This is a genomic window from Pseudoalteromonas sp. NBT06-2 (assembly GCF_002276045.1).
In the GTDB taxonomy this organism is placed as follows: Bacteria; Pseudomonadota; Gammaproteobacteria; order Enterobacterales; family Alteromonadaceae; genus Pseudoalteromonas.
Window position 1 is genome coordinate 1 of record NZ_NQMR01000026.1, and the last position, 57671, is coordinate 57671.

Below are 57671 nucleotides of genomic sequence, written 5' to 3' on the forward strand. Positions count from 1 at the left end.
TAATTCACCGAGAATTGCTGTTAACTAGATGTTAAGCTTTATTGCCTGATATTAAAGCTTTATAATAATATGCTAAGTCTTGTATATAGGGTTTAGATCTATATTCATATAACTTTTTCATCATATGTGCTTTAATTTCTTCATTATCTTGGTAACTCAAAGCACGATCAAAGTGTACTTTCCCTTTCTCTATTTTACCTTGTAATAATAAATATACACCGAGATCTATTCTCGCTTTAATATTATCTGGATACACTAAAATAAGTTTAGTGAGTATACAACATGCTGATTTTAAATCGTTGTGTTCTTTGTAGCATTGAGCAAGCAGATACCAAGTAGACATGTGTCTGGGTTCAATTTCGAGCGCTTTATTATATGATTTTATTGCGCGCTTATAGTTTTTAAGCGCTTGTTGTACTTGAGCTATGTTTTCCCAATGAATCGATGTTTCCTTTATGATATTGGCTTTTAATAAATAGTTTAAAGCATGCTCATAAAAACCTAATTTAAAATGTACCATAGCGACATTATTTAAATTTCTATAATCATTATTATCTTTATTTATTAATTTTTGCCCTATTCTTGAAGCTTTATAAAAATCTCCTTTTTTCCAAGCAGCATCAAAATGGGTATTTAATTTTTGTTTATTAGCGAACAGTAATCCGAACATGATGTTTTCTTGAAATCATGACTGTATTCATTTTATTTTAGTTCAAGTAAAAAATTATATTTCTATTTCATACAATATTCATAAAAATAAATTAATTTTGTAATGAAGTAACTAAGCTTGTCGTAATACTTCTTTTATTTCATCACGAGAACTAAATATATGTTGTTTAAGTATTTTCACTGCTTGTTCAGTATCTCCATTAATACAAGCATTTAAAATATCTTTATGATCCGTGCCCACTTTTATAACACCACCTAAGCTATTTATATGTACTCGCACATAGCGCTCTGCTTTAGTATTTAGAATATTTACCAGTTCTTGTGTTTGCGGTAAATCAGCGGCGGAATATAAACAAGTATGATAATCTGTATTTAAATCACACCATACTTTAGGCGCATTATTTGACTTAAGTGCATTATCTAAATTATCTAAAATACAAGAAGCCTGTTCCAACTTTTCTTTAGACAAATTAGCAATTGAGCTTGCTAATAATTGCGCTTCAAGTGTTGCCCTTAATAGAAATAGTTCATCTACTTGCTCTAAATTAAAATCAGTAACACTTGCTCCTTTATTGGCTCTAAAGGTAATTAAACCTTCTCCTTCCAATAATAAAAGCGCCTCTCTGACAGGGATTTGGCTTACATTGAGCTCTTTTGCTAACGTAGCTTGTCGTATATGCGTACCTACTGCAATTTCGCCACTGAGAATTTTTTCTCTTACGGATTCCGTGACTAACTGAGTCAAGGTTTTATACTCCATTTTTTTTACTGCTGACATTGGTTTTTCCTAAATCAGTTATAAATTACTACTTGCATCATTCAATGATAACAATTCTTTATCATTATTATTGAGATTTTTTATGCTTATGTAATATAAATCTTCATAAACTTTAACTTTTTGAGTAAAATATTTAGATTGCCAACTTTTTTTTGCCGTCACTATTACTTTTTTACCATCAATATTGATAGCAATAGGCATTTCAAAACCTTTAACATTTGATGTAAATCTATATTTAAAAATATTATCTTTTGTTTTAATTTCTAATGTAGGTAATTCATTGAAATACAAATATTGATCAAATATTTTTTCAAAATCATAATCAAAATACGCATTAAAAAAGTTTAAAACATCTGTGGTATAAAAATTTTGTTTTTTAAACTGCGTAGTATATTGCTTAACACCTGCCCACCACTTTTTATCATCATTAATAATATGTCTTAATGTATTAATAAATAATGCCCCCTTAAAATAGATATCTGATGTCGGCCAATAACTAACAGATGGGGGACCTATAAGTGGATAAGTATTTTCAACTTTACTTTTATAACCATTGATATATTTGATTGCATCTTGATAGCCAAATTGGTCTTCAACATAAACCATTTCAGCATAAGTACACCAACCTTCATGTATCCAAGAATCAGAGAAATCATTACTGGTTAAACTATTACCAAACCACTCATGTCCAGTTTCATGAATAATGATAAAATCAAACTTTAAGCTAATTCCTACACCAGTCCAATCCCTACCTATACCTCGCCCTATTCCACCTATATAACCATTTTCAAAACCATTGCCATAAGTTACGGCACTTTGATGCTCCATGCCTGAATAAGGTGACTGAATTAATTTATAACCGTCTTCAATAAAGGGGTATTCTCCAAAATATTTTTGATATGTCACCATCATAGGTTTTGCTTGTTTAAATTGTTCTTTTGCTTTTTCTAAATCTTGTTTTAATACATAATAATCTAAACTTAAGTTATCTAAGGTCTCACCAAAATGTACATAGTTACCTATATTTAGGGACACGCTATAGTTATTAATTGGGTTATGAGTACGCCATACATATTCAGTGTAACCATCGGGCAATATTCGGGTGTTTATTAAGCGACCATTTGATACATCCATTAAATCTGATGGTACAGAAATACGCATCACCATTTGATCAACTTCATCTCTTTGTTGATCTTTTGTTGGCCACCAAACCATTGAACCCGAACCTTGACAAGCTGTATTAACCCAATGTTTGCCTAAGCTATCTTTTTGAAAAATAAAACATCCAAATCGTCCAGTTGTAGCTGGATAACCCGAGTAATAAAAGTCTATTTCTTCTATTGAGTTAACTGTCAACACTTCATCAAATTTAATGTATACAGCATTGGAATTACGCGAATATTTTAAATGCTTGTTATTATGTAGTATTTTCTCTATTTTTAAGTTTTCATATAAATCAATTTGTATGGTTGAATCGTCTTTGAGCATTTTAAAACGTATTTTGTTATTTCCTGATATATATTTTTTTTCTGGGTCAACTCTTATCGATAAATCATAACTTAATAAATCGTTATTTGCTCGATATTTTGAGTATTCTCCCCAAAGGATATGCTCTTTTGTATGTACCAAAGCTTGATCTAATTTTAGTAAATTTTTGTTATATTTCAGCACAATGACAGCTGATTTTAATTTTGATAACTTTATAGTTTGTGGATCATGATACTTAGCTTTGATTTGAATTATGTCACTTAAAGTATCAGCTAAACTCACTTTTCCAAAAAAATCTGAACGATAAGCAATAAGCTGTTTAATATCATAAATCACAGCACCTTCTATCGGATCTCTATTATTAGAGCTTAATATTCTTAAATCTTGCGCCGTTGCGCTGTTTATTAGACCTATCATTAATAAAATAATTGAAATTATATTTTTATATAACATTATGTTTTAACCCTATATTTTGTATTGTTTTAATAAATGAAATTTAAGTTTTGAATGCAAAAAAACCAGCATCTAGATTTAATAAGTCGCTAAACTGCTAAATAGTGATTATTTAATTAACTCAATATGCCTGTTACAAATACAATTGAAATAGCAATGGGCGCGACAAAGCGAATTAGAAATAACCAAATTGAAAAACCAAAATCATTTAATCCTAACTCTTTTTTCATAACCGATTGTGGTAGTCGCCAACCAACAAAAATAGCAGTGAGTAAGCCACCTATAGGCAACAATATACTGGCTGATATATAATCGAAATTTTCAAAAATTGTCTTACTTTCTAAAAGACTAATAAATTCGAATGGATGAAAATCTTTAAGTACATTAAGTGATAATATTGAACTTATTCCTAATAACCAAATAGTTAAACCGCTGATTAAAGTTGCTTTTTTTCGTGTCATATTAAAGTGCTCTTTTACCCAAGCAACTACAGGTTCAAAATTACCAATACAAGACGTCAAAGCGGCTGCTATCAATAATAAGAAAAAGATCCCGCTAAATAATTGGCCTCCAGGTAAATCACTTAGTGCAATTGGTAATACTTGAAATACTAAACCGGCTCCTGCATCAGGTGACATGGCATTTGCAAAAACTAAAGGAAAAATAGCAAAGCCGGCAAGCATAGCGACAAATGTATCTGCAAATACAACTATAAAGGCGTTTTGAGGTATCGAGGATTCTTTATCTAAATATGAACCATAAGTTACCATGACTGCCATGGCGATACCGATAGAGAAAAAAGCTTGACCCAAAGCGAGTAAAAACGTCTCGGCGGTTATTTGTGTAAAGTCTGGGGTTAATAAAAACTTCACAGCAGCAGCCATATCTCCTACAAAACTTGAATAAATAACCATAATAATCATGCAACAAAATAAAGAAGGCATAAGAATACGGACCGCTTTTTCAATACCACTTTGCACACCGCGCGAATTAACATAAATTGTAATGGCAACAACAGTAGAGTGCCAAAAAATTAAGCGTATGGGATCTGACATTAAATCATCAAATATATTTTGTGATTTTGAAGCGTTTATATCTGTAAAACTACCAGTAATAGCCATAGTAAAATAATCAAGTGTCCAGCCTGTTATCACTGTATAAGTTAACATCATCATAAATACGGCCATAATAGCCATACCACCCACACTTGACCATTTAGCTGACACGTTATTTTCAACCGCCACTTGTTTAAAACTACCCATTGCTGATATGGCATTTTTAGCATTTCTTCCGATTGCCCACTCTGCCATCACCAATGGCACACCGATACATAAAGCACATGCAAGATAAACTAAAACAAAAGCTGCGCCACCATTTTCACCAACCATATATGGGAAACGCCAAATATTACCTAAGCCAACAGAAAAACCAATTGAGGCCATTAAAAAAGAGAGCCTAGATGACCAGTTTTCAATTTTTATCACCCCGGTATTTGCAGCCATTTCTAAACTCCTAAATCATTTTTAATTATTTTGTCGCTTAAAAAATACCAAATATATTTTATACCATTTATGAGTTTGGTCATTAATCAGCAAAATTAGGCTACCAGTTAACTATTTTGTGTCATCAAAGAATTTGCAATTTTTTAAATGTATAACAAACTGAATTAATTGATTTTTTATTACATAGAGTGCCAGGTTTATTTTCATAAACTGACTTGATTACCTGCGTATATTGTATACATTAATATTATATTCACCAATTCACAAAAAAATACTTGGTCAATATTTTCGAAAAAATGTAAATAAAAATAATATATAAGGATAAAACAATGATTATTCGTTATTTAAAAAAAAAGTTTGCTAGCTTAAGCTCTGGTAAAACTCGCTTTAAATTAGGCGCTATTTCAGCAGTACTAATAACAAGTTCAAGTTTTGCAGCTACCAAGGTGGGCCCACCAACAATTGAGTCTATCAACACCTTAAGTAAACCAAGTTCCCATGTTCATCAAAAGCACCTGCTTGAACAAACTCAAGCGCAAATGGCAGCAGGTGATAATATTTTACGCTATAACTATAACTGCGGGAGCAAGATATCTATCAGATCAGAATCGTATATTAATCAAATAAATTTACAAGCGGTTTGTGATGAGTTGGTGACTGAGGAAGCTAGGTTTCATAATTTAATGAAAACCAATAATCAAGCAATTGAGGGTGATAACAGTGTCACTGTTGAGGTGAATGCATTTAAAGATTATGCATCTTATCAATATAATGGGACTCAAATATTTGGTATTGATACAAACAACGGAGGTATGTATTTAGAGGGAGATCCTACTACACCAGATAATAAAGCGCGGTATATTACCTATATTACAGATGATGGTGATAGTTGGTGGATTATGAATTTGTCCCATGAATTTAATCACTACTTAGATGGTCGCTATAATATGAAAGGTAACTTTTCGACTTATATGGAAAGTTCTAATAATGTCGTTTTTTGGCTAGAAGGATCTGCGGAATATGTTGCTTGGGTCGATTGGCCTTATGACTATATTCGTACTTTAGCGGGTACTGCGGCAATGAGTTTATCTGATGTTGTTAACACAACTTATGAGCATGATACGGGCCGTATTTATCAATGGAGCTATTTAGCAGTCGCCTTTTTATTTGAAAGAAATCCTGAAGCACTTGATACAATTCTTCATAATTTTAGAACCGGTAACTACAGTGCATATAATAGTTTTATTCAAAATTTTGCTTATCAAAATAATAGTGAATGGTACGAATGGTTAGACTGTACTGCAACTTATCATGATAGTGCTAACAAAGAGTGTTGGGACCATACGCCTACAGACGGCGGTGATAACGGAGATGGAAACTCTGGTGATTTAGAAGTTGATGCATCTTGCAATACTTTTGGCCCTTATTCTGGTAGAAGCTCAACCACAACAGCTATTACTATTACAAATTTAAGTGAGCAACATTTAAAAATAAGATGGTTACAAACAGATGGCACTTTATATACTAATGTATATGACAGTGATTTTCAGCCCGGTGAAGTGTGGCAATATAATTCTTATATCGGTGATAAATGGGTTGTAACTGATAATAACGATAACTGTTTGAAGCTTGTAACGACTCAAAGCAACGGTAATTACACAGTTGGCACAAGTGATCCTGTTATTGCCGATGTAGAACTCACAAAACAAAACAATACAAGTGTCACAGATGCCAATACAGGTATCAAACAAAATTTTTACATTGAGGTGCCTACAGGCGCAACTAATGTAAGTTTTACTACTACAGGTATTAATGGTGATGCTGACTTATATGTTAATAAAGGCATTAAAGCTTCTATTAATAATAATATTTGTAAATCAGACTCTTCTGACAGTAACGAAACCTGTCTAGCAGGTAATGGAGCTGGTACTTATTATGCCCAAGTTTTTGCTTCCTCCGCTTTTTCAGGTTTAAACATCATTGCTGATTACGATTTATCTTCAGGCACATTAGAGCCCGATTCATCCTGTAGCATGGAAGGTCAAGCCTATAGTCGTAATGGTAGCCAAACTCAGTTCACAATAAATAATAATAGTGATACCTACTTAAAGATTCAGTGGTTACAAGCTGATGGCTCTCGATATAGTAAAATCTATAATGATAATTTTGCAGCTGGAGACAGCTGGACAAGAAGCAGCTATAAGGGTGACAGATGGGTTATAACCAACCAAGCAGGTCAATGTATGAAAGTGATTAGTGCACAAGCTAATGGTAACTTCAATATAATTGATGACGGCACTGGTGGCGGTGGTAATGCGACTTTAGGTTGCGCAGGTGGTATTCAAGCTTACCCAAGTAATTGGCCAAATAGCTGGTATTATCAAAGATTATGTAGCTCAGGTACTGGGATCCCAATAATTACAGCAGGTGTTGCATCTAACGCATCTCTTGAGCGAACTGCTTATTTACTCGATGGCATAATGCAGACTGTTGACATTCGTGTTGTACCAAAAATGATTGCAAATGGTTTTCGCCATGGCGTTTTGGGTCGTTACCCATATGAGTTAACCACGCAAATGCCTGAATACAGTCATTTAGACTCTGGCTTTTGGGATGAACGAGCGCGTGGATTAGGAGGCATGCCGTCTGTACCACTGGGTTCAAGTGCTGAAGAAAATGCCATGTGTTATTCAAATGATCGTTATTTAGGTGAGGATATTACTATCCATGAATATGCTCATTCATTGCATCTATTAGGCTTAGATTATGTTTTCCCTGAGTTCAGCTCCCAGCTACAATCTGCTTATTCGAATGCAAGATACTATAATTTATGGGGCTCTAGTCATTATGCAATGACTGACTATAAAGAGTATTGGGCTGAAGGAGTACAAAGTTACTTTAATGCCAATATGGGAGGAGGACCTAATACTCGCACGACATTACAAAGCCAAGATCCAACACTCTATGGTATTATTTACGGAGTTTTTGGCGATAACTCATTCTATAGAACTTGTCCTTAATTATAAATTAAGCTTAAAGTTATATTATCTAAAGGACTGATTTTAAGTCCTTTTTAATATTTATAATTAGTGTACCTATGTTATCAAATAACCATATCATAGCCTGAGTGTTCACTTGTACCCTTATAACCCTATTTCATGCCAAACATAACTCCATTCATAACATTATTAGATGCGTTCAATGTATGAAAATCATACGTTTAACACGCAGAAAGCATAAGGTATAAAGTATAAAGTATACAATAATTAAAAGTGGATAATATAATGGAAACAAAATTACTCAAAATAACGCCTCTAACCTTGTCGATTATGGTTTACATGAGTTCAAACGTATATGCAGCTCAAGAAGAACACATATTAGAAGACATCGAAATTATAAATGTAACAGGATCACGTATTTCTCGTGCTGATATTGAGGGTATAGCACCAATAGTTGCATTCTCAAAAGCAGATATAGCGGCCTCCCCCGCAACAAATATTGGCCAATTTTTACAACGTATACCTTCAGTCACTGGCCCTGCTACCTCACATGCAAGTCAATTTTCAAATGGATCATCAACCGTTACCTTGAGGGGCTTAAGTGCCCGGAACACTTTAGTTTTACTTAATGGTAGAAGATTAGGTTCATCGAGTATTGGCGGTAGTTCTGACTTAAATACAATTCCAATGTCAGCAATTAAAAGTATTGAAGTATTACAAGATGGCGCATCAGCTGTATATGGTTCAGATGCCATTGCTGGTGTAGTTAATGTGATAATGGATAATAACTTTGAAGGATTTAAAGTTAAAACAAATTACGGTATTAGTAATCAAGATGACAATATTGAAAAAGGCTTTGAACTGACATACGGTATTAAATCTGAAGACGGTAATATTTTAGTTCATTACTCACGAAATAGATCTGATGGTTATGTTATGTCTTCACGTGACATCCAGGATGATCCAGATAGACGTGGAGAAGGCGGTGTTAACTTAAGAGATCCACTTTCAAGTGAAGGGAGTACTTACAATATTAATGGAGATTGGTGGGTACTTAATGATAGCTCAGATAGATTCAATTCAATGTCAGATCTGCGACCTTATAATCATCCTTGGGATGAATCTTGGTTTCCAGGAGAGGTACCTGCAGGTGATAAAGATGGTTTTAATTATTGGTTATATGACATGGGATCTGCAGATTTAGACACTGAAAATATTTGGCTCAGTGGTACACAACACATTAATAACGATGTAGAACTCTTTTTTGAATATTTACAAAATAACCGTCAATCATTATCACGCTCACAACCTTACGCGTTTACATCAGATTTTGGTGATGCTGTTGAATATTCTCAAAATAATGATTATAACACCTTCGGTCAAAGCTTTGGTGTTGCACGTGCATTAATGGAACTAGGCCCTAGAGAAGTTAATAATATTGATTCTACAACCAGTCGTATTGTTATTGGTGCTCAAGGTTCAATTTATGATTGGAACTGGGATGTTTCCTTTAATCGCCAAAGAACAAAATCAACAAATAATCTTTTAGGTGTTTCTTATTCTCGAATACTAGCCGCCGCCGGAGATTCTGATGCATGCCGCGAACGCAATGATGGCTGTGTACCAATCGACTTAATGGGCAAGGTAGGGTCAATTACACCAGATATGCTCAACTATATTCAAAGAGATGCAAAATCAAGTTCAAAAGGTGAAATGGATTCCTGGCAATTTAATACCACAGGTGATGTATTTGATTTACCAGCAGGTACAGTACAAGTTGCTTTTGGTCTTGAGTATCGTCAAGAACATGCACAACAAGACTATGCTGCAATTGATGAAGAAGGCGATCGCATCTTTCAAGCTGGTTTAGGTGATACTAATGCCCCGACCCGCTCGATAAAAGAATTTTATAGTGAAATTAATATCCCATTAATATCGGGTGCGCCTCTAGCAGATATGTTAGAAATAGACATGGCAGCACGTTATTCTGATTACAGTGATTTTGGTACAACCACCACGCCAAAGATTGGAATTCGATGGCAACCCATAGCAGGATTATTGGTTCGCTCTTCTAGAAGTAAAGGCTTTAGAGCGCCTGGTTTTGATGAATTATATTCTGGGTTAACTGGAGGTTGGAGTTACGTGAGTGATCCATGTGCTGAAGATAATTATGCATCAAAGTCAGGTTGTCCTCAGGGATTAAATGGTCCAGCTTCTCAAGCAACAGGTGCATTTGTTTATAGTGGTGGCAACCCAGATTTGCGACCAGAAGAATCAAAAAGTTTAACAGCAGGTATCGTGTGGGCACCGAGTTCATTACCTGGGTTTAGTATTTCACTTGATATGTTTGATATAGAAAAAACCAATGTGATCCGCACTACCCGCTCAAGTAATGTTGTTAAAAGTAATGCACAAGGTGAGGCTGAATTTGAAGATTTTGTTGAGCGTCGAGAATCTGATGGTCAAATAACTGCTGTATATACGCTTTATGAAAACTCAGGTTATCAAAACATAAAAGGCTATGATACTGAAATAAAATATACATTTGATACGCAAAAATATGGCTCTTTTGACTTAAATTTAATAGCTACCCAAATGACAGATTATGATACCGGTAAAACAAAGGATACTGCTACTGAACTTGTAGGAAATTGGTATGAAGGTTCGGGCTCATATCCAGAATATAAAGCCACACTTTCTACAACATGGCAGTTAGGTAATTTTACATCTGTTTGGTCTAGCCGTTTTGTTGATGAAGTTGTTGCAGCAGATGGGGAAGGTTATTGGTTAGATGAAAATCTTAAAAACATCGATTCATATCTTCAGCATGATGCCCAGCTAGGTTATAAATTAGAGAAGTGGGATAGCATATTATCAGTTGGGATTGAAAATGTATTTGATCAAGCGCCACCTTATATAGTGGGCAGTTACCGTAATGGTTACGACGCACATACCTTCTCTTCAAGAGGTCGTTTTTACTATGCGCGATTATCAATGAATTTCTAATTTATTACAGTTATTTACCTTCAGGCATTTCCTCCTCCCTGGTTGGAGTGCCTTTTCATTAACAAAATAAAATTCCGAATAATCCTTTAAAATTCGACATGGAAAACAATTGTTTTATTAAATATTAGATTCAAGTATTAAATGCTTAATTTTCAGTTAACTCTATAAATCTCAAATAGTTTCAATTTCTACAACATCTGTTACTGGCATACTTATCAATACACTTTTACCAAAATTATCAATGGCTATCGCTATTTTTTTATTTTTAGTCGTTTCAGTTAAAACTCCTTTTCTACCAGCAAGTACTCCTTTGATGATTTGAACTTTACATCCTTTGACTAAATAAGAATCCACAGTTGTCACATCATTAAAACTAGATTCAATTTTTTCCATTAATGAAATTTGATTTTCCGGAATTGATGTTGGATATAAGCCAAATCTGACATAATCTTTTACTCCCGGTAAGTATCTTATTTTATGAATTTCATCCTGAGTATGTTTAACAAATATATAACCATTAAACAATGGTTTAAAATTATTATTTTCTTTAATTAATGGTAAATATACTTCAACTTCAATTACACCTTTCTCTTTATCAATCTCAATTCTTTGGCATACTAGCTGTTCCGATTTTATTTTAGTTTGAACTGCATACCATTTTTTATCCACAGCTGTTTTATTTACTAGTTTATGAATATCCTGGGTCACATTTGGTCCTTTGTATTTAATTCGTTATTATTTATATTGAAATCATGAAAAAGTTAGTATTATTTTTATAAATAATACTAACCGATGAAATTTATTGGCTATTAGTTGGTAGGAATAAGTCTAGTTTTTATCAATCAAATACTAAATGTTTGTCGCTCTTTTCTTGGAGATTTATCAAATACTTGCCTATAAGCAGTTGAAAAGTTAGCTGCGTTAACATAACCCACTTGAGAGGCTATCTCTTGCATTGAAATATTACTGTTACGTAACATTTCTTGTGCTTTGATCATTCTTTGCTTGCGTAACCACTTGATAACTGTAGTACCAAATTGAGCCTTAAAAGCTTTTGATAATTTATTACGATTTGTAGCCATTTTGAATGCTAATTCATTTAGTTGTATCTCCTGAGATAAGTGCTTAATTAAATACTTTTCAGTTTTTTCAGCGAGCTTATAATATTCACTATTATTCTTATTCATGACGTAATTAATTGAATTAAAATTATAATACGCAGAAATTTGGGAAAAGTTAGACTTATTAACATATTTGTAATGTAAAGCCATGCCTACTTTGTACCGGCCTCCTTGTCCTATAACTCTAAAACTTAAGTATTCATAGACACATTGTAGATATACATGTTGGCTTTTAACGTAGTAGTTCGGTAATTTAGATAACATTTCATAGGAAAGTTGATCAATATTAATTACAGTTTGATTTTTGATTTTTGAAAGCATATGAATTGGTAAGCCTTCTATATAAAACATAACATCAGGGAATTATGAAAATTTTTTATATTTCCAATCACAATATTGTTGACCATTTGAGTATAAATTGTTTTTAATCATATTATTTATCCTACTTTATATTGAGAATAGGATAAAATCAGTATAATTAACCAGTTACTAAGAAAAATTTATCTTTTCGAGTATTCTTTTGAACTATTTTATTTGATTTTTAAGAATCAAGTTAAACTCTTTAAATCTATGATATAAAAGAATCGATTACAAGAAATTGATGTGTTTTAAAATTCACCTGATACAAACATCTGAATCAGATTACTTGTAGAAGCTGAAAATTTAAAGTTATCAGCTGAGCCCTTTATTTTGTTTAAAACATGAGTTCCAAGTTCTTTACCTAGCTCAACTCCCCACTGATCAAACGAATTCACTTGCCATAAAAAACCTTGTACACACGTCTTATGTTCATATAAGGCAATTAATGCGCCAAACGATTCAGGTGAAATAGATTTCATTAATAGTGTATTAGTCGGAGTATTTCCTTTCATTACCTTGTGAACAGCCAGTGTTAATGTGCTACCAGGTGTTAATTCAGATTTTACCTGTTCGTATGATTTACCTTGCATTAAAGCTTCACTTTGCGCAAAACAATTGGCAACTAAGATTTTATGATTTTTCTCAAGATGATTACTCCCCTGTAATGCAACAATAAAATCGGCAGGGATAATTAATTTGCTTTGATGCATCAATTGCATAAAAGCATGTTGGCTATTAGTTCCCTCTTGTCCAAAAATAACTGGCGCTGTAGGCCACAACAAATCAATACCATCGGTTGAAACTGACTTTCCATTACTTTCCATATCTAGTTGTTGTAAGTATCCTGGAAATGATCGTAAATTATGAGAGTAAGGTAAAATAGCTAAATTCTGAAAATCAAAACCATTTCGATTCCATAAACCTATCAATGCCATGATGATTGGCATGTTGTGTTCAAAGTCAGCTTGTTGAAAATGTTGGTCCATTTGGTATGCACCATTTTTAAATTCGCTAAAATGTTTATTACCTATCGCTAACCCAAGAGGTAAACCTACAGCTGACCATAATGAAAAACGCCCCCCTACCCAATCCCACATAGGTAATATATGGCTATCTTGTAAGCCAAAAGATTTCACTTTTTCAACAGCTGTACTAACTGCAAACCATTGCTGTTTTATAACTCCTTCTAAAGGTAAGCGTGATATCATCCATCGCTTGACAACTTGTGCATTGATCATTGTTTCTTGTGTAGTGAAGGTTTTTGAAATTACAACAACTAACGTTGTTGATGCGTTAAGCTTCTTTAATTTATCCTCAACAGCGGCTCCATCGACACTTGCCAAAACATGTACATTTAGTCCAGTACAATGGTAAGGAGTTAGAGCACTTAATGCGACTTTAATACCATAATAAGACCCCCCTATACCAATTGTTAATACATCAGTATATTTTTCTCCTGTCGCACTTTTTATACGACCTTCTGTTATTCCCTCAATAATTTCAAACATCCGCTTTTCAGTTTTATCTACTTCATCGGCCTCTTTTCCAAGTACCTCTTGTTTTGTTTTTAATGGCGCTCTAAGTAAGGAATGTAATGCTTTTCTATTTTCGGTTACATTAACTTTATCTCCTGAAGTTAGAGATTTAATCCACTGATCTAGCCCCTTATTCTTAACCCATGCCAATAATTGCGATAATTCATATCGAGATATATTTTGTTTTGAGTAGTCCAAAAATATACCGGCAGCTTTTATTGAAAAATCTTTTGCACGCTCACTATCATCAAATAGATCACTAATTTTCCTTTGATCTGATTTTTGTTGCCTTATTAATGACTTTATAAATCTCATTTTTTTGTATGCCTCTTATTTGCTCACTCGATAAAATAATGATTACTTATACTTTTCTTTTAGATACTTTAGATCTGGGTAACCTGAAAGTATTTATTGTCTAACTCTTAGGTAAATTCCATAAATAAATTAATAAAACGATTTTTAGACAATGTAATGCGTAAGTGTTTCTTGGGGGATTAAGATAGGGTACTCAAAGTCTATACCCAAGCCACTTCAAGATGTGAGGTTCAGGACTGCTGAGCAATTCATGATCTAGGCGCATCTTTGCATTAATGGTTACTCCCTTAAAAAAAGATGGACCGGCAATATGCTCCTGCATTGCTCTAGTACCTACATCCATGCAGGCAACAACGAGCATGATTTGCTCAGAAGTCCCTGTAAGGTTGGTTTATCGTTATTGATTTTGAAAAGGGAATACCATGTTCTTCAATCAATGCCTTGCCTAAAGCATTTCTAATTCCAACTGAATCCTGCATCTTGAAGTGGTTTGGGTATATAACCAAGATTTGTTAAATGTGATGAATAAAACTGGTTATAGCAATACGAGTAAGTTAGTGATCAAATTTTAATAATGATAAATTTTCAAGAACAAGGCGCTTGATTGAGTAATAGCTAGCTACTAGAACACCGAACAGTTTAAAATATAGTCACCAGCGAGAGCCAAAATTTTCGTAGACTAGAAAATTTTTGTAGGTCTAGTTATTCTCCATCAAGAAAATTTAACGCAGTATACGGAAATTTTAGCCTCGCCCGCAGGGAATGACCAAAAATCACACATGCTACGTTGTATCAGCTCGAAATAGCCCACTATTCCATTCACTAATACGCCTTACCTGTGTGATTTCTGGACCATTCTGGTGTTCATATTTTAAACTAATCGGTACTCTAGGATTGAAAGCAACGATGTTATTGGAATATTTAGTTCATTTAAAGTGAGCACTTATTTATTCGTATTGGTATTAATCACACGTTTATTATAATGCATGTATTGAGTGTTTAATCTCCAGGTTCACAAGTTGTTTGAAATTCTAGAGATTAGAAACTCAATTACTAAGCGAATTAATTTTTAAAATATTGTCTATATCTAAAAAAGGCTTATTTAAGTGTTTATATAACAAACTTTGTAAAATAACACCATTACTATGAGCACTTAACTCTTTGATTATTTGACCTAAATAAGTTTTCCCACTATAAAACCCAAAGTCATCACTTTGTAATTCTTTTACATCATCCATCATACTCTGACTATAATTATCTGAAAAAACCGCATCAAACATAAATATGCCGTGTGTACTAAATCCTGATAATTGAGAATAAGGAGCGCCATCATTTCCGGTGACTTGCCAAAAACCGAACTCATCAAAAATACTATGATATACAAACCAAGGAAACTGGTTTAAATTCATTTCTGTTTGTGCCACATGCTTATTTATTTCTACGCTATGAAGTTTTTGCACTTCATAAATATTTTGAGTAAATAGTTGAAAATCACTATTAATAAGTGACAATTCCATTGAAGCTAGTAAAAAAGGGTCTGACACTAAGTGAGATCCAGATCTGCTATCAACCGGTACATCTATTTGGTAACGTTTTTTAAAAATAATGGTGTCATAATTAAGTGAGTTATCAACAGACTCCCCCCATAATTTATAACCCATAGCCGCATACTGTTCATAACCAAATCGACCTTCTATAAATAGAGTTTCCTCACTACCATCATAATAACTACCGGTTAACTCTTCATTTTGTAGCGCCCTAATGAAGTTTAGACGATTAATAAAATGTTTAATTGTAGCTTTATAAGCTGGATACCATTGTTCCATAATTTTTAGCCAAATAAGTAACCTACCTGTACCTACTGTTGTCCATCCTGAGCCATTAGAGGAAACTTGGTTATCAGTATCTATTAAAGATAATGTAGTCGTACCATATTGGCGATTTGGTAATTCATCATTATATAGAGGCATCGCGTTAAGACTTGATAATAATTTTGTTGCTCTAACATCAAACTCAATTTTAGAAATTACCCCTAACCTTTGAACAGAGATTAATGCTCCAATATAGCTTCCTATAGACCACATAGAGCTATAGGAATATTGGTGTGTATCAAATACAAAACCTGTTTTATTATCAGTATTATGTTTAAAATACTGCCATGCTTTATGAGCTGTATTTCTATCATGTAAATTGATTATCGAATTTAATGTTTCTATTCCTCTATAGCCAGTCATTTTATTCGGCACTTTATTATTTTTTATTTCTACGGATTGAGTGCCCTCAATGTGTTGCACTGCATTAGTAATTTTTAGTTCATGAAACTGTACAGGTTGATCTAATAAAGTAACTTGGATTTTTTCATCTACCTCTGCTTCTTTTGATATTTTTTGTTGTTCAAACTCAACAGAATGACGAACTCCTCTAGAAGTTGCATTTTCAACATAGTCATTTTTTAAAACTTTATCTTCAGTATCTGATATAATAGAAGGTCTTGGTATATAGCTTCGCTGTGGTAATTGATTAAAACTTGGCAACTCCTTTTTTTGACTATGATCAATTGCCAGTCCAGGCTTGGGCCCTTGATAATCACTGATGGAAAGAACATCTTCTAGCTCAAACATCAATAAAGTACTTTCTTGATTAAGTTTTTCTAAAGCTGACAAACCAGTTTTCATTTGAACTGACGCTTGATTAAGCGAGTTAAGCTCTTCTTCATAGGTCCTTTTTATTTGCTTTGAAAACTCTTGCCAACTTATATTACTTTCAAGTAAATAAGTTTGTCCAGTTGCCCACGCTTGATATGCTAATTTATCATCATTTTTTTCATAAGAAAAAGTCGCTAAAATTTGTGCTAATGCCGCCATTCTGAGTTGTTGTTGATTTCTTTTTTTATTTAGAAAAATAAAGCTATTTTGCTGCCAAATTTGAGCTGCTTGAGAAAATTTATCCAATTTGTACAATAACCATCCTTGACGTAATTCACTTACATCAGGCATAGCTGCATTCAAATTAAAACTAAATAAAACCAAAATATATATTACCAGTTTACACTCTATTTTTATTCGAATATCCATAATCAATCCTCACTTTAGTTTTTAGAACTGAAAGATCCATTTACAATGGTAAAATCTATCTTTTGTGTTTTTAATTTTTGAAGTAGGTTATTTCTTTTTATAAAGTGCAGGAAAACATTTTCCTGGGTGTTTAAAAGCATCATGCATACGAATTTTACTATATTGACTCAATTTACTGTTATCAAATAGCTTACCTTTAGTTTTATATAATAAAGCTTCAAGCACCGTTGCATTAGTTGACGATGAGATTGCAACTTCATACCCACCAGTTTGTTCATAGCGGCCTTCAAACCAACCTCGCTTTACATCATATAACTCTTCAATCACTAACATTAATTTTGATGTATACTCTGTATCCCATAAGATATGCATGGCCAATGCTGCTTTTACTGACACTAATGATTTGTTATTAAATGTTTTACTCGCATCGCTAATCGTATTCCAAGCATAGCCGTTAGCAAAAATACTGTCATAAAGAAAATATGGGGGTTGATCCAAAATGTGCTCGGTACGGGCAGTATAAATTTTCTCATTTTTGTAACGTAATTCTTGTACTTTATAAACTTGATTAGCAATTTCATAATATATTTTATTGGTATTATTTGAATCTAAAGAGTATGTATCATCGATATGATCCCAATTAAACTCAATACCCATTAAAGCAAAAGGTAAAGTTAAAATGGGAGTGAGTACTTTATCTTCACGGTGATCTCTCGCATCATGATAAATATCGACACCATATATAGTAATAGTTTCAACCGGATCTATCGATTCTGCTTTTACTGGTTCAAAGCCCCATGCTTTAAACCCTAAAGCAGCATATTCTTCATATCCAAGTCTCCCTTCTTGACTAAGTGACATCTTATTCTTATAAAACACTCCAGTGTATAAACTCCCTTCATCATCAATGACATCACAAAAATTCCACCTGAATACAGCTTTATCAATATATTCATGAAATTCAGGGTATTGTTGAGATACAATTTTCAACCAAATCAACAGCCTACCTATATCTATTGCAGACCAACCTATTTCAGCTTGCTTTCCCTGATAATTAATCATTTTACCTGTAGTCGTATCATAAACTTTATTTGGTAAACGGCCCTTAAATAATGGCATACGATTTAAAAAGTGTAATAATTCACTAATACGCTGATCAAACTGTTTTTTATCGATAAGTTGTAGTTGTCTAGCAGCTACCATCGCAGCTAAGTAATCCGCAATACTGCTCATTGTCGCACTTGGATAACCATCTATAGAATTTGCTAAACCTGTTTTGACATAGCTATTATTTTCAAAGTATTTCCATGCTACTTTTGCCCATAACTGTTCTTTTTCGCTCAAGGGACCATATTGCCCCTGCCGAAATAAAGCTGAATGAGAAAATGTTGTAATACCTGTATCGAATGTTCTTACAATTACACCGCAACCTGAAATACAAAATAAAAAAATAATTCCTATCGTTTTCCTGGAAAGCACTTACTAGACCCCGCAAACTCATTAAGAATATGATAATCCCATTTTGAAGGGCTTTTAAAATTAAACTGTAATAGCTTTCCTTGCTCTTTATAAAGGAGTACTTCTAAAATAATACCGTTATTGTTTGCTGTAAATGTATTTATAAGGCCAGTTCCATTTTCAAATCGACCTTCATAAAAGCCTTTTTTTTCGTCATATAAATCTGAAACTGCATCAAAAAGCAAATCAGTATATTCGGTTTTCCATAACCCCCACATACCAATAGCTCCTTTTAAAGCGATTGCAGCATATTTTGGTACATATTTACCAGATTCTGTGATTGTGTTCCATGCATAACCATCAGTATATATAGTGTCATAAACAAAATAAGGACTTGAGGCAAGCTGATGTTCAGTTCTCGCAGTTAAAATACCAGTATGTAAATATCTCGCCTCTTGAACATCATAAATACGTTGTGCAAATTCAGCCATCCAAGGAATAGTATGAATATTATCACTTGAAGTTTTATCTTCAGGCAAATCCCAATTTAACTCAATTCCGTCTAATACATAGCTTTCAGCTACCACATAATTATGTGCTTTTAATGATCGCGGATCTCTTGAATCATATGGGATTTGGTGACCAAATAAGTTGATTATTTCATATGGCTCAGGTTTTGAAGCCCTTTCTGTGTGAAATCCCCATAGAGCAAACCCTTTGGCTGCATATTCTTCATAGCCCAACCTGCCTTCTTGTACATACTTCGTTTTCACGCCCTTCTTTCCATGCGCTCCATATAGCATCCCATGCTCATTAATTATATGGCAGTAGTTCCAACGTAGTAATACTGAATCAATTAGATCTCCATATTCAGCATACCTTTCTTTTATAATTTTCATCCAAATCAAAAATCGCCCGATATCAAGAGCCGAGTAACCAATTTCACCAGGCTTATTTGTATAATCTACTTTTTTAGCTGTTTTTGTATGATATACCTTATTTGGTACTTCATTACGATATAAAGAAATATTATTAAATGTCTTCAATAATGCTGTTATTCTTTCATCAAATGTTTTCTTTTCAATAATGCCCAACTCTCTTACTGCAACCAATGCTCCTAAGTAAGAGGCTGTATCCCATAAGGTTGTTGAAGGATAATTATTTACAGCATTTACAAGGCCTGTTTTTTTATGGTAATTATTTTGAAAATAACGCCATGCAATTTTAGCCATAGCCAATTCTTTTTCTGTTAACCTCCCACTTCGCCCTGGTTGAGTACCTTTAGATCTTACGGGAGATTCTTGCAAAACAATAGGTTCACCATAATAAAGTAATGTATTCGTTTCTGAACAACCTAGGATGATAAGAGAACCTAAAATCAATACTCTATTAGTTATTTTTAATCGCATTACGGGATCCCTTTTAATTTGTCTAATGGGCCTAGAATGCCCCAGATTTAATATTTGGTTTTAGTTAAAAAAGAGTAATATATTCATATTACTTTTTGGAAATGCAGGTTTAAAATATTGGATATAATACCGCTTTGATAACGATGGCGTTATCAAAAAAATTATGTGTTATTTTGATGCTGACAAGATTTTATTGCGCTTTTCTGAGTGAGTAATATTTAATAACGGACCTTTGGCTTTATAATGCAGGCTTTCTAAAATTATGGCATTAGAATTTGCTGTTATCGCAGTATTTGCCCGGCCATCAGATTCATAAATACCAGACTGCCATCCTGTATTTTCTACATAATTCTCATCTATATATTCAATCAGTTTTTTTGTATACTCTGTGTTATAGAGCATATGCCAACCAAAAGCCGCTTTAGTACTAACTGTTCTAAATAAGCTTGCATCTTCACCTGTATCAGTAATTGTATTCCATGCCTTACCATTACTAAAAACAGTGTTATAAACAAAATAGGGCGCTTGATCTATATTATCTTCACTAACAGCAGTAAAAATCCCTTGCAGCTTATATCTATTTTCTTGTGCTTGATACACTCGATATGTGAACTCTCTAGAAATTTCGTTACCACCGAATTCAATTGCATCCAAAATATATGATTCACTGACAACATAGTTGTGTGCCTCATAAATTTCAGGGATTCGACTATCAGTTGGAATATCAACACCAGCAATATTTTCATACTGCAAATAATCATGATATAAAAGTGCTTTGGAAACATCTAAGCCAGATAGCGAAAGCGATTTTGCGGCATATTCTTCATAACCGATTCTACCTTCTTGAACATACTTTGTTTGTCCTTCATTATCTATCGTTGCACCCATTAAAACCCCCTCATTAACCATTGCTTTTAAATCCCATTGATTAATAATATTATTCACTAAAGGAGTATATTCTGGGTAATTCCAAACCAATATATTAAATGGAACAAATAATCGGCCTATATCGATAGCTGACCAACCAATACCTTTTACTGTAATATTGTTGTTGTAATCAACCATTGTTAATGTTTTAGCGTTATATGACTTATTTGGCAACTGACCATCGTATAATTCTATTTTAGCAAGTGATTTTAATACTAAAGTCATACGTTTTTTAAACTCTGTCACCTCTATTATTTCTAATCTATATGCTGAAATAAGACCTAACATATATGAAGCGATATCCCACATAGTTGCAGCAGGATAATTATTTACCGAATTGACTAATCCTGTTTCTTCGTGTGTATTATTTTCAAAATATTGCCATGCAATTTTGGCCCATTTTAACTCTTGAGTAGATAATGGTTCATGAATAACATTCGGTATATTAGGGTTAAGTTTAATTTCAAATGTTTTTTTTGATATATCAAAGTTTTCAAGATAAATAACAAGGTAGAATGTAGAACATAACCCTAATAAAAAAACAATATGATGTCGTGCTGTTAGTAATCCATCTTTAAAAGTCATTAATCATTAGCTCCTATTTCATCACTAGGTTGCCAATTAGCAGCTTTTATTATACCGAACATGGCTAACATATTAATACTCGCCCAAAAAGTATTTGTTACAATTGCATTAACAGAATAACCCATTGAATTTTCCCATAATAAAAAGTTTGAAATAGAAAATAATATTGCAAATAAGCTTAATCCAACAACCGTTATTTGTGGCCAAACTAAATGATAAAATTGCCCCTCTTGTCGATCTTTAGGTGTTGTCGGAAAAGCAACCTTATTCCCTTTGAGCACGGTAAAAATAGCTTTAAGATTGATTGAAAAAAAAGATATAAAAGATGCCTTTGATGAATAACCTGCAATCCCCCAAACCCCCACCATCAATGCAAGTTCATTCAAAATTAAAAAAGGAATAATATGCTTATAGAACTCGATAGAATACGCTGAAACAGGAGCCACAGCCGTTAACATATAAACAATTGGAGCCAAGATAAAAATCACGTTCCATAAAGTACCAAAATATGACCATATCGTAGCGGCATACATCATTTTTTGAGCGATTGTCATTCCTCTTTTAAATAGAGGATTATCATTAAATGCAATGTCTATTGTACCTCCTGCATATTTAAAGCGCTGAACAATCCAAGAATGCAGATCCTGAGGTGATAGCATTTTAGATTCAATTTCAGGATGTAAAACAGATTTCCATTTTCTAGTATTATCTCCATGTAAACTCATAGAAGTGTATATATCTTCAGAAACATGAAATTTGTATGGTGTAAGCTCAGTATCTTGAACTAAAGAACTTTGTATTGTGTCATTAACGTATACATCAATCGATTTCTCTTTGGTTCTTTTTTTTAATGTTCGTATATCATCTTTTTGTGCCATCAAAACTTCATTACTAAATGTAAACAATGCAGATTGCATGACACTATCTCGTCGGTGAATTGAACCTGCTCCACAACAAAAAGATGCATTGGCCCAATTTCTTCTTCTTTGTATAACATCGTAAAAAATTTGAGGATCATTAATAAATGGGTCGGCACCAACAACAACCTTTCCAATTAGTCTTTGAACACCTAAAGCTAAATATTTACCTAAAATACCATATCGATTTCGCCAATGGATATCTAAAGGTTTTCCTTCTGGTAAATCAAAAAACCACTGAGGAGTTTGAACCCAAGCCATATCAAAGTCAGTAAAATATCCTAAAGTATTTTCTAAAATAGTTGGGAATGGTCTGGTATCGGCATCACAAATTAGAATAAAATCACCAGAAGTCTGCCCCATTGCATTACGTAAATTTCCTGCTTTATAGCCAATGTTATTCGATCTTGTGATATAACCTATCTCCAACTTATCAGCTAAATTTTTCATCGAATCTCGCTGGCCATCATCAAGTAAATAAATATTGATTGATATATTGTGAGGATAATAAATATTTTTGGCGTCAAGTAAACTTAGTTCAACTAATTCAGGCTTTTCATCAAAACTTGGAAAAAAAATATCCACTGATATTTCTCTATCAAAATCATCTACTTTTGGTGATACATCACTCAACATATTTGGAGGCTTACTGGGCTTTGTATCTTTAATTTTCCATAAATTAAAAGTAAATAACACTAAACCAATATAAGCCAAACTTTCAGCAATAACTAAAGGATAAGAAAACCATAATGCGTCAAAATTAAGTGAGCCAGTCCAACGCCAGTAAATATACCAAGCTCCGATACCTAAATTTATAACTGCCAAAAATTGCCATAACAACTCTCGAGATAAAGAATATGGGATTGGTTTGGGTGGTACACGATGTTCAAATTTATCAAAATAAAAAGCCATATACTTTTATTCCTCAATACTAAAAACGGATAACTGAATAAGAAGCGTAATCAATGAAGCATTGTAATCAATCGCGTATTCATTCACTGCATATGATTTTTCATTATCAACATAACTTAAAATTCCTTTATTTTTTGGGGCTATTTTTGCTTGAGCCAAAGAATTTGGACCACCAACCAAAAGTCCTGGAATTTCAATATTTTCTGCTCTTGCCCAAATATGATTAATATGCTTCACAGCTCTCTCACCAATCCCAGTCACAAAACTAAGACTAAAAGGGTTGCTTCCAAGTAGATAATCAGCTTGTGCAACAGCAGCATCAAAATATTTTTTTTCACCATTTAATTGATAGGCCATAAGTAGCAATATCCCCTCTTCTGCAGCTATTTTATTTGAACCCCAAATAAACTTTTGATTTGCTAAAGCATAATCTGATTTATCATAACGAGATAAAGCAATGGCTGCTCTTGTTAAAATTTGATGCTTGAAAATAGTACAATATTGAAGGCTTTGAGCTTGGCATAGTTGTGTAATTAAATTCCATTTACCAAGTAAAGATGGGTCTTTCCATTCGAATATATTGACTGGTAGCTCAATATTTTTATTTATGTATTGTAAATATATTTTATTTTTGGTTGTTATATAAAGCTCTGCTGCTGCCCAAAATCTGTCGTCGTTATCATGTAAGAGTGAAGCTTCTGTATCGACATTATTTGATTTGTAAGGTCCAGAACCACTATCATCTGACTTGTTCCAATCTATATAATATGATTGTTCTTGTTCCAAATACTGCCATGCTTTTTGCGCTGCGTTAAAATATGTTTCAGCTTTTACACGATCAAATTTAATCCAGATTCGAGCAGCTAGAGCCATAGTTGCAGCAAATTTAGCTGTATCTTCTGTACTAATTCCATACACATATCTAGTTTGTACATCCTCAACAGGAGACATTAAACTCGGCCAATTTTTTCCTGCTACTTTTCTAAAAACACTTCCATTTACATACTGCATAGTCAAAAGCCAATCTAAACCATACTGCATTTCTACCAAAACATCAGGTAATATACCCTCTGGTTTATTAAGTGATAAATCGATCTTCTGCAATATATCAGGATGATCCTGATAACTTGATAACACTCTTCCTAATGAAACCGTTGTTGTTGCAACATATTTACCGAAATCTCCAGCATCATGCCAACCACCCACGGCAGAAAATGAAGAATAATTCTTAATATCTACCCCATATAATGCTCTAGATAAGACAGCATCTTTCAAATGACAAGCTTTATGATTAATTTTAAACAATTCATCGTTAATGCTCTGACCACATCGTTGATAATAAAATGAGCGTAATAACTGAGTTATAGTTTCAGAATAAATAACTTGATTAATTTTGAATTTGGGTGAACGAATATTGTTGATCAAAAGAATATATTCTCCAGGCTCTTGTATTTGACTAAAATCTATTTTAGCCGTCGCCGACAGTTCCGAGTTATTAAAGTGCAGAGGTTTAATTTTTAATTGCGTTACTTTTTGCGTATCGAGATTAACCAGTTTTATAGTTTTATTGAATTTAAAATGAGTTATATACGCTATTTTTGGCCCAAAGATAAAATAGCCAACTTGATTAACACTGAAATATGTTTCTTCTTTTGTTATATCGAGGTCCTGTAACACTGGCAATTTGTTTAAAAAAAAGACGCCATATGCTCCTATTAAAATAAATAATGATGTTAATAATTTAGCTATCATCGACCTTCCATTTATGTTCATTACTGGCAACAACTTTCTCTTTATTATCTAATATGATCCAGTTAATTTGATATTCACCAGGTCCAACGTCATTAATTTTAATGTCTGTAACTTTTTTAACCGAACTTGGCTTTATACTACTTTCAAATATCTGTTCTGATACTTGTAGGCCATTTTTAAATAATTGATACTTCAATTTATAACTCTCGAAACTTTTTGGATAATCATTTACAACCCATAAGGAAAAATTAATGGTGCAACAAAGTGACTCTTGTTTTGGTATATATTCAATACTCGGTAATAGAGGTTGATAAGCTTTTTGTAATGCATAATAAGCCGGTTTAGGTTGTCTTAAATAATCAACAATCCCCCAATTGATAGAAGCCCAATTTTCAACAAACATAAATTGGAATATTGCATTAACTGGTGCCATTTTTTGTCGACGATAAGATTCTGCTGCTAATGCTGTTAGTGCGAATTGATATTGCTGCGAATTATTAATTAAAGATTCTATATCAATACCTTTTTCAACTTTAGCAATTTTAAATGTTTGTGAAGGTTGGAAGTTATGATACTCCCAGATACCCCATTGTTCTTTATTTACAGGCCACAGGTTTTCCTTACCGACTATTTTCTTTAATGTCGCTTTATCTGGTAATGCCTGAGCACCAAATTCAGTGATCCAACGTTGATTGGTTGGTTTCAAATAATCAGTCCATTCTCCACTATACCAACCAAACCATGGATGTTCTGAAGTTAAAGAGCTTTTATGGCTATATCTAGATTGATCTAAAGATTTTAATGTTTGGAATACTTTATTATCTAGTTCTAAATTTTGATTTTTATCATAATCTGCATATTTATATTTCATCCAGCTTGCATCCCATGGAGGCTCATTGTGAGCACTCCATACTAAAATTGATGGGTGGTTATAAAATTGCTCAACCATTTCTTTTGCTTGGAATTGGGCATTTGAAATAAATTCAGGTGAATCTATATAACCCCATTGCAAAGGAAAATCTTGCCATATCACCATACCCAACTCATCCGCAAGTTTATAAAATCGATCTGGTAATACATGGGCATGAACTCTGATTGCATTAATATTAGCTTCTTTCATTAGTATTAAATCGGCAAGAAACTGTTTCTCACTCACATCTGAAAGCCATTGCCACGCGATATAGTTTGTTCCTCTGACGAAAAGTGGTTTGCCATTTATATTCCAAACTCCTGCGGGCTCTTCTATGCTAAACTCCCTAAAGCCCACTTTAGTTTTTTGCTCAGAATAAATCGTATTTTCATTTTTAAGTACAATTTTTAACTGATATAAATGTGGCTTCCCATGTTCCCATGGTGACCAAAGTTTTCTTTGCTTTTCCGGGAGTTTTACTTTGATGAGTTGATTTCCCTTATACAACTTGACATCTTTATGATATTTTTCGACTAATTCACCTTTAAAATATAAACTGTACTCTAAAGTAGTACTGAGATTATTTTTAGATAATACTGAAACCTCTAAGTCTGCTTTAGTTAATCCATTTGATAATATGTTTGGTGTGAATTTAAATTTCTTAATACTGTAATTAACATTCGTTTCCAACCATACTGATTGCCATATCCCTCCTGTATTTTTTTCTTGTCCTCGCTCAGACCATGCACCTCCAGGCCTAGTATCATGATGCCCTAAAACCCCTTTAATATACTGCTTATGTAAAGACCAAGACTGACCCGCTTTTTCTTGCGGACTGTTTACTTTAACAACTAATAAATTTTCACCTTCATGTAAATAATTTGAAACATTCAAACGAAATGATTGAAAATATCCTTCGTGAAAACCAACATAATTGCCATTTACCCAAACATCCGCAAAATAATCAATGCCATCAAAAATTAATTGATAAAGCTTCTTGGAGCTGTGAAGATTGTTTATATTAAAAGTTGTTTTATACCAAGCAACACCACTATGTTCATAGCCTTGACTAAACCAGTTGCTCGGTACCTTTATTGGTTTAAACTTTGTAAAATCGGAATGCTCATCGTAATAATTTGAAGAAGCACTGTTTGATGGATAAAATAACCAATTTTTATCAAGTTCAACACGTAGAGGTTTATCATGTTTATTTTCTAAATTTTGACAAATTGATAAATTACATATTTTATCAGTAAGATAGGTTAAGCTTTTACACCCTGTGATATTACTTATAATGAAAACTAAACAAAAAATTAAAATATATGAATTAAATTCCTGAAGAAAGTTAAGGTAAATTCTTAACCATTTTGAAATAATTACGCTTAAATTCCGTCCAATAAAACATGTCATCCATAATCCCCCTCACTAATTGAAGCCCACGCCCACTTTCTTTCCAGGTAGCAATATTATTTTTATCAAGCATATTCCAATCCTCCTCCGAAAAAAGAGCACCTTGTAGCATTGTTATGCCATTATCAGAAATAATTAGTACAATTTTTTCTCGGAAAAGTAATAACTTAAATGTAATTTTTAAATCATTTCTATTTTCATAAGCATGCTCAACAACATTATTCCCAATTTCAGCAATACATAACTCGATATCACCGAGACATGCTTGTGTAATGTTCTCAGCTTTAACCATAGCAACAATCGTTTGAGCTACTAAAGCGACGCTGCTATAACTGCTAGAAATAGTTAATTCTATTTTTTTAACTAACATATGCTCATACTTGAAACCTATTATTTCAAAACGATCTTTCAATATTAGCAACAGCAAGTGATGCTCTATACAAATCATTTTCTGAAGTATGAGTCAAAAAATGATTTCGACTGTCATTTATTGCCCAATCAACTTGCCAATTTTGTAACTCAACATACTCTCCACCATGATCAATACAGTACTCACCAAATATAACTTTATCTTTTAAATTAACAACTTCTGAAATCCATGTATAGTCATCTATAGAGCACCGTTCTAAAATAGCACCTTGTTCGATAACACAATAAGCACCTATCGTGACAGGACCAATTATCGTGACTCCTTTTTTTATTATTGTTCCGCTACCTATATACACGGGACCTTGGATATTGACTTCTGAAAGATCAATATCAACATTAAGACCACACCAAATATTTTCAGTAACTTGTTTTCCAGGAATCGGGTAGCCAACAATTTTTTTTGTTAAAATATCAGATGTTGTTCGCCAAATATCTTTTATTCCTCCAACATCAGCCCATTGAAAATCAATATCGACACCGTAAAATGGAACATTCAATTTAGCCAACTTTGGAAATAGTTCACTTCCTATATCGTACGCTTTATCTATCGGTATATAATCGAAAATTTCAGGTTCAAATATATATATACCAGTATTTATTGTGGTCGAAATAGCTTGAGATATTTTGGGTTTTTCTTGAAACTCTAATATTTGACCAAATTCATTTCTTCTAACAACACCATATTTATGAACTTCCGATAAAGGGACATCTTGTAAAATAATAGTTGCAATCCCCTCTTTTTCTTTATGTGACTCAAACGCTTTTTGAATATCTAAATCAACCCATGCATCTCCGCAAACAACAATAAAAGTATCATCAAAAAATTGTGTTGATTGTTGAATCTTTTTCATTCCACCAGCGGATCCCAAAGCATTTGATATAAGTTGCTTGTCCTTCATATAACCTTCATATGAATAGAGCAAATTCACTCCAAATTGATTACCATCACGAAAGTAATTTTCAATTTCACTTCCCATATAGCTGGTGTTTACTGCTATTTCCTCAATACCAAACTTTTTAAAATGCAAAAGTAAAGATTCCATAATTGGAGTTCTCAAAATAGGTATCATTGGCTTAGGTATTGTTTTAGTTATTGGCCAAACCCTGGTACCTTTACCTGCTGCTAATATCATTGCTTTCATCATTATAATTGTTCCTTTTAAGCTATCTCAGCCAAAACATCACTCAATTCACCATAATGTGTAAACAATCTATCCATTCTAGTTAAAGTAAATAAACCCAGAACATTTGCTTGAGCACCCACTATTACGATTTCACCATTTACAACCATATTTTTTAAACAAAATATTAATGCTCCCAGTCCACTACTATCCATAAATTTAACACTCGATAAATCAAGCACTACTTTTGAAAATTGGGACTTTACAACATTTGAAAAATATTCCTTAAAATCAGGAGTTGAACTTGCGTCCAACCTAGGATGATCTATTGATATAAGTAGTATTGACTGATTTATCTTTTTATTAGAAAAATTCATAATTTTCTCCTTCACCGTTCCATTGAAACGCAGTTATTGTGACATCATCATTAAGTTTTTCATTTTCAGTCCAACTTACGACTTGCTGATAAATATATTTAAGTAAGTCTTTAATAGATAAACTTCTTTTGTCCTTGATCAGTTCACATATTCGTTCATACCCATACATTTCTCCTGATACATCTAGTGCTTCTGTTAATCCGTCTGAAAACATAAATAAGCGATCAGATTTTTTCATATTAAATGATTGCTCTTCAAACTCAGCAGTTTCTATAACACCAACTGGAAAGCCGCCATCACCAATAACATTTGTTAGTTTTGTTTCGTTATTGAAATGAATAAGATGAGGGTGACCTGCCTGACAGAACTTTACTTGCCCTGTCTTTGTATTTAACAAACCATAAATCATCGTGAAATATAGATCTGATTTTAAATTTAAAGCATTACTTTGATTAATTGCTTTAACTGTTGAGTGAGTCGGTCTAATTCTCAAATCATTATTTGAATCAAGTAAAAATAATGACTCTGAGGCTAAATGTGTTTTTAATAGCTCATTGCCAAGTGAAAATGAAAATAATGCCGAAGATACACCATGCCCTGAAACATCAATTTGATAAAATGAAAAAACATCTTTATTTATATATCTATATCCATAAAAATCACCTCCCATAAATTGGCAAGGCGTATGAAAAGATGACACCTCTAAGCCATTCGTTATCATGTCTGTTTCTGGTAAGATTGAACGATGTAATTTTGCAGCGCTGCTGAGCTCTAAATTAACACGATCTAACTCTTGGACTAATTGATTATTTTCGGCTCTTAATTCATTTTCTAATTTCAAAAAACGAATACCTGAACGCACTCTTGTAAAAACATCACTATTACCCAAAGGCATTTTAATATAATCATCAGCACCAAATTTACCTTGTATAACTAATGAGTTTTCATGTTCAAAATTGGTTATTAATATGAAATATATATTTTTTAGTTTTTTCGTTTTCTTAGTTTGTAAAATCAATTCGGAACTACACATATCTGGCATAGTTAATTCACAAATAACAATAGCGAGATCATTATTTTTATCTAGAAATTTAATAGCCTCATTAGCAGAAGAAAAAAGGTACAATTGAGAGCTTGATTTTTTAAAAATTTGTTGGAATTGTTTTCGGATAAAAATTTCATTGACGACGACTACCAATTTAGTTTCTTTTAAATCATACAAACTAAAGTTTCCTCTCTTTTTTTTGAGCAAATAACCATTGTATTGCGTCTGAATCTAAATAAGCTTTGTCCCAAACGTTATGCCAACTTTCAACAAATTCTTTATAAACGACCTGCGCATTCTCTAATTTTAAATATTGATACATTTTTCTAGACTCTGTAACAGGTACCACATCATCTTTAGTTCCATGTACTATCCATGTTGGAATATGTGATACCGCTTTTGCAGTCATTAAATAAAGTTTGTCTCCATGGTATTTAGAAGAAATACTGCCAATTGATGGCTTATGCCCTCCTCCAGGCTTAACCCTAGCTGCAATAACAAATAGCGCACTCCATTTATTTGGGTATTTACTGGCAAACTCCCAAACACCGAATCCCCCCATTGAAATCCCTGTCAAATATATTCTTTTAGGATCTATAGCGTATTGGGTAATAACTTTGGCCAAACTAGCCAAAGCGATTTGCTCACAAAGTTTTGAAGACCACCACTTCTTTGATGGGCATTGAGGAAATACCGTGATTGCAGGATATAAAGCTGACTGTTTTCTTATTACTGCTCCTAGACCAACTTTCGTAGGTAATAAAGTATTATTTCCACGTTCACCTGCACCATGAAGAAATAAGATAACAGGCCATTCTCTCTTTTTTTTATAACCTTCAGGAATATGTACTTGATAATCATATTTATCTCCATTTATAGAGAGTTTGCTATACCTAAAACCAAAATCTTCCTGCTTTTGCTCCGCACTAATACACTGCGGAATACTGAGAATATAAATACAACTAATAAAAAATTTAACGAGGTACATATTTAAATAAAACCTTCTTTTTTACCATTACCCACAACCCAAAAATACAGCTTGCATGTAGCAAAGTATTAAACCAAATAGAACTTGCTTGGAAAGTTGGCTTCACATCTGAAAATTGTGTTATAGCCTCAACCATTACAATAAATAACAAATGCATAATAAACACATATAAACTTGCCTGACCTAATGGGATTAATAGCCAACCAAAAATGATTTTAATTGGTCTCCAAAAGTAAGTTAAACACCAATATATAAAGGTCAAAAAGCATGCGTAATTTACCAATCGCAAAATACCTAATTTACTTTTATCAAAAAAACGATAGTGTAAATCATTAAAAGTATTAGCTTCGATCCAGCCTAGATTCACATTGGGTGGAAAAGCATTATTTGGTGAATTCCAAGCTAAAAGCATAAAACCAAAAGTCATTAATCCACTGAAAAAAACTATATAGTGATAATTTTTTGATGATAATTTCAAAGTGATTTCTTCTTTAAAATAGCCAAATGTTAAACCAAAGATATATAATATTTGCCAACTTAAAAGTGGAAACGCATATTCAAATTGAGCCTGAGTGATCCTAATTGGGTAAGACATATTAAAAAAATATATAATGATACAAATAGCACAAACCCACTTAGCTTTACCTTGATTAAAGAGCCAAATAGCAATTGGAGTCCCTAATAATAAAATACAATACAAGCCTAATATTTGTATCTGATGAGGGCTATTCCTTAACAGTAAAATATTTGCAATTGTTCTATACCAAATCTCATTTCTATTCGGAAATAGCTCATATACCTGGCCATTAGACCAATTTTTAAATGTTGTGATCACTGTCAAATCTATAAACGGTAGCGCTGACAATGCAATTATAATTACAACTATAAATAAATTAATTTTATATAATTGCGCACTACGCTCAAAAAGCCTTAATGCACTTGATTTAAAACCAGTTTTTAAATTGATTTTTTTATGAACTAAGCCGAGTACATAACCAGATACAATAACAAACCCTTCTGCTCCAGAAATAAGACCTATACGCTCCCATACAATAAAGTTAAACCATGAAAATATTTCTAAGTGAACTAAGAGTAATATAACCATGACAACGCCACGTATAAAATCAATGCGAAGATCTCTCTTTTCTTTATTTACTTGATAGTGCATATTCTGACCTGTATAACATTTATCAAAGTTTATCTCTTTGATAATTAAATAATGATATTTGAAGCCACGAATACATAGCAACATGATGATTTTTAGAATGAAAATTAATTTTTGGTTATAAATATTTCATACGCGGAAAATATTGACTTTATAGATGCATTAAAATTTGAATACCCAAGACCAAGCGATACTGATACCACCACTTTTAAACAATCCTGTATTTTTTGCTCTTGTTTTGCTAGACCAGCGATTACCTGAGTAATTATTATATTGGAGTGTTATTGTCCCAGGCCGCCAGTCAAAATAACCAAACCCATATGTGAAATCAGGGTTCCAAGGCTGCTGTTGTTTTTTATCAAAATAGTAAAAACCAGTCATGTTGACATACCAGGGACCTGAAATTGTATATTTACAACCAAAACTCCCTGTACGTTTCCATTTCTTTAGTTTACTGGTTGCAGCATCAAAAAATTCTGGCACAACACTATATCCAAAATTACAACCAATTCGTCCGCTTTCTGTAAATGTAAAGATTTTGCTATATTTATGTGGAATAGGAAACTTCCACCCTATTGACCAAGAACCTTGCTTGAAAATAGTCCCTTTTTCACCCACAGTACGATTTGGGTTAAGCCTATTCCCACCATAATTCGCATAGACTAAGCTTACTGTATAAGGACGCCAATCACTGTAACCAAATGTATATACAAAATCAGGATTCCATGGTTTTTGTAAGGCTTTATTTTTATATTCAATTACCGCTCCACTCGCAAACCAATTACCTATTGGGTTAAACTTTAAAGACGCTGCATAACTTACATTATTAACATTTAAATCCCCTTCACGAGAAGCGCCTGATTGTATAGCTGATTTAGTTAATGGATGACCGATACTCAAACCACCACTAAAACGTGAAGCTAAATTTTTCCACTCCGATGAATATTTTTTAACTTTCCAATCTTTAATCGGAAATGTAAAAGAAGTTTGAATAGCAGACCAAATTGGGGTTTTGTTTTCGAGGGTAGGAGCTTTGCTCTTTTTTAAAAATGATTTTTTTTCATTTTGTTTTGCCCTTAACCTGATAGAGTTTAAGTATCTTTCCTCATCTATAAAATTGTATTGATTATCCCCTTTCGTAACCCCTATACCGGGCTTTATTAACAAACTTAAAATCAATAAGTATTGATGACTTTTATAAGATCTATAGTTCATTTATCTTTAGATCCTTTCAATATATTTAATTATTTAGATAAAAATGAATATTAGACAATTAACTTATTAAATAAACCATTTATGATTAATGTTATTTCGGTATTTTCATCATTAATAGTCATGATAGCTCCGCCACATCAACCTTTTCAGGTGAAGTGATGAACTCTTAGGTTTGATTAATAAACATTCCAAAACATATTAAGATTGATAATGTGTATTACTGTTTATGTTTGAGGTACTAATTTACGGCAAAGAAATTATAAATTCTTTTGATTTCTGCATTAGTTTTTTTGAATTCGTCACAAATATTAAGCGTAATGACACTTGTGACTTATTATCTATTTGGAATGCAGGTTTCAGATCTTGGGTAGGATACGAGTAAAAGACATGCTTCTTGACTTGCTGAAATCGCGCATTGCCTTGTAGCATAGGTATAAATTACCATTTACATACACTGGTAAAGCTAAAACGGTAAATAAATTTATAACGGAACGAGTATTTTATGCAAGGTTGATAAGCTTAAATCACCCCCAATCGATAACTAAAAAGAGCTGTAACGTACTTTTTGATGAATTATTTGATTATTTTTATAATTTATTAGCTAATTATTTGCATTTCATATTTTCTGTTTGTTCAAATAGTGATAGAATGCGCGCAACTAAATATATAGGTAAATTAAATTTTGCAACAAGAAGAGAATTACGAGCAGTTGCTCACAGAAATGGCACAATGTGCACTAATGGGCCTTTCATTTGAACAGCAAACCGGAAAGTGCGGTTTTGGTCCAACTTCAGAACATAAATTTTTAAGTAAATGGTTAACTGTTGCGTATAAGCAAAAACGATTTTCTAAAGAGGTTGCTCCTACTCTTGAAACTCTTATTCGTATGGCGAAAGAAAAAGGTCAATTTGCTGGATTAAAAGATAACTTAGTTAAACTGAGCAATCCTGAGACTGAGACTGAGACTGCCAAAGCCTAAAGTGGCTTCAGAACAATAGCAACTATGCTTTTCAGACCTGCGCAAATGTCCCATAAAATTTCTAGTGGGACATTTGTGAGGAACACTTAGTTATTGTGATAAATAATAGCAATGATTGACTAACCTACAGCTCTATATTGTAAAATCAAATCAATTACTTCATGTTCACTACATGATAATATCAGAGATTCTTCAAGCGTCCTTCTTTGAGGTAAATGAATATTAAACTCCTCCCTTAGTATACTAACTACCTGCTCATCAGAATTTGGATCAATTTCTTCCCCGGTAAAAATGCATATCCTTTGAAGAATAAAGTCTTTGTTCATAATAAAATTGATTTCCGTTTATAAGTTATCACTTGCGAAATTATTTAAAAGATTTAAAGCAACATTTTGCTCTTAAATCTATTGTGAATTTACTTCATTTTTAGATATATAATGAACATCCATATATTAAATTGAAATAAGCATGTTATCAATACTTTTGTTTTAATCTTACACACTACTCAGAATTTACTTACCCTATTCCATACTAGGGGTTTATTATGGTTTCACTTTCTACACAAAAATAAATAATTATTTCTTGTTAATGAAGGCCTGTTAATATTAGTCGCAACCAAGGCGAGTGCTAATAATTAAAAATACCGATAATTATTGCATAACCTTCACTCAAAAAAACAAGGTCGACTCTATTATTAAAATATTCAGATGACAGTTTTTAATTGAATAGATGCTGAGTGTGTAATCTAAATTCAAATTAGTTTAATTAAAGTAGTTCAGAGTTTTTTTGTAGTGAATTAGATTAATACCCGAAACATTTATAATTTTGTTTGGGATCCCAGTATTAAATTTCAGCATTTAAACTTCTAAATAAATGAGTAAAGCTACGACTAATGGCTAACGGTTCATTTAATCCTTTCATGTAGGCATTCATCTGCTCACAATCTGTTGTTTGTACATAGTTTAAACTTTTTATATTGAGTACTGTACTACGATGCACTTGCCAAAATATTTCTGGGTTAAGTTGCTCACATAAATTTTTAAGTGGCATTCTCACTAATGCTTCTCGCTCTTTTGTCAATACTTTTACGTAACGCCCGCTCGCTTTAAAACAGATAATATCGTCAACGGGTATCAACCAGAACTTATTACCTATTTGAATTTTTAATCGCTTTAAATAAGATCCCTGTTCTGAATTTACGTTTTCAAGGGCTTGTTTAATATCAACAGGTGTCGAAGCAAGCCTGACATTGAGTCGCTCTATACATTCTTGTAATCTTTTGTCTGAATAGGGTTTCAGTAAATAATCAATAGCACCCGTTTCAAACGCTTGAATTGCATATTGATCGTATGCTGTAATAAATATAATATGACATTTATGTTTTGTTAATTGAGCAACCTCAATCCCCGTTAAATCACCCATTTGAATATCAAGAAAAGCAATGTCAGGTTTATCTTTATTGAGTGAAGCTAAAGCGTCATCACCATTTTCAACAGATGATATTATTTTTGCTTGTGGCCAATATTTAATTAATTTGTTATTAAGATTTTCCCGTAAAAACTCTTCATCTTCTGCAATCAAAATCTTAACCATTGCTAGGTACCTCTAAGTGCGCCGTCGTGAATGCATTTGTTTTACAGTTAATTGAAAACTTACCTCTATTGCCATAGGTGACTTTCATTCGTTCTAGCAAATTAGTGATCCCTGTGCCGTAACTATCATTTTTCAATGAGCCTATATTATCCGTAACAGCTACCTGTATCATTTGTTTTGGACCCAATTTTACGGAAATAACGAGTTTACCTTTGCCATTATTTTTCTCAATGGCATGCTTGATAGCATTCTCAACTAAAGTTAAAATCGACATAGGTAAAATAGGTCGATTTAATATCGATTTCGGTATATCAATTTCATATTCTAACTTGCTAGAAAAACGAATCTTTTGAATATTAAGATAGCGTATGATCATCTCTTGCTCTTCTTCTAGCTTAATAAATTTGTGCCGATATTGATGAACGGTTGAACGTAAATATTCAGTTAATTCTTCTAATAAGTTTTTTGCTTTCTCAGGATCTAAATCAATTAAGCTATGTAAATTAGCTAACGTATTATAAAAAAAATGGGGCTCTATTTGCGCTTGTAATAAATGTAATTCCATCTCTACACGTTCTCTTTCTAAAGAATGCTCTGCTATCTCTTGTTTTAACAATTGAAATTTAGGCTGTGATTCACGGCTTTGTATATAAACAATAACCATGATTGCCCAAGCAGAAAATATCAAAGTAGACATTGAATAAATGGTTACTTGTAAAATAGGATGTAAAGAGCTTTCATTCCATGTATCTGTACTGTAAATAAGCGGAAAACTAACGGCAAATGCTAGAAGCCCTATCATAGCAATACGCACAAGTGACATTTTACTGCCTGGTCCACGTGATAATATTAAATATGAAAAAGCTAATGAATATCCAAGGATATTCATTACCTTAATATACCCTAATAATTCAGAAAAAAAGAATTCGTAACTACTTTCGACAACAGCCAAATGGTAAACAGTTTTTAAAAATGCACAGGCGCAATTTATTGCAAATATAACGACTATATTATTAATCGTCATTAAAGAGCCCATTGTTTTTAATCTATAAATACTACTGTGCATATAAGTCTCTCATATATTGTTTTGTCATCATTAAAGCTGGAAATTGATTTAAACGTCATATTTATTAACTATGAGTATAATCTAGAAATTATACGAGACATTAAGTGTTGCATAACGACCAAGCACATCAAATAAACCGTCAGTATAACTAGATGGTAACTTACTACACTACGGTTAGCCAATGGTAATTGTGGCGCACCTTCTCAAGTAAGCTATTGATAGATAGCTTAAAAATATATTATTTGTATACCAGTAATTAAAACCAGTGGTAATGTGCTTTTAAAACATTTGTTTATAATTCTATTATCTAACATGCTGCAAGGACTTCTTTATGTTTGTTTTATGAACATTTCACTTCATATTCAGATAACCTTAATTTTTATACATTAAAAAGACGAGGTGTTATCAATGATCAAAATATGGTATCAAGGAGTCGAAATTAGGTATTAAGAATGATAAATAAAAACTGTAAATATAATTCATCTAATAAGATTTAATCTCAAGTTCATATATCACATCTCAGTTTTATAAAAGAATCGGCCCCAAGTGACCGAGTTTAAAAGAGTCCCAACTGACTTGCGTGAACTTCTTTTTTATCTAATTCAACCAATTGGTTCTGCACGTATTTACGAATAGTATCTTCTGTTGCATTTCGAATTATTTCTACAAAATAACTTTGAGTCCAAAGTTCCCCACCCCAGAAATAACGTCTTTTTATATCTGAATATAATTTGAAAAACTCTCTTGCTGAAATACTTTTTATCACCTGCATGATCTGACTTGATGACATTTTTGGTTCACTTCTTAAGACCATATGAATATAGTCTTCTGGTATTTCTAATTCAACTATATCTATGTCGTAACCAATTTTTTGAATTATAACTTTCATCGCTTCACTATAAGACTCTGGAAAAACTTTACGTCGATACTTAGGTATCGACACAAAGTGATACATTGACCTAAAAACATAATGAGAATTTCTTTAAAGTTACATGTTATGGATACTACAGACTGAGACAAACCCCTGAGATTTTCGCTACGCTCTGTTAAATTTCAGATTAAATCAAAAAAGAAGCTTAGTAAGTTTTAATTGCTATTAGTTAGTACTTATAATCTAAATCCTGTAACAATTAAATGTATTTTCATTCAAACTTATCCTTTAATATATTGAAAAGTTATTTATCTGCCATAATATACTTATCACTTTTAGGTTGATAGTATTGTATAAACCAACACCAGTTTTAATACCAATAACGTGCAATTTAGTTTGAACTGATCGTAACAATTGACACCATCAGGATTAGATATGGTTAACAAAAATAAATCGCCAATCCCAACAAATGAAAGCGAGCGACTTTTAGAACTAGAATCATATAACATAGTAGATTCTTTACCTGAAGATGAATATGATGATATTGTTTTAATTTCATCTCATATATGTAATACACCTATTGCAATAGTGGCTTTAATTGATGAAACACGAAAGTGGCATAAATCTAAAGTCGGTATCAATAAAGAGTCTGTGCCTAGAGATATTGCCATTTGTTCACATACGATTCTGAATGATGAAATACTGGTGGTGAATGATACTCATCTTAATGAAAAATTTTGTAATATTGGAATGGTAACAAAAGCACCGTTTGTTAGGTTTTATGCTGGTGTACCTTTAATTAACACTTCAGGGTTCGCTTTAGGAACTTTATGTGTTTTAGATACAAAACCCAACCAATTAAATGATTTTCAAATCAATTCCCTTAAAGCACTTGCACGCCAAGTTATTACGCTATTGGAATTACGACGTAATTTAGCACAATTAGAAAAACAAAAGCATGAACTATTTGCCCTAAGTCAAACTGATGATTTAAGCAATTTATTTAACCGTCGCGTCTTAAGTCGTGAGCTTTCTAAAGAACTAAAGAGGAGTGTTCGATATGGTGGTAACTTTGCTTTAATGATGCTAGATCTTGATTATTTTAAAATACTTAATGATAAATATGGCCATGCATACGGTGATAAAGCAATTCAAAAAATAGGTAAATTATTAAAAGAAAAATCCAGAGACACAGATTGTTGTATTCGTTATGGCGGTGATGAGTTTATAATATTAATGCCAAATACCAATGCCGAACAAGCAATTTACGTCAGTGAGAGAATAAGACAATCAATCGATAAATCGGGAGGTGCACTTGATACACTCAGTGCAAGCATTGGCATTGTAATTGTACAACAATTTGATGTCAGCGAAAAATCAATCTTAGCATTAGCTGATGACTGCGTTTATCTCGCAAAAGAACAAGGCCGTAATCAAATTATTCACCAGTTTATTTAGTCACTAGGTGTAATTGAATCATGATTTAGTTATGGGTAATAAGCGAACATTCGTTAGTAGACTAAATTTTAAGAATTACAAATCATGGCTTGTACTCGACACCTAGCCACGCTTTGAAACCTACATTTCCAAGTAACCGGATATCGGTATTTACCGTCAAAAAATGTATTTATCTATAATCAACTAAACTCAAGTTCTCCTTTTTACATACACTTATCACTGCATCTCTTTTAGCTATTTTTTTAAGATAACGTGATAAGTTTCTAAATGATAGTGGTGGCTGTTTGAATTCATCAGCCCAAACAGCCAACATGAATAAAAAATAATCACAAACTGTAATGCTATCGCTCACTAAATAGTCTTTACCTTCAAGTTCAGTATCTAGCAAGAGAAACATATCCGTTATACGTTTCTCTTGCGCTTCAACGATTGCCTTTATATGGCCAGTTTCACTTGTATGTCTTTGAGGATAAAAATACAGCATTAATTCAGCTTGCACGGTATTATTTAAATACATTAGCCATTGATAAAATAATGGCCTATTTTTATCACCCACTTTTGGCATAAGTGATTTATTAGGGTTTTTATCACATAGATGTAGACATATAGCGGCACTTTCAAATATTGCAAAGCCATCATCAACTAAAGTTGGAATACGCCCTGTCGGATTTAAAACGAGATATTCATCAGATTTGTGCGCATTAGAGTGTCTATCTACTAATTGTAATGTGTAATCTAGTCCCATTTCTTCTAATACAAAGTGCGGTGCCATACTGGCGTTAAGTGGATAATAATAAAGTATATACATCATATTCCTTTAATTAATAGACGTTAAATTTGTTCTATCATTGCTTTTATTTTTACAGCTTTTTCAAAGTGATCGAGCTTATGAGTCATGATCCACCTGAGTCATGATCCACCAAGTTGCAACTTCCATTAATAGCTCAGGTTCTTCGTTTTTATTAGCAAAAAAAGCGTAAAACGATAAACCGACGTTATCACCTTTTTGTGCTATTTTGTTATTACATACTTGTATTATTTTTTGTTTTAAAACTTTTTTCATTAAGTTCTCTACTTAGTTCAATTTCATAAATATCTAATACTTAACTTGACAGCATTTTACCAGTGAAGACTATAATTACATATTACTGAGCCCATCGATTTTGTAACATTTAATTTATAGAACCTAAATATAAAGCTCCGATTGTCCCCTTATAACATAAGTGCTAAGCTCCTAATAACCATAATAATTATCATAGTTTTTGTTTTACACAACTTAATGTCTGCAATGAATCATCGAGGAAATTGATGATTTACACAACCACAGAATCAGTCCCTGAACGGAATATTAAAGAAATACTAGGTGTCGTTACAGGCAATGCTGTTCAAGCTAAACATATTGGCGGTGAAATACATGGCTATACCGAAATATTAACTATTTATCGTATTTAAAGGACAATTGACCTTACAGTTAAGAGTTGAAAATATAATTCTTAACCTTGGTGAAACAAAAGGAGTTGAGCATTGTCCAAAACCACAACCAGATACACATTTTATGATGATAGAACCAGCATCAACAGCACATACTGGATCAACCGTAAGTGACAAAACTGTTTCATCACAACAGCATGAGTGGATTTAATAAAATAATAATGGAAACATAACGTGAAGCAATCAATAATACATATTGCCTTAGTGGTAAAAGACTATGACGAGGCGATTGATTTTTATGTCAATAAACTTAAATTCGAGCTTATTGAAGATACCTCTCAAGCAGAACAAGATAAACGTTGGGTTGTCGTTTCACCACCAGGCTCTAATGGCGTCACAATATTATTAGCCCGTGCATCTAAGCACGAACAAAATGATTTTGTAGGAAACCAAACAGGCGGAAGGGTTTTTCTTTTTTTAAGTACTGATGATTTTTGGCGTGATTATAATCGAATGGTATCTGACGGTATAAAATTTGTCAGAGAACCACAAAAACAAGATTACGGTACCGTTGCCGTATTTGAAGACTTATATGGTAATTTATGGGATTTACTGCAATTAAATTCACATCACTCTATGGCTCAGAGAACTTCAGACTAGGTTCATTGAATACAAACAACCAATAAAGTGGCTTTGCTAATATTCGCCGTCTCGGCGAGTTTAAAAGGGTTTAAGTTGCGTTTATATAGCACTTCGTAAATGATCAAATGAAGACGGCAGCTTAATTTATCCGTCATTTCACCTCGTGAATATTTTCTTTATTTATAGTTAAAATTAAAGAAAACTTAATAAATCTTCATCTAATTGCATTAAGGTTTTTGGATCTGCCATCATAGTTGCTGCTAAAGATTTTGTTCTTGGTAAAAGTCGGTCAAAGTAAAACTCAGCTGTTTTAATTTTTGCACGATAAAAATCTCTATTTTCAACCTCTCCTGCTAATTTCTCATATGCACTTTGCGCCATTTTAGCCCAAAAGTATGCCATCACTAAATATCCTGAATACATCAAATAATCCACGGCAGCAGACCCTACTACATCACGGTTTCTCTTGGCTTTTAATGCTAAGCGAATTGAATATTGCTGCCAGTTTGCGATGCCTTTACTTAATGGCCAAATAAATTTGTTCATTTGACGTTTATGCGGATTTTTAGACAACATGCTTTGATCTTTACAAAATACTAACACTTTTTTCGTAAAATCTTTTAATGTTCGGCCATGTGTTAATAAAATTTTTCGCCCTAATAAATCTAGCGCTTGAATGCCTGTGGTACCCTCATATAAAGTTGAAATTCGCACATCTCTTACAATTTGCTCCATGCCCCACTCTTTTATATAACCGTGACCACCAAATACTTGTAAACCATGGTTAGCACTTTCTGTGCCCACCTCTGTTAGAAATGCTTTTAAAATTGGTGTGATAAAACCTAATCTGTCGTCGGCTGCTTTACGCTCTTGATCTGTTTTAGCCATTTCAATATCATCCACTATTTTAGCCGTATAATAAATCATAGCACGCCCCCCTTCACTAAATGCTTTTTGTGTCATCAGCATTTTTCGTACATCTGGGTGAACAATAATTGGATCAGCGACTTTATCTGGATACTTTTTACCTGTTAATGAACGCATTGATAATCGTTCTTTTGCATAAGCAAGTGAGTTTTGATAAGCCAATTCAGAAGCACACACACCTTGTAATGCTGTACCCACTCGTGCGGTATTCATAAAGGTGAACATACATTCAAGACCTTTATTTTCTAGGCCTATTAAAACACCTTGAGCATTATCAAAGTTCAATACCGCTGTTGAAGAAGCTTTTATACCCATTTTATCTTCTATAGAACCACAAGTAACATTATTAGCATCACCTAAGTTCCCTTGATTATCTACTTTAATTTTTGGCACGATAAACAATGAAATCCCACGTGTTCCTTTTGGCGCATTAGGCAATCTTGCCAGCACGATATGAATGATATTTTCTGTTAAGTCATGTTCACCTGCAGATATAAAAATTTTAGTGCCTGTAATATTATAAGTGCCGTCATTATTTGGTTCAGCTTTAGTTTTTACTTGGCCTAAATCGGTACCACATTGTGGTTCTGTTAAACACATGGTACCAGTCCATGTACCTTCAGTTAAGCGTGTTAAATACAACTCTTTTTGCTCATGTGTACCATGTGTTTGTACTGTATTCATCGCGCCATGACTTAAGCCCGGGTACATAGCCCATGACCAGTTAGCGGTGCCCATCATTTCAGCTTTTGCCATACCCAAAGAGGCTGGCATGCCCTGACCACCATGCTCTATTGGATGTGATAAACTTTGCCATCCCCCTGCTACATATAAATTATATGCTTCTTTAAATCCTTTAGGTGTAATAACTTTACCATTTTCGAACTTGCATCCTTCTTTATCACCTGACTGATTTAATGGTAGTAATTCATTTTCACAAAATTTAGCACATTCTTGGAAAATAGCATCTACTAAATCTGGGGTCGCTTCTTTAAATTCGGGATGTTTTTTGTAATGTTCATAATAATTAAATACATCATCAAATAAAAATTTAATGTCCATTAAAGGCGCTTTATAACTTTGCATAATTACTTCTCTTATTATTGTTACTGCTTAATTAATATTAGTCAAAATAAGTATAGCAGACAAAAAAACTGGTCATACCACAAAAGAAATAAAGATTAGTCTCAATTAAATTTAAAGCTGACTATGCTCAAATACCAGAAAGTGGACTTCATGACTATCACAAAGATAATGTTGGTGACTTAGAAGTAACTGGCTTTGAAGTTTATGCCGGATATAACTTAAGTAACTTACAAGTACAATTAAGTTACTCTTCAGCAGATAGTGACTTAAATGCATTTACAGATTATCAATCACTAGCTTAGCTGTCAGCCTAGATGTCGGTAACCTATTTGATAAAGACTACGCTCACAATCTTCAAGAACTGGCTTATCTAAACACCCTAGATTTGGTGATTTATTCTTAACCGATTATGAACTAGGTCGTAATATCAAAGCCTGAGTATTTTATAAACGATAAGCTTTAGCTAAAAATATAGTATTAAAACCAAGTGATATTTACTTGGTTTTATCTTTTCCACAATAAATCAGCTAATTCTTGCTGTTCATGCCATTTACCTTGCTGTAGCCAATTCACTAAATACGCTGCAACATCAGGATAATTTGCTTGATGTAACTTAATATCAGAAGTTAAGAAATCTTCACATATTTTTGAATTTAAACTATGCATTACTTTTCCTAAGCCTAGCGTCAATAACGCTTTGGCATTAGAAATTTGTTCCATTTGCCCCGCTAACGGTTTTACTAAAACATCAATGCCAATATGAATACACTCACTGACTAATTCAAAGCCTGCACCACAAATAACTTTTTTGCTTTCTATTAGATCTTGCTTAAACCCAGTTAAGCATGGAGATCTTGTATGAATATTGCCATTATCATTATTTTCTAAATCTGGTGAGTATATGTAAAAATCAAAATTTTTAAATTTTGATAATAAATTAATGACTGCACTTTGTGCTTCAAAGGGCAAATATACTATAACCTTATTTTTCTTTATATCTGAAATCATTAATCTTGTATCAACTATTGGTGGTAAAATTGGACTGTCAAAATGATGCCAATGTAAACCAATTGGAAACCTCACTGGCGCAAATTTTTGTATTAATTTATTAGTAAACCAAGTATCGCCCTCTTTTGGGATATCATGCAAAAAAGCATATTGATGTCCTATTCCTATTGAATCTACACTCTGTTGTTTTGCAGCCCATGCAGATACGGGCTCAAAATCGCTGATCACTAAATCATATTCAGTTAAATCTAGAGATTTTACATCAGCAAAAAATTGCTTAAGATTATTTTTTTGTATCGTTTTTCTTTTACGAATTCGTCCACCTTCAGTAATAAATGTTAGCCCTGCTCTATGTTCAAAATTTCCAAAAGATTCCATACCAAATAACTCATCTTTATCTCTACCTGAGATTAAATAAGTCACATCTAAGTCCGATTTGTTTAAATGCTCAGCCATTATTCTAGAACGTGTTAAATGGCCATTTCCCGTTCCCTGAACACCATAAAGAATTTTCATTTACTCACCCATTATTATAATTACTAAAAACCCTATAGCCGAACCCAAACTCCCACCCGCTAATATATCTGTTGGAAAGTGAACTCCAAGAAGCACTCTAGAAATACCCACACAACTTGCCCAAAGATAAATAACATAACTTAACGAAGGAAAGTATTGAGAAACAACAAAAGCTAATAGAAATGCTCCTGATGTGTGCCCTGATGGAAAACTAAATTCATCTGAAGCGACAATAGTCGCTTTAAAAAAAGGTATCGCTTGAGGTGGTCTATTACGCTTTAAAGTATTTTTTAAAAGCCAATAAATTGGCCTTTCAATCATAAAAGCGATTAAAGTAGCAATCACAAGATACATACCTTTATCAGCTGGTATTAACATCAGCGGAAATGTTACCTGTAAATATCCATCACCCGATTTTGAGATTATATTTGCTAAGGGTTTAAGTTTGTCACTTTTATGCCCAGATACACACCACATAAACATAACAGTATCTAAATGTTGTAGTTTCACAATTATCTCCTTATCTGTCCCATATCATTCCCAAATATGTTGTTACTTAGATTAGAATGGCTTGCTGAAGATAATGAGGCTCTGATGTGGCTTTTTAGTGACAGTAAAATGAAGTTAAGTTGACAGCCTTAAATAATTATTTAAGGCTTTAAATTTTATTTTTAGCTATTTTCTATTTTAAAACCAACTTTAATAGTTACTTGAAAATGACCCACTTTGCCATCAACGATATGTCCACGCGTTTCAACAACTTCAAACCAATCTAAGTTCTTTATAGTTTTACTACATTGCGTAATTGCATTATGAATTGCTTCTTCAATACTCGTTGGGGATGAACCAACCATTTCGATTTTTTTATAGGTATGGTGATCAGACATAATACTCTCTTAATAGTAAAAAAAATTATTACGTATAAATATAGAACTATTTTTAGAATTAGAGCTATATTTAAAAATAATTTAATTTATAAATGAGCTTATTTGTTATGGTAGTTAAGTTATTAGTCGTGTATGTTTACGCTATAAACAATTGATTACTCAGTGAGTATTTAATATGCAATGGCTAAAGCTAGCAACACGTACTATCGTAATTATACGTTCATTAAAAGTTGCTATGGTTGTGGGGACAATTTTAGTTTTCATAAATCAAGCCGATGTCATAATAAATGGTGAGCTTATGCTCAGCCATTTTATTAAAATAATATTAACCTATTGTGTTCCATATTGTGTATCAACTTATGCCAGTGTAGATTCTATGTTGAATTCTAATGCTACTGAATAACTAATAAAGAGGATTTTCAAATGTTTAATTTTTTTGGTGGCGATAAAACTCCAGAAGGACATGTTTTAATTAAACAAGATGAATTAGCTGACTTAAATGCCAAAGCGCAGATTTTAGACCAACTAATCTCTGGCGGCGCTTTAGAAATGGCGCAACAAATTACTGAAAATGCGCAAAATGTAAATGTTGCATCTTCAAATAGGCTAAGTGAAATTGAAAATAACTATGGCTTAATTCAATCTTTTATTGAGCAATCCGAGAGCGTTGAACATACTTCTAGTGAGTCATTTGAATCCGCAAAAGCGACTTCTCAAACATCAGCTAATGGCATTCAACAGCTGGAAAGCTTAACTGAAAACATTACAACTTCAGCACAATACATTAGTGAGTTCACAGAACTATTAGCAAGTCTTGATGAAAACAACCGCAACATAGGTCAATTAGTTGAATCAATTAAGGGAATTGCAGATCAAACAAACTTACTTGCGTTAAACGCAGCTATAGAAGCTGCCCGAGCAGGTGAACATGGTCGTGGTTTTGCTGTTGTTGCAGATGAAGTACGCTCTTTAGCAAATACGGCAAATCAATCAGCTGACCAAATTCAAAATGAAATGAAAAAGATAATGGGTATTTCATCTTCTATAATTGATAAGCAAAAAGAAGTCACAACCATTATTGATGGCAGTGTTGATATTGCCAATACAACCATGGAAAGCCTGCAAGAATTAGTATCTATGTCTTCTTCTAGTGCAAGTTTAGTTGAATCTACAATAGTTCAGGTACAGCAACAATTAAGTAGCTCTGAAACAATAAAACACAGTATGCAACAATTGATTGAAGAGACTCGCCATGCATTAGATGGTTCAGCCACCAATGTCGATTTAGGTCAACAACTTATAAGTCAACTTATTTTAGATAACCGTATATAATGACGAGAGAAGAAGCTTTATTAGCAATTATTCAATTTAGTACAAACAAAGATGAAGCTTTTTCTCAATTAGCACAATATCCAAAGGAGAGCGAAACAAAACTTGTTCACGTTACTCCTTTGATGCTTATCAATAATATAAAGCTGTATACCCAAAACCTGATCACAAGTGACGATCTAGAATTTTGGGCTAATTTTATTGAGATACGTGAAGATATTAACTTTAACAATGTAGAAGATGAAATTTATGCTTTATCTAACCCTGACTTAATGGGAGAAATAACAGTCACTAAAATGAACAGACTCATCTCTATTCTAGAAAACCCGCATATCAAGCATTAATATTCTCAAGATTTAACTTTTTATCTTTTTCACTTGATTATTCTCATATATTTTCCACACTTAGATTAATAAGATCTTTCAGAGATTTATTCATTCATGACGCAGTTTGATGTAACCATTATTGGAGGTGGCATTGCAGGAGCGGGTGTTGCACAGTGTGCCGCAGCTGCAGGTTATCGCGTTTTACTTTTGGAAAAAGGAGATTATGCAAGTCAAACATCTTGTAGTTCAAGTAAATTAATACATGGCGGTTTACGTTATCTTGAAACAATGCAATTAAACCTAGTGTACAATGCACTTCATGAACGTACATCTTTACTTAGACTTGCACCTGAATTAGTAAAACCAGTCCCTTTTTACATTCCTCTTTATAAAGACAGCTCAAGAAGTGTATGGACATTACGAGCAGGTTTATCTCTATATGCACTTCTTTCTGGCTTTACAAAATTAAGTCGGTATAAAGAACTTCCTAAAAAGAGTTGGTCTGTGATTCAAGGATTAAAAACTGATGGTTTAATTGCAGTTTTTCAATATTGGGATGCCCAAACTAATGATCAATTACTCACTAATAGTGTTATTAACAGCGCAATAGACTTAGGTGCTAAAGCACAATCATATGCAGAATTTATAAAAGCCGAAAAACTCAGTAGCGGATATAAAGTGACTTACCGACTTAATAAAGATATATGCGAAATTAATACTAAAATGATAATTAACGCTACTGGACCTTGGGTTAATGAAACGTTAAATAAAATATATCCGCAAATTAAGGGATGCAATATTGACTGGGTACAAGGCACTCATGTTATTTTAGATAAAACAGCGCCTAAAAAAATCTTTTACTTAGAAGTAAAAACAGATCAGCGTGTTATATTTGTGATGCCTTGGTATGGAAAAACACTCATCGGAACAACTGAAGTACTATTACAAGAATTACCTGAATATATTAGCCCACATGCTGAAGAGATTGATTATTTATTATCAGCTTACCAAAGTTACTATAAAGGCGAATTACCAAAAATAATACGTTCTTTTGCGGGTATTCGCGTGCTACCAAAGCACAGTGATACTGCATTCTCAAGACCGCGGGAAAGCATTATTTGGCAAGATCAAAACAATCCAAATATCATTAGTTTATATGGTGGCAAGTTAACCACATTTAGAATGGCAGCTAAAAAAGTTGTTAAGAAAGTAAAAAAACAAATCGGTGCAAAAAAAATCCGTGCCAATATTGATAGCATCAAATTATAAGTTCTAAAAACCAGAATACTCCCTTTATAATTCAAAAATTGTAAATAAATATAACAATATATTGCTCATAAGCATCTCACTTGTTATGTTTAATCTAAGAGGGTATCTTAGATATGGCGTGGTAAGTCATTCTAAATAAATTATAATTATAATAAAAGGGCGTAAATAAATGAATAACCATTTAATTTTTAACAAAACACAACTGGCAGGTGCTATAAAAAAATCATTTATGTTCGCGGCTTTAAGCTCAATTTACGCAGCAGCACCAAGTTATGCCGCTGAAATTGAAGCTGATGAGCAAGTAGAACGCATTATTGTCACCGGTTCTCGTATACAGCGCTCTAGCGCACAGATGACCACACCAACCACTGTGATAGATTCTGCAGCTATTGAAATGTCTGGCGCTAAAAATATTGGTGATTTACTCAATAAATATCCGGCTTTATTAGATGGTATCGGTGGTGCAGGTAATAATACCAATAGCGGTGATAGTTTTTCTTTAAATAATGCAGGGTTAGAACTTGCTAACTTAAGAGGCTTAGGCACAAACAGAACCTTAGTATTAGTGAATGGTCGTAGGCATGTACCTGGTGCTGCTGGGACTTCAGCAGTAGATATGAGCATGATCCCATCAGCCCTTGTAGATCATATTGAAATTATAACAGGGGGTGCATCTGCTATTTACGGTGCAGATGCTGTAACAGGTGTTGTGAACTTTATTTTAAAAGATGATATTGAAGGCTTAAAAGTAGATATTTCAGCAGGTATGACAAACGAAAGTGATGGTGAAAGCCAAGATGCGTCTTTTACCTATGGTACAAATTTTGATAACAATAAGGGAAATATTACTGCTCACTTATCTTATTCAAATGAGGAAGAAATTCCCTTTACCGCAAGAGATTATGCATTAAATCGATACGCATTCAGAGTTAATCCGCTTAATACTGGCCCTGATGATGGCATCGCAGATACCATTTTCTTTAATGATGTACGTTTCCAAGCACTCAGTAAAGAGGGGTTATTTTATGTGCCAAATAATAACTGGGTAGGTGGAGATGGTTCAGACATTATCAATAATAACTTACCACCCACCTTTGCCAACGATCCATTTGGTTTAGGTTATGATACCTATGCGATAGATAGAGAAACGGGCCAGTTCAGAGATTTTGTACCTGGCATTAACTGTCAGGTTGTTCCTTGTGATGGAGGCGATGGTTTTAGAACGCAAGAAACAGGCACCCTAAATTCTCCAAGCGAGCGTGTTATTTTTAATATAAATGGCCGCTATGATGTAAATAATGAGCTCAGGTTATTTACAGAAGCAAAGTATGGCAAGGTAGAGTCAGCTGTATCAACACAAGCATCTGTTTTTCATGATGATAACTTTGGACCTCTTATCTCAATTACTAAAGATAACCCGTTTAGACCTCAACAACTTGTAGATATCATGCAACAAAGAGAATTAGATGTTGTTGCTTTAGCAGTGATTGGTTTAAATGCGAGAAATGAAAATATCAGAGAAACAACACAATTTACATTTGGTGCTGAAGGCACTTTCTCTGAATATGACTATAACTTTTATGTTCAACACGGTAAGGTTGAGAGTGAATTAAATTCTGTAGATGTATTAAATGAAAACTACTATCATGCTTTAGATGCTGTTACCGATGCTAATGGTAATGCTGTGTGTCGGGATGCAGCCCAAAACCCTGACTGTGTCGCATATAATCCGATTAATGGTTTAGCATCTGATGCTGCAAAAGATTATGTTGGAGTGACGTTACAACAAAATGAATCAATTGAGCAAACTGTTGCAGCATTTTCTCTCAGTGGTGAACTATTAGAAGCACCAGCTGGGACGGTAGATTTTGCAGTTGGTGTAGAATATCGAAAAGAAACCTCTAATAGTGATCCTGATCCATTATCTCAAGCAGTTGATGCTGATGGTGTTGGCTCAGGTTTAGTAGGTTCGCGTACCGGCCCTACTCGCCCAGAAAATTCGTACTTAAGTCCAGTTACAGGTAGCTATAATGTAAAAGAAATTTATGCTGAATTACTTGTGCCTTTAATTGAAAGTCAACCAGCAATAGAAATCTTAGATCTTGAGTTAGCTGCAAGATATTCAAATCACAGTGTAACTGGTGGGGATTCAACCTATAAAATGGCACTAAACTGGGCGATAAATAGTGACTTTAGAACCCGTTATACTTATTCTCATGCGGTACGTGCACCAAATATTGAAGAGCTGTTTTCTGCCGAATCAATTGGTGGCGCACGTATGGATGATCCATGTCATAGAGATAACCAATTATTAGGCCCTCAAGGGAGTAATCGAATTGCTAATTGTGCAAGTTTAGGCTTGGCACCAGATTTTGTATCTAATGCTTCATTTGGTACGCGATCAATAGCAAGTAAAGGTAATATTGAACTTAACCCTGAAATTGCAGATACGTTAACTGTAGGTCTAGTTTATACACCATTTAATGAACTAAGCATTGCAGTCGATTATTGGGATATCAATATTGAAGATGCCATTACCACATTTGAAGCCACTGATATTTTAAACAACTGTGTTGATGGCCAAAGCCTAAACAGTGTATTTTGTGACGCAGTAAAAAGAGATAATGAAGGTCAAATTTTATTGGTCTCTACGCAAAGCATTAATGCTGCGAATTTTGCGGCTAATGGTACTGATTTAGATATCAACTATCACCATGATTTATCACTAGGCCAGCTAAACTTTACCTTTAAAGGCACCTATTTAGATGAAAAAACATTCCAACAAAACGCTGCTGATCCAACTGATATAGATAGTCAAGCAGGTGAAGTGGGCTCACCACACTTTAGAGCATTAATCACATCGGCTTTAACAACAGATAATATGGTAACGAGTTGGACCGTAAACTATATTGGTGAGTCTACATTTAATAAAGAAGCTAATCCGGAGGAATATCCTGATACTTTTAATAACAAAGTAAAGGCATACACATATCATAACCTTAACTTAAGTTATTCATATAACGATTCTATTTCTTTGTATTTAGGTATAGATAATGTGGCAAATAAAAAACCAGCAGCATTACCTAATTTAAATGCTGGCGGGTTATTATATGATGGCATAGGTCGTAAATATTATGCAGGTATGCAGTTTGATTTGTAACAACTTAGTTTAATAAAAAAACGCCACTGGAGTGGCGTTTTTTTATTAATAGATTTAACAATGCTCAAAATAAATTCGATAAGTTGATGACCAGATTGGATATTCAACCTCCATCATATAACAAACAAAATCTTCTTTATTTAAATTTGAGTAGTTAAATAAATAGTCACTCATTTCACCGACTTGAACTTGGTCAATCACTCGTGCACGTTCTGAGCCTAAATGTAAAACATTAAGTTCTGGAAATTCAGGTAAGCGTTCTGTCCACATATCCGAAGCTCTCAGTTTGCCCTCTTCTACTCTTTGGTTATTAGAGTAACATCCGACGTTAACTGAACTTCGCATATCGAGTTTTTTATCTAAAAACACCATCATAACTAATTTTTCGGTAGGTGATTTTATACTAATACTGGTAGAGCTACATTTACTTTGATGAACTAAAGGGTTGGCTAATTGATCAGGATTACTAAATAAAAAACTGGCATTAAAAGGAGCATCAGATTCTAAATCGTTAAATACAATGCCTGAGTTACTCGCCGAAAAACTTGAATAGGCAGACGCTAAATTCGGATCCGAAAATTCATCTACAATCCCTATTTGAAATTGAGTTGTATCTATTTTTGAACTTACAGTGACATTATCTGGCGCGATAAACCCCTCAGGATTAGGGTGCGTATATAACTGAACAAAAGGAGGTGATGCTTTACTACGTTCAATACCCAACTTAGAGATCATGACGACTTCTTGTAAAAACTCTTTATTATTTTGATTCTCTGTTAATACATAACACGAGAATAAAGTTTTAATGGAAGAAGATAATAACTGCTTGGAGCATAAAAAGTGTTGATTTCTTTTTTGTTGTGCAGATAAGGTAACAGCTTGAGATGAGCTTTTAGGTTCATTACCACTAAGAAGTCTTTTTAAGTGCGCATGACTTTTAGCATAAAGCTTAATTTGTTGATTAAACACTTGCACAACATTTTCAAGTTCAAGGACATGTTGTTTTTGCAATGACGTTTCTTTTAACTTTAAAATAAACTCATCTAAGCCCGAGATCCCAGGTAATAAAGTAAGTACTTCTTTACCATTTTTGCTTTTTTGTAAAGCATTTAAAATGCGTTGACAGTTAGATTTATTATAATCGAGCCATTGAGACATACCTGATATTGAATGTGCAGATTGGGGGAATTGAGTGAACAGTCCATTTAAAACACTTTTAAAGTTTTCACCCGTGCGATTTAATGCAATAAAGTCTTCACTCGTAAGTGATTTATTTTTAAATGACATATCTTTTAATTGTTAATATAATCTATCTTGAATTCTATCTTAAATAACTATTTTTAGGAAATTAAAGAATGATTTTTACCCCTTTATATAAAAGGAGCCGGGGGGACTCCTTTACTATATCAATTATTTTTATTTAATTAAATCAAGTTTAATTACAAGTACCTGTTGCTGTCCACGGACCCCAAGGGCCAGAATCTTGAGGGTTTTGTCCTTGAGTCCACCAGTTAGCTTGATATTTAACACCATTTAGCGCAACTTCAGCGCCTGTTAAATAAACTTCAGTTGCACGCCATGTTTCAACACCTGAACAACCTGGGTTTGTGGTATCATCAACCGTTACTTGTTGTGCAGATATACTTGATAAACCTTGTGCGTCCATAACAGTTAATGTCACAGTATAATTACCCTTAGCATAATATGTATGCGTTGGGTTTACAGAATTTGATGATGTATTATCACCGAAATTCCATGAACGAGATACAACGGCATTATCATCAATAGAAGTATCAGTAAAGCTTGCTGTTAATTGAGAAGTAGTAAAACTAAAACTTGCAACTGGTGCTTCATTTTCACCAACAGAATCACATTCCCCTAAGTTTTTCCATACATTACTGTATACATTAGGCTGTGCGCCTGTAGACCACCAAGTAGCTTGGTATTTATTGTTTTGATAACTTACAACATCGTCTAATTGGTAACTTGTACTCGCACTCCAAGCATTAATTCCATCACAACCTGGTAAAACAACACCGCCATCAATTTTTATAACTTGAGAAGTTGTATCCGTTTGACCTTTAGTATCAGTTACAGTTAATGAAACCGTGTAATTTCCTTTAGCAGTATAATCATGGCTTGGGTTTATTTGAGTTGAACTAGTATTATCACCAAAATTCCAACTATGTGATACAACACCATTATCATCTGTAGAACCACTTGTAAAATCAACTGTTTTATCAATTACTTGAGCAGTAAATCGTGCTGTTGGAGGCATATCATCAACTTCACCAATGCCTGTTTTTGCTTTGATCCAATCGACATAACTTGTAGTACGTGTAAAAGCAGTTGCACCACGACATTCACTGCCCCAGCTTACAGTACCTATGCTATAAAATTCACCATTAGCTGATACAGCATATGGACCACCACTATCACCATTACAAGCTGATACGCCACCTGTACCACCACCACAAATCACAGATCCTGGAATATTAAATCGTAATTGACTGCTACATGAAGCATTAGTAATAACAGGTAAATCAACTTCTCTTAAGACATCACTTTGAGAACCACGATTACTTGTCAGACCCCAACCTGACACTGTCACATAACTACCAACACCAGCATATTGCTGTTCAATTGCTTGAGTTGGTAGTTTAGCTGGCTTGTATTGCACGCTTGCAGGCGAAGCAAGTTTTAATAGACCGATATCGTAACCAGAGCGGATCCCATTTGCGCCACGCCAATTTTCATGATTGATGATTTGGCTAACTCTGATCGTTTGTCCATCACCTGAACGCATACTATGCGAACCAACTTTTACAGTTAAAGAGCTTGTTGATGCGTTATCTAAACAGTGTGCAGCTGTTAATACCCAATTACTGCTGATCAGTGTACCACCACACCCCTGACGCCCATTCATAAGAAGTGCAACTTGATAAGGTCGTGAATATGGTGCTGACTCTTGCCCTCCAACAATTTGTGGTGTGATATCATCATCAATCGCTGCAAATGACGAAGCTGATATTAAACCGACCATCACAGCTGACGTTTTTAGTAATACAGATAAGTTTTGACTCACCCTTTTTGTTTTTATATTCATAATTTTCTCATTATTTTTATATTAATCTCAAAGCAATAAATTGAATCTTAGATATAATCACAGATTAACAATTAATCAACAAATACCTATAATAGGTATGTGGTGTGTTTTGTAATTAATTTTAAATAAATAGAAGTAACTCATATAAAAACAAATACTTAAATGTAAGCCAAGGTTTACACGGTCAATAATTAATTTATAACATAACGCTAACATTTTGATAGGTGTGAGATTTACAAATATAATGCATTCTTGTAAAAATCAATAATTCAGCTTGAATGAAACTGGATTTAGGTAAGGTATTAATTGAAGATAATGGTTGTTCCCATATCAAACGTAAACTCTTTTTAAACTCGCCGATACAGCGCTTCTGAGCAAACCCACTTCATAGTTACGTTGGTTTGTCCTGCATCAACACGCCTTAAATTGGGATCGCTCAGATAGCTCTGAAACATGTATTTTGAAGTAACATGGGTATAAGTGTAATTAATTTCTAAGTTTTATATCAGGCTTACGATCCAGTTCACCATCTTCTGCGATAGAGATAATTGATTTATCAAGCGTTACGATTGCAGTTTTACCTTCGGGCATATTTCTTATAAATGCTAATTGGTAACCAAATTGGCCAACATCATTTAAAGATAATTTTTGCGCAAGGGTTAATTCATTTAACAATTCTTGAATTTTATGTTCTACATTCTTACGTTTTTCTTCTTTCATCGTGTTAAATTTCAGTTATAACGACTAATTAGCAGTATAGACTCAAAATTATATCTTAGCCAAACAAGGGCTACAAAATAAAAAACCTAAGGCATAGCTTCAGGTTATAAGGAAGTTAATTTAACTTTTACATATTAGGGTAATTAGGTCCCCCGCCTCCCTCAGGTGTGATCCAAGTTATATTTTGCGATGGATCTTTAATATCACAGGTTTTACAGTGCAAACAATTTTGACTGTTAATTTGAAATTTAGGTCCTGTCTCCTCTTCAATTACTTCATATACACCTGCAGGGCAATATCTTTGTGCAGGTTCTAAAAACGCAGGAAAATTATATGATATGGGTATTTGAAGATCCGTTAACTTTAAGTGACAAGGTTGGTTTTCTTCGTGATTTGTATTAGATAAAAAAACAGATGACAATTTATCAAAGCTCAATTTTCCATCAGGCTTAGGGTACTCTATTGTGTCATAATCATGTATAGATTTAAGTTGAGCATAGTCTGGCTTATTATCATGTAGTGTAAAAGGTAATTTTCCACCAAATATATTTTGATCTATAAAGTTAAATGTTCCGCCTAACATAGTGCCAAACTTATGCATTGCAGGACCAAAGTTACGACTTTGTTTCAATTCTTCATAAAGCCAAGAGCTTTTAAATCGGTTATCAAAATCCATTAACTCTTTACGGCCTTCACAACCATTATTTATTGCTTCAAATACTGCTTCAGCGGCCAACATACCAGATTTCATCGCTGTATGTGTACCTTTAATTTTAGCAAAATTTAAAGTGCCAGAATTACAACCGATTAATAATCCACCAGGAAATGTCATTTTAGGTAAAGCGTTAAACCCACCTTTTGTGATTGCCCTTGCGCCATAAGATATTCGCCTACCTCCCTCTAAATACTGTTTTAATACAGGATGATGTTTTAGTCTTTGAAATTCATCAAATGGGCTTAAATAAGGGTTTTGATAACTTAAATCGACTATCAAACCCGCTACAACTTGATTGTTTTCTGTGTGGTATAAAAAGAAACCTCCAGATGTGCCTTTACCTAATGGCCAACCTGAACCATGGATCACTAAACCTGGCTGGTGTTTATCAGCTGGAATATCCCACAACTCTTTAATACCTAAGCCATAATGCTGCTCGTCACTTTTGGCATCTAAATCAAACTGTTTATATAACGATTTACCCAAGTGACCTCGGCACCCTTCTGCAAAAAGCGTATATTTAGCATGTAACTCCATACCTTGCATATAACTGTCTTTTTGCTGCCCATATTCACTTATTCCCATATCACCCGTAGCAATACCTTTTACAGAACCGTCTTCATGGTAAAGTATTTCAGATGCAGCAAAACCTGGAAATATTT

The 57671-nt window shown here is 33.4% G+C and carries 44 protein-coding genes and 3 pseudogenes (1 of these 47 running past the window's edge); 12 read left to right on the plus strand and 35 right to left on the minus strand.

The window, feature by feature from the left end; all coding sequences use genetic code 11:
* Window positions 1-31: 31 nt before the first annotated feature.
* From CJF42_RS07570 to CJF42_RS07585, 4 genes are all read right to left on the minus strand, one after another.
* Entirely contained in the window at window positions 32-670 is a 639-nt protein-coding gene (locus CJF42_RS07570; RefSeq protein ID WP_095366098.1) for a tetratricopeptide repeat protein, read from the minus strand.
* A gap of 111 nt (window positions 671-781) precedes the next feature.
* Window positions 782-1447, minus strand: coding sequence for a GntR family transcriptional regulator (locus tag CJF42_RS07575; protein WP_095366099.1), 666 nt, complete (start codon window positions 1445-1447; stop codon window positions 782-784).
* A gap of 18 nt (window positions 1448-1465) precedes the next feature.
* Window positions 1466-3388 (minus strand): M1 family metallopeptidase, encoded by a 1923-nt coding sequence (locus tag CJF42_RS07580; RefSeq protein WP_252097553.1) that lies wholly within the window; start codon window positions 3386-3388, stop codon window positions 1466-1468.
* Between the two features lie 116 nt (window positions 3389-3504).
* Window positions 3505-4890 carry a sodium-dependent transporter gene (locus CJF42_RS07585; protein WP_095366100.1) on the minus strand — a complete coding sequence of 462 codons (1386 nt, stop codon included), beginning with the start codon at window positions 4888-4890 and terminating at the stop codon, window positions 3505-3507.
* Between the two features lie 329 nt (window positions 4891-5219).
* Between CJF42_RS07585 and CJF42_RS07590 the strand changes: the two genes are divergently transcribed.
* A complete protein-coding gene (locus CJF42_RS07590; RefSeq protein ID WP_095366101.1) occupies window positions 5220-7910 on the plus strand; it encodes a collagenase in 2691 nt (896 codons plus the stop codon).
* 264 nt (window positions 7911-8174) lie between these two features.
* Window positions 8175-10895: a TonB-dependent receptor gene (locus CJF42_RS07595; protein ID WP_095366102.1), complete on the plus strand. Its 2721-nt coding sequence runs from the start codon at window positions 8175-8177 to the stop codon at window positions 10893-10895.
* A gap of 171 nt (window positions 10896-11066) precedes the next feature.
* Here CJF42_RS07595 and nusG read toward each other — a convergent pair whose 3' ends face one another.
* From nusG to CJF42_RS07680, 18 genes are all read right to left on the minus strand, one after another.
* Window positions 11067-11603 carry a transcription termination/antitermination protein NusG gene (nusG, locus tag CJF42_RS07600; RefSeq protein WP_170940522.1) on the minus strand — a complete coding sequence of 179 codons (537 nt, stop codon included), beginning with the start codon at window positions 11601-11603 and terminating at the stop codon, window positions 11067-11069.
* Between the two features lie 134 nt (window positions 11604-11737).
* The gene (locus CJF42_RS07605) at window positions 11738-12337 is read right to left on the minus strand and encodes a helix-turn-helix domain-containing protein (protein WP_170940523.1); all 600 of its coding nucleotides are present in this window, start codon (window positions 12335-12337) and stop codon (window positions 11738-11740) included.
* A 287-nt stretch (window positions 12338-12624) separates the two neighbouring features.
* Window positions 12625-14226 (minus strand): glucose-6-phosphate isomerase, encoded by a 1602-nt coding sequence (gene pgi / locus CJF42_RS07610; RefSeq protein ID WP_095366105.1) that lies wholly within the window; start codon window positions 14224-14226, stop codon window positions 12625-12627.
* 193 nt (window positions 14227-14419) lie between these two features.
* On the minus strand, window positions 14420-14587 hold the full coding sequence (locus CJF42_RS27330; RefSeq protein ID WP_170940524.1) for a hypothetical protein: 168 nt from the start codon (window positions 14585-14587) through the stop codon (window positions 14420-14422).
* A gap of 685 nt (window positions 14588-15272) precedes the next feature.
* A complete protein-coding gene (locus CJF42_RS07615; RefSeq protein WP_095366106.1) occupies window positions 15273-17300 on the minus strand; it encodes a DUF3131 domain-containing protein in 2028 nt (675 codons plus the stop codon).
* A gap of 87 nt (window positions 17301-17387) precedes the next feature.
* Window positions 17388-18779, minus strand: a complete 1392-nt coding sequence (locus CJF42_RS07620) for a DUF3131 domain-containing protein (RefSeq protein ID WP_095366107.1) — start codon at window positions 18777-18779, stop codon at window positions 17388-17390.
* A complete protein-coding gene (locus CJF42_RS07625; RefSeq protein ID WP_095366108.1) occupies window positions 18758-20167 on the minus strand; it encodes a DUF3131 domain-containing protein in 1410 nt (469 codons plus the stop codon). Before CJF42_RS07625 ends, CJF42_RS07620 begins: the two co-directional genes overlap by 22 nt.
* A gap of 168 nt (window positions 20168-20335) precedes the next feature.
* The gene (locus CJF42_RS07630) at window positions 20336-21679 is read right to left on the minus strand and encodes a DUF3131 domain-containing protein (protein WP_095366109.1); all 1344 of its coding nucleotides are present in this window, start codon (window positions 21677-21679) and stop codon (window positions 20336-20338) included.
* Entirely contained in the window at window positions 21679-23508 is a 1830-nt protein-coding gene (locus CJF42_RS07635) for a glycosyltransferase family 2 protein (protein WP_095366110.1), read from the minus strand. The genes CJF42_RS07630 and CJF42_RS07635 overlap by 1 nt, the downstream gene beginning before the upstream one ends.
* A gap of 6 nt (window positions 23509-23514) precedes the next feature.
* The gene (locus tag CJF42_RS07640) at window positions 23515-25260 is read right to left on the minus strand and encodes a glycoside hydrolase family 9 protein (RefSeq protein ID WP_170940525.1); all 1746 of its coding nucleotides are present in this window, start codon (window positions 25258-25260) and stop codon (window positions 23515-23517) included.
* Window positions 25250-27580, minus strand: a complete 2331-nt coding sequence (locus CJF42_RS07645; RefSeq protein WP_095366112.1) for a glycoside hydrolase family 2 protein — start codon at window positions 27578-27580, stop codon at window positions 25250-25252. Before CJF42_RS07645 ends, CJF42_RS07640 begins: the two co-directional genes overlap by 11 nt.
* Window positions 27516-27950 carry an ATP-binding protein gene (locus CJF42_RS07650; RefSeq protein ID WP_170940526.1) on the minus strand — a complete coding sequence of 145 codons (435 nt, stop codon included), beginning with the start codon at window positions 27948-27950 and terminating at the stop codon, window positions 27516-27518. Before CJF42_RS07650 ends, CJF42_RS07645 begins: the two co-directional genes overlap by 65 nt.
* A 25-nt stretch (window positions 27951-27975) precedes the next feature.
* On the minus strand, window positions 27976-29154 hold the full coding sequence (locus CJF42_RS07655; RefSeq protein ID WP_212668788.1) for a nucleotidyltransferase family protein: 1179 nt from the start codon (window positions 29152-29154) through the stop codon (window positions 27976-27978).
* A gap of 14 nt (window positions 29155-29168) precedes the next feature.
* Complete coding sequence (locus tag CJF42_RS07660; protein ID WP_095366114.1) at window positions 29169-29507, minus strand: STAS domain-containing protein; 339 nt, start codon at window positions 29505-29507, stop codon at window positions 29169-29171.
* On the minus strand, window positions 29494-30729 hold the full coding sequence (locus tag CJF42_RS07665; protein ID WP_141235508.1) for a fused response regulator/phosphatase: 1236 nt from the start codon (window positions 30727-30729) through the stop codon (window positions 29494-29496). Before CJF42_RS07665 ends, CJF42_RS07660 begins: the two co-directional genes overlap by 14 nt.
* Window position 30730: 1 nt before the next feature.
* Window positions 30731-31540 (minus strand): carboxylesterase family protein, encoded by an 810-nt coding sequence (locus tag CJF42_RS07670; protein ID WP_095366116.1) that lies wholly within the window; start codon window positions 31538-31540, stop codon window positions 30731-30733.
* On the minus strand, window positions 31527-32708 hold the full coding sequence (gene opgC / locus CJF42_RS07675) for an OpgC domain-containing protein (RefSeq protein WP_170940527.1): 1182 nt from the start codon (window positions 32706-32708) through the stop codon (window positions 31527-31529). Before opgC ends, CJF42_RS07670 begins: the two co-directional genes overlap by 14 nt.
* 159 nt (window positions 32709-32867) lie before the next feature.
* Complete coding sequence (locus tag CJF42_RS07680; protein ID WP_095366118.1) at window positions 32868-33920, minus strand: hypothetical protein; 1053 nt, start codon at window positions 33918-33920, stop codon at window positions 32868-32870.
* Window positions 33921-34602: 682 nt separating this feature from the next.
* Here CJF42_RS07680 and CJF42_RS07685 point away from each other — a divergent pair.
* Complete coding sequence (locus CJF42_RS07685; RefSeq protein WP_095366119.1) at window positions 34603-34899, plus strand: DUF2913 family protein; 297 nt, start codon at window positions 34603-34605, stop codon at window positions 34897-34899.
* Between the two features lie 843 nt (window positions 34900-35742).
* On the opposite strand, the gene CJF42_RS07695 is transcribed toward CJF42_RS07685, so the two are convergent.
* The 3 genes and pseudogenes from CJF42_RS07695 to tnpA form a co-directional block, all read right to left on the minus strand.
* Window positions 35743-36492, minus strand: a complete 750-nt coding sequence (locus tag CJF42_RS07695; protein ID WP_095366121.1) for a LytR/AlgR family response regulator transcription factor — start codon at window positions 36490-36492, stop codon at window positions 35743-35745.
* Window positions 36485-37558, minus strand: coding sequence for a sensor histidine kinase (locus CJF42_RS07700; RefSeq protein ID WP_095366122.1), 1074 nt, complete (start codon window positions 37556-37558; stop codon window positions 36485-36487). The genes CJF42_RS07695 and CJF42_RS07700 overlap by 8 nt, the downstream gene beginning before the upstream one ends.
* 556 nt (window positions 37559-38114) lie before the next feature.
* A pseudogene (gene tnpA, locus CJF42_RS07705) lies at window positions 38115-38525 on the minus strand (IS200/IS605 family transposase); the annotation flags it as partial.
* Between the two features lie 339 nt (window positions 38526-38864).
* Between tnpA and CJF42_RS07710 the strand changes: the two are divergent.
* Window positions 38865-39887: a sensor domain-containing diguanylate cyclase gene (locus tag CJF42_RS07710; RefSeq protein WP_095366124.1), complete on the plus strand. Its 1023-nt coding sequence runs from the start codon at window positions 38865-38867 to the stop codon at window positions 39885-39887.
* A 169-nt stretch (window positions 39888-40056) separates the two neighbouring features.
* On the opposite strand, the gene CJF42_RS07715 is transcribed toward CJF42_RS07710, so the two are convergent.
* Together CJF42_RS07715 and CJF42_RS07720 are read right to left on the minus strand one after the other, a co-directional pair.
* On the minus strand, window positions 40057-40695 hold the full coding sequence (locus CJF42_RS07715) for a glutathione S-transferase family protein (RefSeq protein WP_095366125.1): 639 nt from the start codon (window positions 40693-40695) through the stop codon (window positions 40057-40059).
* A gap of 23 nt (window positions 40696-40718) precedes the next feature.
* Window positions 40719-40950: pseudogene (locus CJF42_RS07720) on the minus strand (DUF6500 family protein).
* Window positions 40951-41195: 245 nt separating this feature from the next.
* Between CJF42_RS07720 and CJF42_RS29260 the strand changes: the two are divergent.
* The 3 genes and pseudogenes from CJF42_RS29260 to CJF42_RS07735 form a co-directional block, all read left to right on the plus strand.
* Window positions 41196-41324, plus strand: a pseudogene (locus CJF42_RS29260) (heavy metal-binding domain-containing protein); the annotation flags it as partial.
* Window positions 41325-41346: 22 nt separating this feature from the next.
* Window positions 41347-41529 carry a cupin domain-containing protein gene (locus CJF42_RS07730; RefSeq protein WP_252097555.1) on the plus strand — a complete coding sequence of 61 codons (183 nt, stop codon included), beginning with the start codon at window positions 41347-41349 and terminating at the stop codon, window positions 41527-41529.
* 23 nt (window positions 41530-41552) lie between these two features.
* Window positions 41553-41978, plus strand: coding sequence for a VOC family protein (locus CJF42_RS07735; protein WP_095366127.1), 426 nt, complete (start codon window positions 41553-41555; stop codon window positions 41976-41978).
* Window positions 41979-42152: 174 nt separating this feature from the next.
* Here CJF42_RS07735 and CJF42_RS07740 read toward each other — a convergent pair whose 3' ends face one another.
* The 4 genes from CJF42_RS07740 to CJF42_RS07755 form a co-directional block, all read right to left on the minus strand.
* Window positions 42153-43973, minus strand: a complete 1821-nt coding sequence (locus tag CJF42_RS07740; RefSeq protein WP_095366128.1) for an acyl-CoA dehydrogenase C-terminal domain-containing protein — start codon at window positions 43971-43973, stop codon at window positions 42153-42155.
* A gap of 504 nt (window positions 43974-44477) precedes the next feature.
* Entirely contained in the window at window positions 44478-45497 is a 1020-nt protein-coding gene (locus CJF42_RS07745) for an MJ1255/VC2487 family glycosyltransferase (RefSeq protein WP_095366129.1), read from the minus strand.
* Window positions 45498-46007: a phosphatase PAP2 family protein gene (locus CJF42_RS07750; RefSeq protein WP_252097556.1), complete on the minus strand. Its 510-nt coding sequence runs from the start codon at window positions 46005-46007 to the stop codon at window positions 45498-45500.
* Window positions 46008-46168: 161 nt separating this feature from the next.
* Entirely contained in the window at window positions 46169-46384 is a 216-nt protein-coding gene (locus tag CJF42_RS07755) for a dodecin (protein ID WP_095366130.1), read from the minus strand.
* A gap of 175 nt (window positions 46385-46559) precedes the next feature.
* Between CJF42_RS07755 and nrtS the strand changes: the two genes are divergently transcribed.
* The 5 genes from nrtS (at window position 46560) to CJF42_RS07780 (ending at window position 52468) form a co-directional block, all read left to right on the plus strand.
* A complete protein-coding gene (gene nrtS / locus CJF42_RS07760) occupies window positions 46560-46787 on the plus strand; it encodes a nitrate/nitrite transporter NrtS (RefSeq protein ID WP_095366131.1) in 228 nt (75 codons plus the stop codon).
* A gap of 20 nt (window positions 46788-46807) precedes the next feature.
* The gene (locus tag CJF42_RS07765; RefSeq protein ID WP_095366132.1) at window positions 46808-47716 is read left to right on the plus strand and encodes a methyl-accepting chemotaxis protein; all 909 of its coding nucleotides are present in this window, start codon (window positions 46808-46810) and stop codon (window positions 47714-47716) included.
* Complete coding sequence (locus tag CJF42_RS07770; RefSeq protein WP_095366133.1) at window positions 47716-48057, plus strand: hypothetical protein; 342 nt, start codon at window positions 47716-47718, stop codon at window positions 48055-48057. Before CJF42_RS07765 ends, CJF42_RS07770 begins: the two co-directional genes overlap by 1 nt.
* A 96-nt stretch (window positions 48058-48153) precedes the next feature.
* Window positions 48154-49308: a glycerol-3-phosphate dehydrogenase/oxidase gene (locus CJF42_RS07775; RefSeq protein WP_095366134.1), complete on the plus strand. Its 1155-nt coding sequence runs from the start codon at window positions 48154-48156 to the stop codon at window positions 49306-49308.
* 169 nt (window positions 49309-49477) lie between these two features.
* Window positions 49478-52468 carry a TonB-dependent receptor plug domain-containing protein gene (locus CJF42_RS07780; protein ID WP_095366135.1) on the plus strand — a complete coding sequence of 997 codons (2991 nt, stop codon included), beginning with the start codon at window positions 49478-49480 and terminating at the stop codon, window positions 52466-52468.
* A 54-nt stretch (window positions 52469-52522) separates the two neighbouring features.
* Here CJF42_RS07780 and CJF42_RS07785 read toward each other — a convergent pair whose 3' ends face one another.
* The 4 genes from CJF42_RS07785 to CJF42_RS07800 all read right to left on the minus strand — a co-directional run.
* The gene (locus tag CJF42_RS07785) at window positions 52523-53755 is read right to left on the minus strand and encodes a hypothetical protein (protein WP_095366136.1); all 1233 of its coding nucleotides are present in this window, start codon (window positions 53753-53755) and stop codon (window positions 52523-52525) included.
* Between the two features lie 148 nt (window positions 53756-53903).
* Complete coding sequence (locus CJF42_RS07790; protein WP_095366137.1) at window positions 53904-55574, minus strand: trypsin-like serine protease; 1671 nt, start codon at window positions 55572-55574, stop codon at window positions 53904-53906.
* Between the two features lie 486 nt (window positions 55575-56060).
* Window positions 56061-56294 (minus strand): hypothetical protein, encoded by a 234-nt coding sequence (locus CJF42_RS07795; protein ID WP_095366138.1) that lies wholly within the window; start codon window positions 56292-56294, stop codon window positions 56061-56063.
* Between the two features lie 127 nt (window positions 56295-56421).
* Window positions 56422-57671, minus strand: partial view of an electron transfer flavoprotein-ubiquinone oxidoreductase gene (locus CJF42_RS07800; RefSeq protein ID WP_212668789.1) — the 3' portion only. The gene runs 397 nt beyond the window's last position; only the last 1250 of its 1647 coding nucleotides appear in the window; its start codon lies beyond the right edge, outside the window; it ends in the stop codon at window positions 56422-56424.

Bases quoted from the DNA above. Each gene is read 5' to 3' on its own strand.
- CJF42_RS07570 (WP_095366098.1), bottom strand. From the start codon at position 670: ATGTTCGGATTACTGTTCGCTAATAAACAAAAATTAAATACCCATTTT.
- CJF42_RS07575 (WP_095366099.1), bottom strand. From the start codon at position 1,447: ATGTCAGCAGTAAAAAAAATGGAGTATAAAACCTTGACTCAGTTAGTC.
- CJF42_RS07580 (WP_252097553.1), bottom strand. From the start codon at position 3,388: ATGTTATATAAAAATATAATTTCAATTATTTTATTAATGATAGGTCTA.
- CJF42_RS07585 (WP_095366100.1), bottom strand. From the start codon at position 4,890: ATGGCTGCAAATACCGGGGTGATAAAAATTGAAAACTGGTCATCTAGG.
- CJF42_RS07590 (WP_095366101.1), top strand. From the start codon at position 5,220: ATGATTATTCGTTATTTAAAAAAAAAGTTTGCTAGCTTAAGCTCTGGT.
- CJF42_RS07595 (WP_095366102.1), top strand. From the start codon at position 8,175: ATGGAAACAAAATTACTCAAAATAACGCCTCTAACCTTGTCGATTATG.
- CJF42_RS07605 (WP_170940523.1), bottom strand. From the start codon at position 12,337: ATGCTTTCAAAAATCAAAAATCAAACTGTAATTAATATTGATCAACTT.
- pgi (WP_095366105.1), bottom strand. From the start codon at position 14,226: ATGAGATTTATAAAGTCATTAATAAGGCAACAAAAATCAGATCAAAGG.
- CJF42_RS27330 (WP_170940524.1), bottom strand. From the start codon at position 14,587: ATGCTCGTTGTTGCCTGCATGGATGTAGGTACTAGAGCAATGCAGGAG.
- CJF42_RS07615 (WP_095366106.1), bottom strand. From the start codon at position 17,300: ATGGATATTCGAATAAAAATAGAGTGTAAACTGGTAATATATATTTTG.
- CJF42_RS07625 (WP_095366108.1), bottom strand. From the start codon at position 20,167: ATGCGATTAAAAATAACTAATAGAGTATTGATTTTAGGTTCTCTTATC.
- CJF42_RS07630 (WP_095366109.1), bottom strand. From the start codon at position 21,679: ATGACTTTTAAAGATGGATTACTAACAGCACGACATCATATTGTTTTT.
- CJF42_RS07635 (WP_095366110.1), bottom strand. From the start codon at position 23,508: ATGGCTTTTTATTTTGATAAATTTGAACATCGTGTACCACCCAAACCA.
- CJF42_RS07640 (WP_170940525.1), bottom strand. From the start codon at position 25,260: ATGATAGCTAAATTATTAACATCATTATTTATTTTAATAGGAGCATAT.
- CJF42_RS07645 (WP_095366112.1), bottom strand. From the start codon at position 27,580: ATGACATGTTTTATTGGACGGAATTTAAGCGTAATTATTTCAAAATGG.
- CJF42_RS07650 (WP_170940526.1), bottom strand. From the start codon at position 27,950: ATGTTAGTTAAAAAAATAGAATTAACTATTTCTAGCAGTTATAGCAGC.
- CJF42_RS07655 (WP_212668788.1), bottom strand. From the start codon at position 29,154: ATGATGAAAGCAATGATATTAGCAGCAGGTAAAGGTACCAGGGTTTGG.
- CJF42_RS07660 (WP_095366114.1), bottom strand. From the start codon at position 29,507: ATGAATTTTTCTAATAAAAAGATAAATCAGTCAATACTACTTATATCA.
- CJF42_RS07670 (WP_095366116.1), bottom strand. From the start codon at position 31,540: ATGTACCTCGTTAAATTTTTTATTAGTTGTATTTATATTCTCAGTATT.
- opgC (WP_170940527.1), bottom strand. From the start codon at position 32,708: ATGCACTATCAAGTAAATAAAGAAAAGAGAGATCTTCGCATTGATTTT.
- CJF42_RS07680 (WP_095366118.1), bottom strand. From the start codon at position 33,920: ATGAACTATAGATCTTATAAAAGTCATCAATACTTATTGATTTTAAGT.
- CJF42_RS07695 (WP_095366121.1), bottom strand. From the start codon at position 36,492: ATGGTTAAGATTTTGATTGCAGAAGATGAAGAGTTTTTACGGGAAAAT.
- CJF42_RS07700 (WP_095366122.1), bottom strand. From the start codon at position 37,558: ATGCACAGTAGTATTTATAGATTAAAAACAATGGGCTCTTTAATGACG.
- CJF42_RS07710 (WP_095366124.1), top strand. From the start codon at position 38,865: ATGGTTAACAAAAATAAATCGCCAATCCCAACAAATGAAAGCGAGCGA.
- CJF42_RS07715 (WP_095366125.1), bottom strand. From the start codon at position 40,695: ATGTATATACTTTATTATTATCCACTTAACGCCAGTATGGCACCGCAC.
- CJF42_RS07740 (WP_095366128.1), bottom strand. From the start codon at position 43,973: ATGCAAAGTTATAAAGCGCCTTTAATGGACATTAAATTTTTATTTGAT.
- CJF42_RS07745 (WP_095366129.1), bottom strand. From the start codon at position 45,497: ATGAAAATTCTTTATGGTGTTCAGGGAACGGGAAATGGCCATTTAACA.
- CJF42_RS07755 (WP_095366130.1), bottom strand. From the start codon at position 46,384: ATGTCTGATCACCATACCTATAAAAAAATCGAAATGGTTGGTTCATCC.
- nrtS (WP_095366131.1), top strand. From the start codon at position 46,560: ATGCAATGGCTAAAGCTAGCAACACGTACTATCGTAATTATACGTTCA.
- CJF42_RS07765 (WP_095366132.1), top strand. From the start codon at position 46,808: ATGTTTAATTTTTTTGGTGGCGATAAAACTCCAGAAGGACATGTTTTA.
- CJF42_RS07770 (WP_095366133.1), top strand. From the start codon at position 47,716: ATGACGAGAGAAGAAGCTTTATTAGCAATTATTCAATTTAGTACAAAC.
- CJF42_RS07775 (WP_095366134.1), top strand. From the start codon at position 48,154: ATGACGCAGTTTGATGTAACCATTATTGGAGGTGGCATTGCAGGAGCG.
- CJF42_RS07780 (WP_095366135.1), top strand. From the start codon at position 49,478: ATGAATAACCATTTAATTTTTAACAAAACACAACTGGCAGGTGCTATA.
- CJF42_RS07785 (WP_095366136.1), bottom strand. From the start codon at position 53,755: ATGTCATTTAAAAATAAATCACTTACGAGTGAAGACTTTATTGCATTA.
- CJF42_RS07790 (WP_095366137.1), bottom strand. From the start codon at position 55,574: ATGAATATAAAAACAAAAAGGGTGAGTCAAAACTTATCTGTATTACTA.
- CJF42_RS07795 (WP_095366138.1), bottom strand. From the start codon at position 56,294: ATGAAAGAAGAAAAACGTAAGAATGTAGAACATAAAATTCAAGAATTG.